The sequence below is a fragment of the Flagellimonas sp. CMM7 genome, assembly GCF_021390195.1.
GTDB lineage: Bacteria > Bacteroidota > Bacteroidia > Flavobacteriales > Flavobacteriaceae > Flagellimonas.
The window spans coordinates 4,298,567-4,356,237 of the sequence record NZ_CP090003.1; the positions used below are offsets into that span (position 1 = coordinate 4,298,567).

39 protein-coding genes and 2 pseudogenes (2 of these 41 running past the window's edge) are annotated in these 57,671 nt (G+C 36.6%); 16 read left to right on the top strand and 25 right to left on the bottom strand.

The annotated features are described in order from the left end of the window. The 3 genes from LV704_RS19505 to LV704_RS19515 all read right to left on the bottom strand — a co-directional run. Positions 1 to 141, bottom strand: the start of a protein-coding gene (locus LV704_RS19505) for a hypothetical protein (RefSeq protein ID WP_163422014.1). Its footprint begins 1,437 nt before the window's first position; the window shows 141 of its 1,578 coding nt (coding positions 1–141); the start codon lies at positions 139 to 141; the stop codon falls past the left edge of the window. Between the two features lie 4 nt (positions 142 to 145). After that, positions 146 to 763: a hypothetical protein gene (locus LV704_RS19510; RefSeq protein ID WP_163422013.1), complete on the bottom strand. Its 618-nt coding sequence runs from the start codon at positions 761 to 763 to the stop codon at positions 146 to 148. Between the two features lie 451 nt (positions 764 to 1,214). Further along, positions 1,215 to 4,145, bottom strand: a complete 2,931-nt coding sequence (locus LV704_RS19515; RefSeq protein ID WP_163422012.1) for an ATP-binding protein — start codon at positions 4,143 to 4,145, stop codon at positions 1,215 to 1,217. Between the two features lie 121 nt (positions 4,146 to 4,266). Between LV704_RS19515 and LV704_RS19520 the strand changes: the two genes are divergently transcribed. Together LV704_RS19520 and LV704_RS19525 are read left to right on the top strand one after the other, a co-directional pair. Beyond that, on the top strand, positions 4,267 to 6,186 hold the full coding sequence (locus tag LV704_RS19520; RefSeq protein WP_163422011.1) for a DUF294 nucleotidyltransferase-like domain-containing protein: 1,920 nt from the start codon (positions 4,267 to 4,269) through the stop codon (positions 6,184 to 6,186). Further along, positions 6,186 to 6,863: a PolC-type DNA polymerase III gene (locus LV704_RS19525; protein WP_163422010.1), complete on the top strand. Its 678-nt coding sequence runs from the start codon at positions 6,186 to 6,188 to the stop codon at positions 6,861 to 6,863. Before LV704_RS19520 ends, LV704_RS19525 begins: the two co-directional genes overlap by 1 nt. Positions 6,864 to 6,866: 3 nt before the next feature. Here LV704_RS19525 and acs read toward each other — a convergent pair whose 3' ends face one another. The 5 genes from acs to LV704_RS19550 form a co-directional block, all read right to left on the bottom strand. Next, on the bottom strand, positions 6,867 to 8,774 hold the full coding sequence (gene acs / locus LV704_RS19530) for an acetate--CoA ligase (protein ID WP_163422009.1): 1,908 nt from the start codon (positions 8,772 to 8,774) through the stop codon (positions 6,867 to 6,869). Positions 8,775 to 8,979: 205 nt separating this feature from the next. After that, positions 8,980 to 10,755: a sodium:solute symporter family protein gene (locus LV704_RS19535; protein ID WP_163422008.1), complete on the bottom strand. Its 1,776-nt coding sequence runs from the start codon at positions 10,753 to 10,755 to the stop codon at positions 8,980 to 8,982. A 3-nt stretch (positions 10,756 to 10,758) separates the two neighbouring features. Further along, on the bottom strand, positions 10,759 to 11,013 hold the full coding sequence (locus LV704_RS19540; protein ID WP_163422007.1) for a DUF4212 domain-containing protein: 255 nt from the start codon (positions 11,011 to 11,013) through the stop codon (positions 10,759 to 10,761). A 24-nt stretch (positions 11,014 to 11,037) separates the two neighbouring features. Beyond that, positions 11,038 to 11,991 (bottom strand): phosphoribosylaminoimidazolesuccinocarboxamide synthase, encoded by a 954-nt coding sequence (locus LV704_RS19545; RefSeq protein WP_163422006.1) that lies wholly within the window; start codon positions 11,989 to 11,991, stop codon positions 11,038 to 11,040. Between the two features lie 6 nt (positions 11,992 to 11,997). Beyond that, complete coding sequence (locus tag LV704_RS19550; protein ID WP_163422005.1) at positions 11,998 to 12,951, bottom strand: PhoH family protein; 954 nt, start codon at positions 12,949 to 12,951, stop codon at positions 11,998 to 12,000. 123 nt (positions 12,952 to 13,074) lie between these two features. Here LV704_RS19550 and LV704_RS19555 point away from each other — a divergent pair, with 123 nt between their 5' ends. The 5 genes from LV704_RS19555 to dnaN all read left to right on the top strand — a co-directional run bounded on the left by LV704_RS19555 (position 13,075) and on the right by dnaN (position 17,843). After that, positions 13,075 to 13,905, top strand: a complete 831-nt coding sequence (locus tag LV704_RS19555; protein WP_163422004.1) for an S-adenosyl-l-methionine hydroxide adenosyltransferase family protein — start codon at positions 13,075 to 13,077, stop codon at positions 13,903 to 13,905. Beyond that, positions 13,906 to 14,208: a putative quinol monooxygenase gene (locus LV704_RS19560; protein ID WP_163422003.1), complete on the top strand. Its 303-nt coding sequence runs from the start codon at positions 13,906 to 13,908 to the stop codon at positions 14,206 to 14,208. Next, positions 14,208 to 14,939 carry a gliding motility-associated ABC transporter permease subunit GldF gene (gene gldF / locus LV704_RS19565; protein ID WP_163422002.1) on the top strand — a complete coding sequence of 244 codons (732 nt, stop codon included), beginning with the start codon at positions 14,208 to 14,210 and terminating at the stop codon, positions 14,937 to 14,939. The genes LV704_RS19560 and gldF overlap by 1 nt, the downstream gene beginning before the upstream one ends. Next, positions 14,936 to 16,603, top strand: a complete 1,668-nt coding sequence (gene gldG / locus LV704_RS19570) for a gliding motility-associated ABC transporter substrate-binding protein GldG (protein ID WP_317164636.1) — start codon at positions 14,936 to 14,938, stop codon at positions 16,601 to 16,603. Before gldF ends, gldG begins: the two co-directional genes overlap by 4 nt. 121 nt (positions 16,604 to 16,724) lie before the next feature. After that, positions 16,725 to 17,843 carry a DNA polymerase III subunit beta gene (gene dnaN / locus LV704_RS19575; protein WP_163422001.1) on the top strand — a complete coding sequence of 373 codons (1,119 nt, stop codon included), beginning with the start codon at positions 16,725 to 16,727 and terminating at the stop codon, positions 17,841 to 17,843. A 55-nt stretch (positions 17,844 to 17,898) separates the two neighbouring features. On the opposite strand, the gene LV704_RS19580 is transcribed toward dnaN, so the two are convergent. Next, a complete protein-coding gene (locus LV704_RS19580) occupies positions 17,899 to 18,258 on the bottom strand; it encodes a DUF4870 domain-containing protein (protein WP_163422000.1) in 360 nt (119 codons plus the stop codon). 87 nt (positions 18,259 to 18,345) lie between these two features. Between LV704_RS19580 and mnmE the strand changes: the two genes are divergently transcribed. Continuing rightward, entirely contained in the window at positions 18,346 to 19,716 is a 1,371-nt protein-coding gene (gene mnmE / locus LV704_RS19585; protein WP_163421999.1) for a tRNA uridine-5-carboxymethylaminomethyl(34) synthesis GTPase MnmE, read from the top strand. Positions 19,717 to 19,940: 224 nt separating this feature from the next. Beyond that, complete coding sequence (locus tag LV704_RS19590; RefSeq protein ID WP_370636038.1) at positions 19,941 to 21,029, top strand: site-specific integrase; 1,089 nt, start codon at positions 19,941 to 19,943, stop codon at positions 21,027 to 21,029. A 147-nt stretch (positions 21,030 to 21,176) separates the two neighbouring features. Here LV704_RS19590 and LV704_RS19595 read toward each other — a convergent pair whose 3' ends face one another. Both LV704_RS19595 and LV704_RS20095 read right to left on the bottom strand, forming a co-directional pair. Continuing rightward, the gene (locus LV704_RS19595; RefSeq protein ID WP_163421997.1) at positions 21,177 to 22,223 is read right to left on the bottom strand and encodes an adenylate/guanylate cyclase domain-containing protein; all 1,047 of its coding nucleotides are present in this window, start codon (positions 22,221 to 22,223) and stop codon (positions 21,177 to 21,179) included. Between the two features lie 410 nt (positions 22,224 to 22,633). Then, positions 22,634 to 22,837 (bottom strand): annotated as a pseudogene (locus LV704_RS20095) (transposase); the annotation flags it as partial. Between the two features lie 189 nt (positions 22,838 to 23,026). On the opposite strand from LV704_RS20095, the gene LV704_RS19605 reads away from it, so the two are divergent. The 4 genes from LV704_RS19605 to LV704_RS19620 all read left to right on the top strand — a co-directional run bounded on the left by LV704_RS19605 (position 23,027) and on the right by LV704_RS19620 (position 31,048). Then, positions 23,027 to 25,780 carry a LamG domain-containing protein gene (locus LV704_RS19605; RefSeq protein ID WP_163421995.1) on the top strand — a complete coding sequence of 918 codons (2,754 nt, stop codon included), beginning with the start codon at positions 23,027 to 23,029 and terminating at the stop codon, positions 25,778 to 25,780. Positions 25,781 to 25,845: 65 nt separating this feature from the next. Then, positions 25,846 to 28,611 (top strand): LamG domain-containing protein, encoded by a 2,766-nt coding sequence (locus tag LV704_RS19610; RefSeq protein ID WP_163421994.1) that lies wholly within the window; start codon positions 25,846 to 25,848, stop codon positions 28,609 to 28,611. Positions 28,612 to 28,742: 131 nt separating this feature from the next. Beyond that, positions 28,743 to 29,597 carry a DUF2911 domain-containing protein gene (locus LV704_RS19615; RefSeq protein ID WP_163421993.1) on the top strand — a complete coding sequence of 285 codons (855 nt, stop codon included), beginning with the start codon at positions 28,743 to 28,745 and terminating at the stop codon, positions 29,595 to 29,597. Positions 29,598 to 29,788: 191 nt separating this feature from the next. After that, positions 29,789 to 31,048, top strand: a complete 1,260-nt coding sequence (locus tag LV704_RS19620; RefSeq protein ID WP_163421992.1) for a right-handed parallel beta-helix repeat-containing protein — start codon at positions 29,789 to 29,791, stop codon at positions 31,046 to 31,048. A 253-nt stretch (positions 31,049 to 31,301) separates the two neighbouring features. Here LV704_RS19620 and LV704_RS19625 read toward each other — a convergent pair whose 3' ends face one another. The 14 genes and pseudogenes from LV704_RS19625 to LV704_RS19690 form a co-directional block, all read right to left on the bottom strand. After that, the gene (locus LV704_RS19625) at positions 31,302 to 32,255 is read right to left on the bottom strand and encodes a sugar phosphate isomerase/epimerase (RefSeq protein WP_163421991.1); all 954 of its coding nucleotides are present in this window, start codon (positions 32,253 to 32,255) and stop codon (positions 31,302 to 31,304) included. A gap of 12 nt (positions 32,256 to 32,267) precedes the next feature. Beyond that, positions 32,268 to 32,738 carry a DoxX subfamily gene (locus LV704_RS19630; protein ID WP_163421990.1) on the bottom strand — a complete coding sequence of 157 codons (471 nt, stop codon included), beginning with the start codon at positions 32,736 to 32,738 and terminating at the stop codon, positions 32,268 to 32,270. 70 nt (positions 32,739 to 32,808) lie between these two features. Continuing rightward, positions 32,809 to 34,092 carry a Gfo/Idh/MocA family protein gene (locus LV704_RS19635; RefSeq protein WP_163421989.1) on the bottom strand — a complete coding sequence of 428 codons (1,284 nt, stop codon included), beginning with the start codon at positions 34,090 to 34,092 and terminating at the stop codon, positions 32,809 to 32,811. Between the two features lie 86 nt (positions 34,093 to 34,178). After that, a complete protein-coding gene (locus LV704_RS19640; protein ID WP_163421988.1) occupies positions 34,179 to 35,162 on the bottom strand; it encodes an aldo/keto reductase in 984 nt (327 codons plus the stop codon). Positions 35,163 to 35,246: 84 nt separating this feature from the next. Continuing rightward, positions 35,247 to 37,328 carry a LamG domain-containing protein gene (locus LV704_RS19645; RefSeq protein ID WP_163421987.1) on the bottom strand — a complete coding sequence of 694 codons (2,082 nt, stop codon included), beginning with the start codon at positions 37,326 to 37,328 and terminating at the stop codon, positions 35,247 to 35,249. Between the two features lie 45 nt (positions 37,329 to 37,373). Then, positions 37,374 to 38,444: an aldose epimerase family protein gene (locus tag LV704_RS19650; protein WP_163421986.1), complete on the bottom strand. Its 1,071-nt coding sequence runs from the start codon at positions 38,442 to 38,444 to the stop codon at positions 37,374 to 37,376. Between the two features lie 60 nt (positions 38,445 to 38,504). Further along, positions 38,505 to 39,926 carry a D-xylose transporter XylE gene (gene xylE, locus LV704_RS19655; RefSeq protein WP_163421985.1) on the bottom strand — a complete coding sequence of 474 codons (1,422 nt, stop codon included), beginning with the start codon at positions 39,924 to 39,926 and terminating at the stop codon, positions 38,505 to 38,507. A 24-nt stretch (positions 39,927 to 39,950) separates the two neighbouring features. Beyond that, positions 39,951 to 41,275 (bottom strand): annotated as a pseudogene (gene xylA / locus LV704_RS19660) (xylose isomerase). 2 nt (positions 41,276 to 41,277) lie between these two features. Next, positions 41,278 to 42,756 carry a xylulokinase gene (locus LV704_RS19665; protein WP_163421984.1) on the bottom strand — a complete coding sequence of 493 codons (1,479 nt, stop codon included), beginning with the start codon at positions 42,754 to 42,756 and terminating at the stop codon, positions 41,278 to 41,280. Positions 42,757 to 42,810: 54 nt separating this feature from the next. Continuing rightward, positions 42,811 to 44,166, bottom strand: coding sequence for an SGNH/GDSL hydrolase family protein (locus LV704_RS19670; protein WP_163421983.1), 1,356 nt, complete (start codon positions 44,164 to 44,166; stop codon positions 42,811 to 42,813). A gap of 217 nt (positions 44,167 to 44,383) precedes the next feature. After that, entirely contained in the window at positions 44,384 to 46,783 is a 2,400-nt protein-coding gene (locus tag LV704_RS19675) for a glycoside hydrolase N-terminal domain-containing protein (protein WP_163421982.1), read from the bottom strand. Between the two features lie 197 nt (positions 46,784 to 46,980). Further along, positions 46,981 to 48,519 carry a RagB/SusD family nutrient uptake outer membrane protein gene (locus LV704_RS19680; RefSeq protein WP_233782095.1) on the bottom strand — a complete coding sequence of 513 codons (1,539 nt, stop codon included), beginning with the start codon at positions 48,517 to 48,519 and terminating at the stop codon, positions 46,981 to 46,983. 11 nt (positions 48,520 to 48,530) lie between these two features. Further along, on the bottom strand, positions 48,531 to 51,572 hold the full coding sequence (locus tag LV704_RS19685; RefSeq protein WP_163421980.1) for a TonB-dependent receptor: 3,042 nt from the start codon (positions 51,570 to 51,572) through the stop codon (positions 48,531 to 48,533). 29 nt (positions 51,573 to 51,601) lie between these two features. Continuing rightward, on the bottom strand, positions 51,602 to 52,492 hold the full coding sequence (locus LV704_RS19690) for a hypothetical protein (protein WP_163421979.1): 891 nt from the start codon (positions 52,490 to 52,492) through the stop codon (positions 51,602 to 51,604). 791 nt (positions 52,493 to 53,283) lie between these two features. Between LV704_RS19690 and LV704_RS19695 the strand changes: the two genes are divergently transcribed. The 3 genes from LV704_RS19695 to LV704_RS19705 all read left to right on the top strand — a co-directional run. Continuing rightward, a complete protein-coding gene (locus LV704_RS19695; RefSeq protein ID WP_233782096.1) occupies positions 53,284 to 53,724 on the top strand; it encodes a hypothetical protein in 441 nt (146 codons plus the stop codon). Then, complete coding sequence (locus tag LV704_RS19700) at positions 53,631 to 55,457, top strand: LamG domain-containing protein (RefSeq protein WP_233782097.1); 1,827 nt, start codon at positions 53,631 to 53,633, stop codon at positions 55,455 to 55,457. Before LV704_RS19695 ends, LV704_RS19700 begins: the two co-directional genes overlap by 94 nt. A gap of 319 nt (positions 55,458 to 55,776) precedes the next feature. Beyond that, positions 55,777 to 57,671, top strand: partial view of a T9SS type A sorting domain-containing protein gene (locus LV704_RS19705; protein ID WP_163421977.1) — the beginning only. 3,289 nt of this gene lie beyond the right edge of the window; only the first 1,895 of its 5,184 coding nucleotides appear in the window; it begins with the start codon at positions 55,777 to 55,779; the stop codon falls past the right edge of the window.

Consider the following 57,671-nt stretch of genomic DNA (forward strand, 5'->3'; position numbering starts at 1 on the left):
CATGGCACCCATATAGGCACCGTCATTAAGCTTGGTGAGTTTTATTTCGTGGGTAACCACTTTTCCAAATGGGTCAATCAATTGTGCATTTCCAAATTGATAAAATGCTAAAAATGTTAGGATTAGTATAGTTCTCATCATAACTCTATTTTCTATGTTTCTTTAATAAATAGTTAGCCAAATCCGTCATTTTAAGGCGTAGTGCTTCATGTTGTTCTTTAGTACGGTCGTTATTTGCGCTTCTAATACCATAGTTCATTAAAAAAGCTTGGTCATAATGTTCATTGTAAATGAGGAGTCTACCGTGGGCGGGTTGGTATGCTAGATAACAGTCACCAGTTTCCGCTAGTTGAATATCCATGCCCATAATTTTTAAGCCTTCCTTTTTTCGTTTTAAATAACTCTCGATTTCTTTTTTATTCTGCGCCTTTGAAGTTGGAAAGGGACCCCATGAGATTCCTGAATCATCACCTAAAGTGTTTTTCCCAAAACCTTTGAGGTTAAAAGTACATTTTCCTTGTCGTGGATATTGCGAGAGGCTAAGGTCAGTTTCAGCTACCTCAAGTACCTGTGATAGTTCAGAAATATCAATATCACATTTAAAGTCGATTAACAGCGCACTGTAGTCCCCGGACTCTAAGGCCTTGGTATCGGCTTTTACTTGGTTAGTTTGAGCAGAACTTGATATAGTGGATGATTCTTTTTTATCGCTTTTACAGGCTATGAAAAGCGTAAATATTAATAAAGCAATTATATTTTTCATTTGTTTAGTTTTAAAATGAGTTATTGTAATCAGCGGTTTCTATGCTGAAATTGGTTTCAACTTCGTCCAAATCAATTAGTACTGTGCATTACTAGCAGTAAAAAAACTTAGCGCTACAATTAATAGCGCCATTCCTATTTTTTTCATATCCCTTACTTTTTGTTAAAACTTATCTTTTTAATCACCTTATTTCTATGGATGATCTTTAAAACATAACTACCATCCTTTAAATGGTTGATATTTAAATAAATCTGTTTTTCGGGGAAACTATCAAGTGTGCCTTTAAGGCTATTATGCTTTTGCTCCATGGCCAACTTGACTTTGAGAAATGCGATTCATAATCACATTCAAAAGCGAATGTAGTTTGTGGTTTTAGAAAGGACTATAAAATATGTAACAAGAGCTATGAGTCATGTAACAAAGCCCTAAATAGTGGTATTTGTAGCGTTGTTCAAGTAGATTTTCTTGCTGCTAAGAATTCTGAAGGAGTACAGTTATAGGCTTCTTTAAAGCATTTACTAAAATAGGCGTGGTCATTAAACCCCACCGTGTAGCCTACTTCTGATATATTGATATCAGAGTTTTTTAGAATTTGAACAGCTAATTTTAGTCGTTGTGATTTTATGAATTCTGAAGCCGAGAGCCCTGTTAAGGCTTTTAGTTTTCTGTGCAATTGCATACGACTCATGTTCATTATTTTACTAAAATCCTCAATCGTAAAAGTTGATGCTTTGAGCTTTTCATCAAGAATAATTTGTACCCGCTCAAGAAAGTTTTCATCAACGGATGTAATTGCGATATCCTTAGGTTTTAAAATAACTTCTTGACTATATCTTGATTGTAACTTTTTTCTTAGTGCAACCAATGAAGCCGTTTTCGATTTTAGAATTTTTTGGTTAAAAGGTTTGGTTATGTAATCATCCGCGCCTGTTTCAATACCTGTCAACTCATTTTCATCACCCGCTTTTGCTGTTAAAAGAATAACGGGAATATGACTGGTGCGCTCATCATTTTTAAGCGTATCGGTAAGCGCAATACCATCCTTTATGGGCATCATTAAATCAGAAATGATGATATCCGGTATGATATCCAAAGCTTTTAAAACACCTTCTTCTCCATTTACTGCTCGTACAACCTCGTATTCTTTTTTAAAGGTATCGGTTAACAAGGTTCTTACGTCCGCATTATCTTCAACAATAAGAAGAATTGGAAGTTCATTGTCTTGCCCTGTTATTTCTTCCTCCAGTTCTTTTGTTTCTTGATCAAGGGAAGTAACAATAGGTAAAGGGTCAATAGTTTCTCTAATCTCAGCATTTTTAAGTTTTTCTTTCTCTAGGCATAACGAAACTTCAAATAATGACCACTTATTTATTTCGCTGGTAACGCTTATCTTCCCTCCATGTAATTCTGTCAACTCTTTTACTAGAGACAATCCAATTCCAGCACCTTCATTTTGGCCATCAGTTTGATAAAATCGATTGAAAATTGTTTTAATTTGCTTATTCCCAAGGCCTTGTCCTGAATTTCTAACCTTAATCCACAAAAAATTATTTTCAATAGTAACCTGAAGAAGAATCTCACCCTTCTCTGGTGTGTATTTTATAGCATTTCCCAGCAGATTGACAACAATGTTTTCAAGAGCTTCCCGGTCAAACCAAACTTTTTCTCCCTTATTTTGAATATCTGTTTTAAAGTTGATATTTTTTTGTTTGGCGAGATATAAAAATGATTCACACCACGCAGCTATCATTTGGGTTGGACTATTCTTCTGCAATAGCAGTTTTCGATTTCCACTATCAATTTTTGAAAGCTCTAAAAGTTGGTCTACTAAAGATGAGAGTCTTTTCGTATTTCTCTGAGCTATTTCAAAATGTTTTCTTTTTTCACCTGATAAATCCGGTTCTTCCAGAGTTTCCTGTATGGGAGAGGAAATCAACGTTAGCGGAGTTCTAAATTCATGTGAAATGTTGGTGAAAAAGTTAGTTTTTAGGGCATCAATTTCACGAAGCTTTATATTTGTTTTTTGACGGTTTCGGTAAAAAAACAAAGTAAGAACCAAAATAGCCCCTACTAAAAAGAGAGAGAAAATATATTGCGTCCTATTCTTGTTTAATATCTGATTCTTTAGTTCAACAATTTGTAACCTTTCCTGATTTTCTTTGTTTTCTTGCTGGCTCTCAATAAAAGCGATATTATTTTTTTTTGCTTCTAAAGTTGTCTTAATTTCATTTAATTCTTTCAATAAATTGTATGCTTTATCTTTATCTCCAATGGCCATATAAGATTCTGCCAACTTGTCTAGAAGAATTAATTTTCTAGCCTTAAAAAGGTTTTTGTTTTCTATAATCTTTAATGCAGTCTCTCCGCTTTGAATGGCGCTTTCATACTGTTCATATTTATTGTAGTAATGCGTAAAATAGGTATACGGTAAGCATAAAAATATGCTGTCCCCAGTTTTTTCAAAAAAATCTTTCGATTTTTTTAGATAGCGAAGGGCTTCTTCTTGCTTATTAGTTAACACATAGGCATATCCAATAGTACCATACAGCACACCTTCTTGATATTTATTCGAATTCTTGTATTCTTCTTCAAGCTGTTTGTATTCTTCCAAAGCCTTGTCCGGGTTGTTCAGATTAAACAACTCTATATGCGCTAACTTTAATTTACAAAAGTTAAAAAACCTTTTGGCCTCTATTTTTTTTGCAACATTAAATGCTTTTAAATAGTATATTTTCGCCCGCTCCGGATAGCTTAAATGCTCATAAATCCATCCTATATTGGTCAAGGCATTACAATGAATAGATGTTTCGCGAGTAAGCTCAATCTTGCTTATGTGCAAAAGTTGGGTTAAAGCACTCTGGTAATCTTCTTTCTTTATATAGTATTCCGCCTGCCTGCGTAAATAAATTGCCTTGTAATAATTATTATCCGTTCTATCTATAAACTCTTTTGCCTTTGCCATATATAGTTTGATAGAATCTTCTTTCTGAGTTTTATAATGGTAATGCATTAAACTCGTATATGCCAAAAATTCGTTGTCCACATCTTTCTCTGCTTTGGAAAGAGACAGCAGCTTGTGATAGTTTGTAAATGACTCTTTAAGGTTTTCTATCCCTAAAAAAATTTCTCCTCTAAGAAATTGTACAAAAAGTAAATGAGAGGTATTGTTTTCTTTTTTTGCAACAAACTCATAGTTGTTGAGGAAGGTTGTCTTTTCTTCAATGTTTGTTAATAGCTCTAATTGATTATATAATTCAATTTTTGATTCCACGCCCCCTAATTTAAACTCAGAAACCTGTAATACGCTATCAATCTTCTTTTGCGTCTGCGCTTGGGATGACAGCACAATAAGAATATGAAAAAGCAGAACATGGCATTTCATTATATTAACTTTAGGTAACTAAAAATAGTAAAATAATGGAGCATCACTATTTATGCCTCTCTTCTTGGCTTTTTTCTTTTCACATAAACTTGGCAATTGGTTTTAGGCCTAAATTTGTGGTATGAAGAATACCATTTCTGAACGGGTTGCAGATTTTCTTAAAAATTTCCCCCCTTTTAATATTCTGGAGGAAGGTCAGTTACAAAGGCTTTCCTACGAAGTATCCATTGTCTACAAAGAAAACAACAGTATAATTTTTACAGAAAATGAAGCACCACATGAGTACTTTTATGTGGTCCATAAAGGAGCTATAGCCCTTGCAAAAAAAGACACAACCAATATTCTGGATATTTGTGATGAAGGTGATATTTTTGGTTTGCGACCTTTAATGGCAAAGGAGAACTACAAATTAGAGGCAAAGGCACATGAAGAAACCATATTATACGCTATCCCAATCAAGGAGTTTAAGCCCATTGCCCTTGAAAATAAACGAGTAGGTGATTTTTTGATTGAAAGCTTTGCTTCCAATACTCGCAACCCATATTCCCTAAAACATAGTGGAAAACTATACGGTGTTTCTAATAGTACTGATACCAACCCGGAAAGTAAGCTTCTAGATCTTCAGCCAGTTCGTTATTCCACAAATTTAGTCACCTGTACGGAAAGCACCAAAATAAAGGTTGTTGCCAATACCATGACCATTAATAATGTTGGCTGCATTCTGGTGGTAAAAGAGGGACTTCCTGTTGGTATCATAACGGATAGGGATATTAGGAATAAAATTTTTACTGGCCTTGTACCTATTACCGGAACCGCTAAAGAAGTTATGACATCCCCCGTTATCACGTATCCAAAGGAACTTACCATTACACAGGCACAAATGGCCATGATGAAAAGTAACATAAGCCATTTGTGCTTAACAGAAGACGGGACTCCTGAAACCCCTGCCGTTGGAATACTGTCCAAACATGATGTAATGGTAGCAATAGGCAATAACCCTGCGGTATTGATGCGAGCCATTAAAAGATGTAACAATACCAAAAGGTTACGTTCCATCAGGCATGGTGTAATGAACTTACTCAGGGGCTATTTAGATGAAAATATTCCCATCGAGTTAATTTCAAAAATTATTTCTGAGTTAAATGATGCGACCATAAAACAAGTCATTAAAATTGTCATCAAAAATATGGATGCCGAACCTCCTGTCAGGTTTGCATGGTTAACCATGGGCAGTCAAGGAAGGAGCGAACAGTTATTGAATACAGATCAGGACAACGCAATTATTTTTGAAGATGTTCCGAAAAACAGACACAAAGAAACTACCGATTACTTTTTGAAACTTGGGGCCATCATAACCAAAGAACTTAACACTATAGGTTATGAATATTGCCCTGCAGAAATGATGGCTTCCAATCCATTATGGTGCCATAGTCTAGGTGAATGGAAAGAGGTGACCACCCATTGGATCAGTAACCCAGGGCCAGACGAAGTGCTTCTGTCCTCTATCTTTTTTGATTACAATGTTACGTATGGAGTTAAAAAACTTACCGATGAGCTTTCCAAGCACATTTTTGAAAGTGTGAAAAAGCATCCCTTGTTCTTAACACATTTAGCTAGCGGAGCTTTACAGAACCCCTCGCCTACCGGGTTCTTTAGAGATTTTTTAGTAGAACAAGATGGGGCTCACAAAGATTTTTTTGACCTTAAATTACGTGCATTAATGCCACTCATAGATGCGGCAAGAGTATTGATTCTTTCCCATTCCGTAAAGTCTATCAACAACACAGCAGAACGCTACAAGAAACTGGCAGAATTAGAACCTCAAAACAAAGAATTTTATTTAGCGTGTTCCTATGCCAGCAAGGCATTGTTAAAATTTAGAACCATTCAAGGTTTGCTGCATAATGATTCAGGTAGGTTTATAGCTTTGGACAAGCTCAACAAAGAAGAAAAAATAAAACTTAAGAGGACTTTTAAGACTATTAAAGAAATTCAAGATCTATTGCAGATACGGTTCCAAATCAAGAATATTTTAGGGTAATGAGACTTTTTCAAAAGAAAAAACAAAAAGATTTACCCAGTTTCTGGAATCACTATTCCAATCAATTCAAGGGTAAACTTCCTGTCAATGTCAATGAAAATAAGTTTGTGATTTTTGATACTGAAACCACGGGTTTTAGTTTTGATAAAGATAGAATTCTTAGTATTGGGGCTTTAAAACTCATCAATAAAAGCATTTTAGTTAAAGAGAGTTTTGAGGTCTATATTTCCCAAACTCATTATGATGCCGATAGTGCTGAGATTCATGGTATTCTTAAAAAAGGGAGGAAAGAATGTATTGCTGAAGTCGAAGCCTTGGAACGGTTCTTATCCTACATTAAAAACCATGTTTTGGTTGGGCATCATGTCATGTTTGACGTTACCATGATCAATGAGGTTCTAAAAAGAAATGGGCTGCCCAAATTGAAGAATCAGACACTTGATACCGGATTACTTTACAAAAGAACCTTACTTACTGCAACTGTACTTCAGAAAAAAGAACAGTATTCTTTGGATGACTTAGCGGAAAAATTCAGTATTTCTAAAAAAGATAGGCATACCGCTTTGGGAGATGCCTATATCACTGTAATAGCTTTACTTGCCATTTTGGATAAACTCAAACCAAAAAATCTTAGTGATCTTATCAAAAGACAAAAACCCTCAAAATTTGGCCTTTGAGATTTATAAGCTCTCTTCTATGATTTTGTCAACAACTTCGGGGTTCAATAAGGTTGAAATATCCCCTAAATTGCCCGTTTCTTTTGAGGCTATTTTTCTAAGAATACGTCGCATAATCTTTCCACTACGGGTTTTAGGCAATCCCGGCACAAATTGAATTTTATTCAATTTAGCTATGGGGCCAATATGCTCCGTAATCATCTGGTTGATCTCCTTTTTCAAGTTATCACGATCTCTAGATTCCCCAGTTTCTTTTAGAATAACGTAACCATACAAGGCATTTCCTTTAATGTCATGTGGGAATCCAACGATAGCAGATTCTGCAACGGCGGGGTGTTCGTTTATAGCATCTTCAATGGGTGCAGTGCCTAAATTATGGCCAGAAACAATAATAACATCATCAACTCTTCCAGTTATTCTATAATACCCCACTTCATCCCTTAAAGCACCATCTCCCGTGAAATATTTGCCTTCATAAGCAGAAAAATAGGTGTCCTTGTAACGCTGATGGTCTCCCCAAATAGTTCTTGCAATAGAAGGCCATGGAAACTTGATGCACAACCGGCCATCGACCTGATTTCCTTTGATTTCTTTACCATTCTCATCCATCAAGGCTGGCTGAATTCCAGGCATTGGTAATGTGGCATACGTGGGCTTGGTAGGTGTTGAAAATGGAATTGGCGAAATGAGCACACCTCCTGTTTCTGTTTGCCACCATGTATCTACAATAGGGCATTTCTTCTCCCCAACGTGGTCATTATACCAGTGCCAAGCTTCTTCATTTATTGGTTCACCCACAGTACCTAAAACCTTCAAACTGGAGAGATTGTATTTGGTAACAAAGTCCAAGTTCTCTTTTGCCAAAGCTCTAATTGCGGTAGGAGCGGTATAGAATTGAGTAACCTTATGCTTTTGAATAATATCCCAAAACCGGCCAAAATCCGGGTACGAGGGAACACCTTCAAACATAACTGTGGTAGCTCCATTGGTTAATGGACCATAGACAATATAAGAATGCCCTGTAATCCAACCAATATCTGCAGTACACCAGTATATATCTTCTTCTCGATATTGGAACACATTTTTAAAAGTGTATGCCGTGTAGACCATATAACCTCCCGTACTATGCATCATTCCTTTAGGGCGACCAGTAGATCCAGAAGTATATAATATAAAAAGAGGGTCTTCTGCTTCCATAATTTCTGGGACACAATCAGAATACGCTTTATCCAATAATGGCTGTAACCATTGATCGCGTCCTTTTTCCATAGAAATATCTGCATTGGTGCGCTTAGCAACCAAAACGGTTTCCACGCCGGGGCACTGTGTTAGGGCATCATCTACAATCCCTTTTAAATCGATGGTTTTATTTCCCCTATAAGAACCATCAGAAGTAAGTACCATTTTTGCTTCGCAATCATTAATTCTTGTCGCCAAAGCAGTAGAAGAAAACCCGGCAAAAACCACGGAGTGAACCGCACCAATTCTAGCACATGCCAGAAGCGAAACGGCCAATTCGGGAATCATGGGTAGATAAATGACCACCCTATCCCCTTTTTGAATGCCTTTGTCTTTTAAAACATTGGCAAACTTGCATACACGTTCATGTAATTCGGTATATGTAATATGTTGTGCTTCTTCCTTTGGATCATTGGGCTCAAAAAGAATGGCCGTTTTATCTCCTCGAATTCGCAAATGTCTATCAATACAATTTTCGGTAATGTTTAACTGAGCACCATCAAACCACTTAATTTCAGGTTTAGAGAAATCCCAATCTAAAACGGTATTCCATTTCTTGCGCCAAACAAAATGTTCTTCTGCTACTTCTTCCCAAAAATCTTCAGGATTACGTACCGATTTTCGATATACTTGAAAATATTCTTCTAAATGTTTGATGTGGTAATTGCTCATAGGTAACTCGAAAATTTTGAGCTTTAAAAATAACAAAAAAGTAACAGCGCTATCATTATTACTTGATTTATCGACAGAAGCATTGCCCATGACCTCAACTTACAAAACAGCATCGACTAATGACTATCCAAAAGAAAGGTACAATAGAAAAACGATTGAAAATCAGAAAGGGTTTGGTGCGATAAAAAGTAAAGTTGTTATTGTTTTAATGCTCAATTGCGTCTCCCGCCCCACTAGGAATTCTTATATTTTCCACAATTTCTTGAACTTTCTCAGGTGGTGGAGAAGTAAATCGAGAAATTACGAGTGCTACTGCAAAGTTGACCAACATCCCCATGGTGCCAAAACCTTCTGGTGAAATACCAAACCACCAATTGTCCGTACCACTAGTTTCTGGATTTCCAATCCATCCCAGCTTAAAACGGGCAATATAATAGGTTGTAATGGCCAAACCAGCTACCATACCAGAGATGGCTCCTTCCCTATTCATCCGTTTACTAAAAATACCCATCACAATTGCCGGAAAAAAGGAAGAAGCCGCCAAACCAAATGCCAATGCTACTACCGACGCAACAAAACCAGGCGGATTAATACCAAAATAACCTGCAACTATCACTGCTAGAACCGCAGAGAGACGTGCAATCAACAACTCTCTTTTATCTGATATATCCCTTGCGAACTGCTTTTTAATTAAATCATGCGAAATGGAAGTTGAAATGACCAACAACAATCCTGCTGCTGTTGAAAGTGCCGCCGCCAGACCACCAGCTGCAACCAATGCAATAATCCAATTGGGCAATCCCGCAATTTCAGGATTTGCCAATACGGTAATATCCCTATCCACGTACAACTCATTTGCTGTCGTGCTAGGGTTGGTTATTTTTCGTTGTCCATAATTAGCTCTGCCTTCAATAAATTGAGGTTTTTTGCCTTCAATAGCTGAACCGGGCAAGTATTGTATTTTCCCATCACCATTTTTATCTGTCCAAGCGATAAGACCTGTATCTTCCCATTTGGTGAACCAAGAGGGAATTTCTTTGTACGGGGTGTCTTGAACGGTTTCCATTAGATTGGTGCGTGCAAAAACAGCTATAGCAGGAGCTGTAGTGTAGAGAATAGCTATAAACAATAGTGCATAGCCCGCGGATTTTCGTGCATCTTTTACTTTGGGAACAGTAAAAAACCTGATAATTACATGTGGAAGTCCCGCTGTACCCATCATCAATGCCGCTGTAATAAAAAACACATCTGTTTTGGATTTGGTACCATCCGTATATGCCGTAAAACCAAGTTCGGTCATCAATCCGTCTAATTTGTCTAGAAGGTATACTCCGTCTTCACCGGCTGAACCAAAACCCAATTGTGGAATTGGATTCCCCGTAGCCATAAGGGATATAAAAATAGCGGGGACCATAAAGGCAAAAATGAGCACGCAATACTGTGCCACCTGCGTATAGGTAATCCCCTTCATTCCACCCAAAAAGGCATAGAACAATACTACCGCCATTCCAATATAGACTCCTGTATTGACCTCCACATCTAAAAAACGAGAGAAAACAACTCCTACTCCACGCATTTGGCCTGCCACATAGGTGAATGAAACAAATAGAGCGGCCACAACTGCCACGGTTCGGGCAACGTTAGAATAATATCTGTCGCCTATAAAATCAGGAACGGTAAACTTTCCAAATTTTCGTAAATATGGGGCAAGTAACAATGCCAAAAGCACATATCCTCCCGTCCATCCCATTAAATACACAGAACCATCATAACCTGAAAAGGCAATAATGCCCGCCATTCCTAAAAAAGAGGCTGCCGACATCCAATCCGCAGCAGTAGCCAAACCATTGGCTAAGGGTGAAACTCCACCCCCAGCTATATAAAATTCTTTGGTCGACCCAGCTCTAGACCATATGGCAATTCCAATATATAGGGCAAAAGTAAGTCCGACAATGATAAACGTCCACGTTTGAATCTCCATAGTTTATTCGTTTACCTTGTATTTTTTGTCCAACTTGTTCATTAAGCGGACATAGACAAAAATGAGCAGTACAAAAACATAAATGGAACCTTGTTGAGCAAACCAAAAGCCCAACTTAAACCCACCCAAACGGATGGTGTTCAATTCATCTACCAATAAAATACCAAAGCCATAGGAAACCAAGAACCAGATGGTTAAAAGAATAGAGAGATACTTTAGGTTTTCCTTCCAGTATTTCTTGCGTTGTGAAAGTTCCATTTCAAAATTTGAAATGGTAAGATATTAAATTGAATTGAGATACGAAGAAACGTTTTGTCCTATGCGTTCTTGAATATTGGAAACATCCGCTTTTTCAAAAGCCTCGCCCATAATACTCTCATACAGTTCAATGTATCGTTCCGAAACGGATTCTACGTATTCATCACTCATTTCAGGGACAGATTGTCCTTCCAATCCTTGAAATCCATTGGAAATGAGCCACTGGCGCACAAATTCTTTCGATAGTTGCTTTTGAGCATCTCCCCTGGCCTGACGTTCCTCATAGCCATCAGCATAAAAATAACGGGATGAGTCCGGTGTATGAATTTCGTCTATCAAGACAATCTGGCCGTCTTTGGTTTTTCCAAACTCGTATTTGGTGTCTACTAAAATTAACCCTCGTTTGACCGCAATTTCTGTACCTCTTTGGAATAATGCTTGGGTGTATTTTTCCAAAACTTCATAATCAGCTTTGGAAACAATTCCTCTGTTCAGGATTTCAACTTTGGAAATATCCTCATCATGATCTCCTTTTTCGGCCTTTGTTGCAGGCGTTATAATAGGTTCTGGAAACTTATCGTTTTCCTTCATCCCTTCTGCCATCGGTTCTCCACATAGCATTCGTTTTCCAGCTTTATATTCTCGAGCGGCATGTCCTGACATATACCCACGAATGACCATTTCAACTTTAAAAGGTTCACAGGCTTCACCCACTGCTACATTTGGGTCTGGTGTTGCCATTAACCAATTTGGAACAATATCCTCCGTAGCTTGCATCATTTTAGTGGCAATCTGATTTAGAATCTGTCCCTTGTATGGAATTCCTTTGGGCATGACCACATCAAAAGCGGATAGTCGATCTGTGGCAATCATGACCAAAACATCATTTTCTAAAGTATAAACTTCCCTAACTTTTCCTTTGTAGATGGATTTTTGACCAGTAAAGTGAAAATTGGTATCCATTAAAGTGTTTAACATGCGCTGCTAATTATGGTGCTCAATATTCTTGTAAGCGTCAATGACTTTTTTGACCAATTTATGACGAATTACATCTTTATCATCCAAATAAATCATGCTGATTCCAGATACATTTTGCAAAATTAAAAGAGCTTCTTTTAAACCTGAAGTTACCCTCCGGGGAAGATCTATTTGCCCTGGGTCACCTGTTAATAAAAATTTGGCGTTTTTACCCATGCGTGTCAGAAACATTTTCATTTGGGCATGAGTCGTATTCTGAGCTTCATCCAAAATAACAAAGGCATTGTCCAAAGTTCTACCGCGCATAAAGGCCATAGGCGCAATTTGAATGGTACCATCCTCAATGTACTTATCCAATCTTTCTGGAGCAATCATATCGCGTAGTGCATCATAAAGCGGCTGCATATAAGGATCTAATTTTTCTTTTAAATCTCCAGGAAGAAAACCGAGGTTCTCCCCTGCTTCAACAGCCGGGCGCGTTAAAATAATTCGTCTTACCTGCTTTTCTTTTAATGCTTTTACAGCCAAGGCAACACCTGTATAGGTTTTTCCCGTACCCGCAGGGCCAATGGCAAAAACCATATCATTTGTTTTACAAGCATCAACAAGACGTCTTTGGTTTGCTGTTTGAGCCTTTATGAGTTTACCACTGACACCGTGCACCAAAACATCACCACTGCTTTTAGAAGACGCATAGTCTTCTTGCCCATTGCTGGTAAGCACACGCTCAATCATGTTCTCATCCAACTTATTGTATTTGGCAAAGTGGGTAGTGAGCATATCAAAGCGCTTGTCAAACTCTTCCAACAGCTCTTCATCCCCATAAACTTTAATTTTACTGCCACGTGCAACAATCTTAAGCTTAGGGAAATATTTTTTTAATAATTCTATATTTTCATTCCTTTGCCCAAAAAAATCCTGTGGGCTAATCTCTGTAAGTTCTATGATTAATTCGTTCAAAAAATGTGGGATGTTTTAAGGTTATTTTTGAAGAAATTTTATTCTTTCTTTTTTATTTAATTTTACCCCACAAAGTTAACCAAAAATCAATTTGAGCACGGAAAAACATATCAACAGTATTGCATGGCGATCATAACACTAACTACAGATTTTGGGCATAAGGACCACTTTGTAGGTGCCATTAAGGGGACAATCTTAAATAATTTGCCAGAAGTCAGTATTGTTGATATTTCGCACGCCATAAGTCCTTTTAACATTCAAGAGTGTGCCTACATCTTAAAAAACGCTTATCGTTCTTTTCCAATGGGCACTGTTCATGTGGTTGGAGTGGATTCTGAATTATCTCCCGAAAATCAACATATAGTGGTGCTTGTAGATGGGCATTATTTTATAAGTGCCAATAATGGTGTTATTTCTTTGATTACTTCAGAAATAGAACCGGAAAAAGTGATGCAAGTGAACATTCCCAACTTGAATTCCGCTTCTTTTCCAGTGCTTGATGTGTTTGTTCAGGTTGCCTGCCATATAGCAAGGGGTGGAAAGTTAGAGGTAATAGGAAAACCTTTTGATGCCCTGAGGGAATTGAAAGAATTTGAACCAAGAATTACCAATGATGGTAAAACGATAATTGGCAATGTTATTTATATTGATAACTATGGTAATGTAATAACCAATATACAAAGGAGTCTTTTTGAAGCTTATAGAAACGGAAGGGATTTTGAAATAATTGCAAGGACCAACAAAATAAAGGCCATTCACAATAGCTATAATGGAATCATTAACTACAACCTAGAAAAAGGACAACGCAAAGGCCCTGGAGATGCGCTGGCACTATTTAATTCTGCCGCTTATCTAGAGCTGGCCATATACAAAAGTGACCAAAATACGGTAGGGGGTGCTTCCACCCTACTTGGACTCAATTACAGGGACACTGTAACCATAAATTTTCTGTAAATGCTCATCCGTATCGTAAAACTCATTTTTAAACCCGAAAATATTCCTAGTTTTGAACGAATTTTTGAAGAATCAAAACACGGCATATTGGCTTTTGAAGGTTGCTCTTTTGTAGAATTGTATCAAGATCTTAAAAATCCATGTATCTTTTTCACATACAGTTTTTGGGATGAAGAATCAGATTTGGAAAATTACAGAACATCAGATTTCTTCAAAGGTGTTTGGTCACGCACCAAACCACTGTTTGCAGAAAAACCGGAAGCTTGGAGCGTGGCTAAAATTCAATCCTCAAACCAGTTTTAATGTTTGCAATTTTTAAAAGGGAGGTCCAATCTTTTTTCACGTCACCCATTGGGTATATGATTGTAGGCCTATTTTTATTGTTGAATGGTCTTTTTCTATGGGTCTTCAAAGGAGATTTCAACATTTTCGATTATGGTTTTGCTGATTTAGGAAATCTATTTTTATTGGCTCCATGGATTTTTATTTTTTTGGTTCCTGCGATTACCATGAAAAGTTTTTCTGAAGAACGAAAAGTTGGGACCTTGGAACTTTTGTTAATAAAGCCAATATCCATTTGGAAATTGGTTTTGGGAAAATTCTGGGGCGCATTTCTTTTATGTGTAATAGCAGTTTTACCTACCATTATTTATGTATTCGCAATTTCAAATTTGGGAATAACAGAAGGTAATTTTGATTTAGGCGTTGTTTTGGGCTCCTATTTTGGTCTTCTATTTTTGATTGGGGCATATACTTCAATAGGGCTTTTTTCTTCAACACTATCAGACAATCAAATTGTATCCTTTATCATAGGTATTCTGATGTGTTTCCTTCTTTTTAATGGTTTTGATGCAATGTCGTCATTGTTTTCTGATGGAGAAACACAACAATTCATTCAAGAAATAGGTGCTAGGTCACATTTTGATAGTATTGCCAGAGGAATAGTTGACACTAGAGATCTAATGTATTTTGTTTCACTAACACTGTTCTTTTTGTATCTCACTTTTCTACGATTAAAACAATTACCAAGATGATGGCGAAGTTTTTAATTTCTGTTCTTAAAGCACTTGTTGCCGTCATCATTCTAAATGTGATCGGTAGTTTTGTTTCCGCCCGTTTTGATTTGACGGAAGATAATCGCTTTACCTTATCCAAACCCGCAATTGAAGCAGCCAAAAAGTTTGACTCCCCAGTAGTAATAGACATTCTTTTAGATGGAACTATTCCACCAGAGTTTTCCAAGCTAAAAATAGAGACCATTCAACTATTGAAGTCTTTTGCCTCTAAAAACAAAAACATTAAATATAATTTGGTGAATCCCTTAGAGGATGAAACCCAAACACAAGAAACCATAGCAAATTTGCAACGTATTGGCTTAACACCGGCCAATGTAACAGTAGAGGAAAATGGAAAAGTTTCCCAAGAACTTGTTTTTCCATGGGCCATGGTTAATTATAAGAACCAAACCGTTAAAGTTGCACTCCTAAAGAACAAACTTGGCTCATCCACAGAAGAGCGTGTCAATAATTCTGTGCAACAACTGGAATATGCTTTTGCAGATGCTTTCACCAAATTGAATATTACTGAAAAGAAACGAGTAGCCGTTATTAAAGGTAATGGAGAATTAGACGATATTTTCTTGGCTGACTACTTGACAACAATTCAGGAATATTATGACATTGGCGCAATTACTTTAGATTCTGTTATTAAGAATCCTCAGAGAGTTTTAGAGCAATTAAAGGGTTTTGACCTTGCCATTATTGCAAAACCAACAGAAGCGTTCTCAGATGGAGAAAAATACGTCATGGATCAGTTCATTGTAAATGGAGGAAAATCCATTTGGTTAATGGATCAAGTGGCCATGGAGGTAGACAGTATTTTTAAGGGCGGCGGAAGTGCCATGGCCATACCACGAGATTTAAACCTCAATGACTTTTTCTTCAAGTATGGTGTTAGAATAAATCCTGTTTTAGTAAATGATCTTTACTTCACGCAAATAGTATTGGCTACGGGCGAAGGAAATGATTCTCAATACAATCCCGTACCATGGTATTATAACCCTATGGTGTTTTCTAGAAACAACCATCCCATCAATACCAATATTGAAGCAGTACGATATCAATTTGCAAACGCAATGGATGTTCTAGAGAATGATTATCAAAAAACAGTTTTGTTGAGAAGCTCTCCATTATCTAAAACTGAAGGTACTCCAAAACAAATAGGTCTGAATATTTTGGACGCACCACCAAATAAAGAAACTTACAACAACGGTAACCAGGCATTGGCGGTATTAATAGAAGGAAAATTCGCCTCTATGTTTAAAAATCGAGTGAAGCCAATACAACTGGAAAATACCCTAGAAGAAGGAGAGGCAAACAAAATGATAGTGATTTCTGATGGCGATGTTATCAAAAATCAATTAAGAAATGGCAGACCTTTGGAATTAGGTTATGATAAATGGACCAATAGTTCTTATGGGAACAAGGAATTTTTGATCAATTGCATTAATTACCTCTTGGATGATACCGGACTTATAAACATAAGAAACAAGAAAGTATCCATACCATTATTGGATGTTGAAAAAATTGTTGAGCAAAAAGCAAAGTGGCAGCTTGTAAACATTGGAGTTCCGGTTCTTTTAACTTTGGTCTTGGGCATTTTCTTTGGTGCTTACCGTAAGCGTAAATATGCAAGTTAAGTGTTGATAAATTTGTTTCTTTACTTAAACGTTTTAAGATATATTTGTTTCTATTGATTTTATGAGTTTTGCCGACAAGAATATCGATGGGCAAACACAATGCTAAAAAAGAGTTCTGTTAATGAAATTTATCGTATCCAGTACATATTTATTAAAACAACTTCAGGTTTTAGGTGGTGTAATCAACAACAGTAATACACTCCCGATTCTAGACAATTTTCTTTTTGATTTAAAACAAAGCAAGCTAACTGTTTCTGCTTCGGATTTGGAAACAACCATGAGTTCTGTATTAGAAGTTGATTCTGATGCGGAAGGAACCATAGCTGTTCCAGCTAGATTGTTGCTAGATACTTTGAAGACATTTCCAGAACAGCCCCTCACATTTGTTGTGGAGGACAACAATACAGTGGAAATTAGTTCTAATCATGGTAAGTATGCTTTGGCATATGCAGATGGTGCTGAATTCCCAAAAGCAGTGGAAGTGTCCAATCCAAGTTCCACAACATTACTTGGCGATATTTTGGCTACGGCTATTAACAAAACCATATTTGCCGCTGGAAACGATGATTTACGCCCTGTTATGAGTGGTGTTTTCTTTCAGTTTTCCACTGAAAATTTGACTTTCGTAGCTACAGATGCTCACAAATTGGTGAAATATCAACGACATGATATTACTGCATCTGAAGTCGCAGAATTCATCATGCCAAAAAAACCATTGAATCTTTTAAAAGGTATTTTATCAGGTTCGGAGTCCGAAGTTACCATAGAATATAATGACAGTAACGCAAAATTCATTTTTGATAATTCAGAACTGATTTGCAGATTAATTGATGGAAAATATCCTAATTATGAAGCGGTGATTCCAAAAGAGAACCCTAACAAACTATCTATTTCTAGAAATCAATTTTTGAGTTCTGTTCGTAGGGTTTCTATATTTTCCAACAAAACCACACACCAAATACGATTAAAGATTGCTGGTGCTGAATTGAATATCTCCGCAGAAGATGTTGATTATAGCAATAAGGCCGAAGAAAGGCTTTCTTGTTCTTATCAAGGGGACGATATGCAGATAGGATTTAATTCCAGGTTTTTGGTGGAAATGCTCAACAACTTAACATCCGATGAAGTTTCGGTAGAGATGAGCTTACCAAACAGAGCGGGAATTTTAACACCTGCCGATGGATTGGACGAAGGCGAACATGTTACCATGCTTGTTATGCCAGTTATGCTGAACAACTAAATATTCAACCTAAATATTTGGAAAGCTAGAGCAATTGTTCTAGCTTTTTTTGTTTTTATACAAAGGGGATGGTTAAAAATGTGGACGGGGATTCTCCGTTAGCAGCTTTTACCGCATTTATTATAGGTAGTACAAAACCTAAAATGGCAACTCCTATTAGACCTAAAATTCCCAATCCCAACAATAAAATTGCTGGTATACTTATTATGATATAAAGCAATAAACTCAACTGTAAATTAATTACAGATTTCCCATGTTCATTCATTCCTTCTACGGTTTTCCTAGATGTTAACCAGATTATGACAGGGACAATAAAGCCTCCAAAGCCAGTTACATAGTGCAACAATTGCGAAAGATGTGTTATGGCCAACAGTGTGTTGTCCTTCCTAATTACATTTTGATTGATGATTTCCATTTTTGATTGATTTTAATGATGTACTATATCAGTATCACTTCTTTATAAAATGTTACAACATTCTACTAATTCGTATTTTTGCTCCCTATGTCATATACCGATACAATTATAGCTATGGCAACTCCCCCTGGGACAGGTGCCATTGCAGTAATCAGAATTTCTGGGCCCAAAGCTATTCCTATTTCTGACACTCTTTTTCAATCTATTCGAAACAAAAAATTGATTGATCAAAAAAGTCATACCATTCATTTAGGACATATCATTGAAAATGATAAAATTTTGGATAAAGTCTTGGTTTCAATATTCAAAGGACCAAATTCCTATACTTCCGAAGATATCATTGAAGTTTCATGTCATGGTTCACCATATATTCAACAACAAATTATTCAACTTTTTTTACGGCACGGCTGTCGTATGGCTACAGCAGGAGAATTTACACTACGCGCTTTTTTAAATGGTAAAATGGATTTAAGTCAAGCTGAAGCGGTAGCTGATTTAATTGCCAGCGATAGTGAAGCAGCTCATGAAATTGCCATGAAGCAAATGAGAGGTGGTTTTAGTGGAGAAATTGAAAAGCTAAGGGAAGAGCTTTTAAATTTCGCATCCTTAATTGAGCTTGAACTCGATTTCTCTCAAGAAGATGTGGAGTTTGCAGATAGGACCCAGTTCAATGAGCTATTAAACAGCATCAGTGAAACTCTTAAAAAATTGATTGATTCTTTTGCTCTGGGCAATGTCATAAAAAATGGAATACCAATAGCAATTGTTGGTGAACCAAATGTGGGCAAGTCAACACTATTGAATGCATTGCTGAATGAAGAACGTGCAATTGTTAGTGATATACCGGGCACCACACGTGATACCGTTGAAGATCAAATTAGCATTAATGGTATCAATTTCAGATTTGTTGATACTGCCGGAATAAGAGAAACAAAAGATGTAGTTGAAAAAATTGGAATTGAACGAACTTTTGAAAAAATTGATAAAGCCAAACTTATTATTTTCCTTTTTGACAGTCCTGACTTTGACAAAACGGAATTGGAAAATATAAGAAATCGGTATCCGAACAAAAATCTACTGCCAATTTGTAATAAAGTAGATCTATTGAGCAACACAGAAATTAATCAGTTAAAATCTGAGATTCCAAACACTCTTTTTATTTCCGCAAAAGCAAAAAAAGGTATTTCTGAACTAGAAAATAAATTACTGTCATTGATTGATTCTGGTGCGTTGATTGGTGATAAAACCATTGTGACCAATAGCAGACATTACGATACTCTATTAAAGGCATTAGAGGAAATTCAGAAGGTAAAAGAAGGTATGGATGTAGGCTTGGCAAGTGACCTTATGGCCATTGACATTCGCCAAGCGCTTTTTTATTTGGGAGAAATTACCGGGAGTGTGACCAACGATGATTTATTGGGGAATATTTTTTCAAACTTTTGTATCGGAAAATAAATAAGTTGATTTCTTAATTTCATTTGAATTCTTTTTTTTTCATTTAATTGATTATCAATAAGTTGTTTAAAATTATTTCTCTTCTTTATTTCATTTGATAGCCTATTTTCATATATTTATTTCACCCAATTTTCACCTCAACGTGTTTTTTGATACTCGAGGTGAAATTTTTTCACCTCGAAATGAAAATAAGTCTAAAAAGCAAAAAGATTAAAAATGGAAAGTTGAGCCTTTTTATAGAATACTATAAGGGCCACTTTATTGACAAGAACGGAATCAATAAATACAATAGGGATTTTGAGTATTTGAAAATGTACCCTTTGGAAAATCCGTCGACGCCAGATGAAAAAAGAAGGAACAAAGAGATCTATGAATTGGCTGAGAAAATCCTTTCGATTCGGAAATCAGAATTCTATCAAGGTAAGTATAAACTAAAAGACAATAAAAAAGGGAATATCCTTCTTTTTGATTTCTATAAAACATTGCAAGAAGAGCGTTACGAATCCAAAGGAAATTATGGAAACTGGGATGCTGCCTTTAAACATCTAAAAAAATACGCTCCAGCACATATTCAATTAAAGGATATCGATACTGATTTTGTGAGAGGCTTTAGGAGATACTTAGATAACAAGGCCAAAACCAAAAGTAATACTCCCCTATCCCAAAATTCGAAATACACCTATTTCAATAAATTGAAAGCTGCGCTCAGAGAAGCTTACAATGAGCACTATATTGTTACCAATGTGATCAAATCAGTCAAGGGATTTGAACAATCCGAATCACAACGGGAATATTTGATCTATTCTGAATTGCAAGCTTTGACCCAAACCGATTGTAAATATCCAATTCTTAAAAATGCCTTTATTTTTAGTTGTCTTACGGGATTGCGATGGAGTGACATAAATAAGCTAACATGGTCAGAGGTAAGAGATGAGGACGAAGCTTCAAGAATTATCTTTAGACAGAAGAAAACGGACGGCCTTGAATACCTTTACATTTCTAAGCAAGCAAGAGATTTATTAGGAAAGAGAACACATAAAAATGAAAGGGTCTTTAAGGGCTTAAAATATGGTGCTGTTTATAATACGGAAATCCTTCGATGGTGTATGAAAGCCGGAATAACCAAGCATATCACTTTCCATAGTGCGAGACATACCAATGCCGTACTATTACTTGAAAACGGTGCAGATATTTATACCGTTTCAAAACGCCTAGGGCACAGAGAAATCCGGACTACAGAGATTTACACTAAAATTATAGATCGAAAAATGAAGGAAGCTGCGAATATGATTCCTGAATTGGATATGGGATAAATTCTTCTTGGAGCAATTCTATAAGTGTCCCATAAAAGGTCAATTAACGGAAATATTAAAAAAGACCAAGAGTGGGACTTCTACCTGTAGAGGATATTCGATTCAGAATTTTGTCCTTTAAATCGGCCGTTTTTTGAGACTATGAACCTAACACAAAAATTGTCTTTGGGTAGCTAATTGCACTCCATAAAGAGGAAGTTTTTGTGATTTGCCTTTAAGTTCTATTTCGCCTTTCTCCTTTATAAGATATTCATTTTCTTTTTGCATAAATGGCAATATATTTTTTGAAACCAATAGTTTTTGTTGCAACTCATTACACTTTCCTTCAATTCTTGCGGTGGTGTTCAAAACATCGCCATGATAGACGATTTCCTTTTTTAGTTTTCCAACGGTCGTCACAATAACCTTTCCTGTATGTATGCCCGCTTTAAACTCAGGAATGATGCCATATTTGGTAAGATACTCGTTGTGCTTTTTTTTAATGATTTCCACCATCTTAAAAAAGCATAGGATGGCATTCAAATTATTCTTTCCGATAGGCCATACCAAGATTATCTCGTCTCCAGCATATTGATAGATTTCTCCTTTGAACAAAATAATGGCATCGGAAATATCATAAAAGAAATCCCTTATAAATGCACTGTACATTTTGTTGCCCAACTTTTCAGCTATGGATGTCGAACTTTTAAGGTCTAGAAACATGAACAATCTAGAAACTTCACGTGGTTGACGATACATCCCAAAAAATAATCTTAAAAAATTGGCCCTCCCGATGAGGTGTATAATCTGCAGTAAAAAGAGTGTTATAGCAATAAACGACAAACTAAATAGAAAATCTCGTCTATACTCAGGGCCAATCAGATATTGAATTACTGCTTCTGAACAACTGGTATTATATTTAAAGAAATTTTCGATAGCCAATACCAAGGCCAAAATGGTGCTTATAAGCAAAGAGTATAACAATGACCTAATTATGGTTACAGCTAGAGAAGAAATTTTATGAAATGCTTTTTTGAAAACAAACTCTTCCAAAACTCCAATAAGCAGACCTAAAATAACACCTATACTACCTGCCTCAAAAAACTCTATAAACGTATGTGAATAGAAGAAGTAGTTATATGAAAGCCCAAAAACCATGGAAATTCCCATGATTATGTAAATGTTTTGTAGGCTTAGTTTTCTCTCTGGTTTCATCGGTCGGTTGGTCGGGTTTACAGGCATTCATCAAATTAAAAACCAATGAGCTCAATCGTATCCTGTTTGTGCTCATTGGTCTTCGTTTCTTTTTTAAATCAACTCTGATACTTTTCCTTCTTTTTGAATACCATGTTAACACGGTACTTGGCCTGACCACCGATGACTTCTACATCCTTTCCTGAACCAAGACTTATATTGTTCTCTTTGCCATTATAGGCATTGACATACTCAAAGCCAAGTTTGGACATGGCGTTCAATAAATCGGTTTGATTTCTGATTCGAAGTTTCTTCCTGTTTTGAAGTAAGGATTCCAGTTCCCTTAAAACCTTTTCATAATCAGATTTTTTATAATCGATGTTTATATTGATTCCCCCAATAAGTTTGGTGTTCTCTGAAGTAACAACCACGTATTCAGAACTCATATGCATATGGTCCTTCGAAACTACACCTTTCAGGATATGAACGTCCTCGGACTCGCATATCTGTGTAAACAACATTCGGCAACGAATCTGGATATCACCCCTTAGAACAGCACACTTTTATTTGTGCTCCAAACTAAATGGGTCCGTAAGCCTTGAAATTGTGTGGCCGTTACTCCTAACCTCTCCCATCACGCAAAGGTAGATGTTTTTAGAAGCTAAATGAACTAAAGTACATAGCTTAAACTATTTTTGAGACCAGTTAAATTTTCCTTAACTCTCTCAAAAGCCATTCAATACTTTCTAATGTTTATTAAGTAAGTTGTATATTTGTAAAAAATGGAACCAAAACATTGGAAAATTAATTTACAAATTCATATCATGAACCGTATTAAACCTTGGATAATCCCAATCTTTTTGTTGTCTCTGTTATCTTGTAATAACAAATCGAACAAAGCTTCAAGCAATGATTTTTATGCCTATCATACCAGCTTAAAAAATTCTGATAAGGCTCATGAGCGCTATGAGGATCTAGTTGTAAAGCTAGGTATAGGTCAATTAGAATTTAGAATTGATAATGCTTATGCTCCAATATGGAGAGTGGGCGATAAAACCTATGTTATAGAAGATTTATACCCCAAGCGTGAAAAGGATGTTAAATCTAGATATACATACGTTAGATTACTAGAAGAATCTGATGACCAGATTGTAGTTCATTACAGGCATATCCCAGTGCTTTCTGGTATTTTTGAGAGTATTGATGAAGACCCACTTTACAAAGGTGGGATTACCAATGTAGTGCACGAAGTCTTTACAATTAAGAAAGATTACTCTGTTATTAGAGAGGTAAAGGATGCCACGGGCACAAGATATGAAGATTGGATACACCCAGATTTTGGATCTACGCAAAAAATTCAATTGACCGCCAATGGTGTTGAGCACAGTAATTTAAGTGAAGGAAAGGCTGCACCTATTTATCCCCGTAAAGCTTTTGAAGGGAATCCTGTAATTGACCAAAACTTAGAAAATACAGTATTATCATGGAATTTTGATGATGGTATGAAACCACATGAAGATACTATTACAGAATCTGTTTCTGGAGCATCTTCTTATATTGATGGGGTTTCTACCCACTATACTAAAGGAATTTCTGGAACAGCTTTAGCTTTTGATGGATATTATACGTCCGTGTCTTTAACCGCCGGCAAAACTCCTGAAATAAGTCAATCTTTTACCATAACTTCTTGGGTGGCTCCTGATGCCTATCCCTATAATAACGCTCCTATAATTCATCAATCCAAAGACTGGGGCAATGAAGGTTTTTATTTTGGGCTAAACCCTTATGGTCATATTATATTCAAAGCTAATGGAGTAGAAACCAAATCCAAGTCCATAATTGATTTTGGAAAATGGTCATTTGTGTCGGTATCGGTTAATAACAATAAAATTGCATTGTCAATTAATGGAAAGGTTGAAGCTACCAAAACGCTTAATAATCCTGTTAACTTTATAAATGGTCCAATTCAAATTGGTATGAATAACATATTAGACAGAGGTTCGGACTTCGTGAGAACTAATGCTGAAAATATAGATTATTATATTGGTTTTCAAGGTTTAATTGATGAAATACAAGTTCATAACAATGCTTTAAACGAAGCCTCGTTGGCTGATTTATACAACCAAACAAAACCAACTGACTTTACCTCAAATCTTCCATTAAGCACTTTACCTGGTGAAAGTGAAACTGGTAAATTTGGAGCATACTATGCCAACTTAACCGTTAGTAACGCCTTATGGGATAATTTATGGAGAAATGTGGAAAACCCAGATATAGCTGTTGAGTTTGACCAAGTTAAAGGATCTGTTAAATTCTGGCGTGGTACCAACTATGCTTCTAACTGGATTAGCGATAACAACATTTGGATGGCTGACCAAAGTACCGAAACTTGGGGACCACATGGGTGTTCTGAGCATATGGCTGATAAACAGAATCGCCAAAGTTTTGCAAGAATCCTTGAAAATAGCCCCGCTAGAGCAGTTATTCATTGGAAATACCCTTGTGTAGATGTTGGTTATATTAATAATAATGATGAAACCAACTGGTCTGATGAATATTATTATATATACCCTGATGGTACTGCCGTTAGAAAAGTAAACTTTAATGGTAGAGGCTTGCCAGAGAATGAAGATGGAGAAGATGCCTTCGCTATTGAAGAAGAAGAGGATGAGGAAGCTGAACTTTCTGAATTCTCAATTGCAACGATGGAATGGGGAGAAATGATGGGTGCTTTTATGGATAAATATTACCATCCTGAAAATGATACTTGGACCGAAGAAAATGTAGGTGCTAGTGGACCAGGTTTTCAAGACATACAAATTTTGGTTACACCAGGGGTAAAAGCACTTGATCAAGTAGGGCTAAATGCCATGGATGTGGCCAATTTGAACGGCGATGTCCAACAATTAACGTGGGAGTTGCCGAACAAGTCGCCTTTTGTACAAATTCATGATGCTTCTATTGAATTAGTTAAAACAAAATCAGAATACAAAACATTCCAAGTTTTCCAGGGCGGGTACATCACGCCTTGGGGAGAAGCTGAAAATTCTGCATATACCGATGACCCGTTTGCTGGCCCATGGAACCACTGGCCTGCAAACTTATTACCATCTGATGGACGTTATGCTATCGGTAACGATCGTATAGGTCACTTTGCTATTGGAGCTAATGATTTCTTGCCTGCCGTTGGCGCCATGTCTCTGCATGGTATGACTAATGAGAACATAGAATCACTAATCCCATTGGCACGTTCATGGAAATTACCTCCTGCAATAGAAAATGTTTCAGGAGCTGCTTCTGTAACCTATTCAAAAGAACAAAAAGCATTTATGGTTGAGGCTTCTGAAGACAATATTAGCTTTGAAATAAAAGCTTCTAAAGATCAACCAATGGTAAATCCTGCTTTTGTGATATCTAATTGGGATGGTAACATAAACTTAAGTATTAATGGAACATTTGTAAATGGGGACAATATAAAAACAGGTATAGAACGTGATACAAAAGGCAACAAATGTTTAGTGGTTTGGATGAAACACCAAGCCAACGAGAATACTACCGTAAGCATATCTAAAGTGTAGTATACTTTTGCTAAAGGTTAGCATTAAGAGATGATCTTGGTATAAACCACAAAAACTATATGGACATGAGAAGATTAAGTCTGGTAGTAAATATTTGTTTTATTACCACTTTGTTAATTAGTTGTGAATCAGATAGAAATAAAGAAATAGTCCTCGGAGAGTTTGGTGCATTTTATACCAAGATTAATTCTAATGAACCTTTTGAAGCTTTTTCTAGGGTTGGCAATTACGCCGATATTGTGGTTGACCTTGGGGATGGGCAATCGTCTTTTGTCTTTTGGAGAGGTAGCAGTTATCTCCCCTATTTAGAAACACCTCAGGGTCGATTTTATGTAGATGAAGTTATTGAGCGTTCTGGAGATGGCACTGAACAAATGCCAGATAAGGCTAATACTTATTCTAGAATAAAATTGGTAAAAAATACCGACGACGAAATCATTGTACATTGGAGGTATTTACCAAAATTCGCGGGTACAAATCCACATACAGGCGTATCTCCCCTAAATTTTGTTGATGAGTATTTTAATATCTATCCTAATAGTAAAGTTACAAGAACCATTAAATCTGGTACAGAAAAAGTTGCAGACTGGAGAAGCAACAAATCTCTAAAAAAACAGTCCTTTGAGCTTACTAGTTCTGGTATTGCTAATTCTGTGCTCGAGGATGTTGAGACCAAACCTAGTACAAACAACACTCATGTTGCAACTATTATAGACAAATCACCTGTGAGGCCTAAATTATGGTTAAGATTTGATGAAGGTGAAAATTATTCAACAAAAGAAGAAAGTGCCTCACAAAAAGAGATGCCTATTATTGGAGATGCCTTGTGGCGAACTGGGGTTTCTGGCACATCACTACAGTTTGATGGCTATAGAAACGAATTAAAAGTTTCTGCACAAGACGCCCCTGCAATAAACAATCAAATTACTCTAGAAGGCTGGGTAGCACTAGCTGCATATCCATGGAACGATGTGCCATTAATTCAACAAGTAGATGATAATCCGGAAACGGCACTAATGGTTTTTGAAGGAGATACCATTGTAAAAACTAAAGAAGTTTTTGACCAGTTCGAAGCTGAAGAGCGTGACTTTGAGGTTATTCTAAAGGAAGAAAACGATAAAGGCTATTTCTTAGGCATAGATGCCTATGGCAAGCCTAAATTTAAATTACGTATAAATAACAAGACAGAAGAACTAATTGCCGATAATGCATTTGTTGAAAGATACCAATGGCATCAACTTACAGGTACATATGATGGCGATAACGGGCTTATGAGTATTTATGTAAATGGTAAACTGACTGAACAAAAAAAGGTGAGCCCTGGAAAGATTATCACATCTTCAAACGATATACGAATTGGTAGAGGTAAGGATAGAAGGCCAACAAGAACCGTTAGAATGTCTACTTACTTTTCAGACACCTATTGCTTGGATGGTCTCATTGATGAAATTAAAATTTACGATATAGCACTCTCAGCTTCACAGGTAGCTGCTACATATCAAAATTATAGTAAAGGGGGTGATGCTTTGGATACTGTAAACATGGATAAAAGGGTATTACCTGATGGAAAAAACTCAAGTGAATTTGGAGCCTATTATTCTAATCTGGCATTTCATGATGTTTATGATAATTTTTGGCGCTTTAGCGACCATACTGATGTTGTTGTGGAGTTTGATGAAATGCCTACCAAATTTGTTTTTTGGAAAGGCACCGGCTATATTCCTATGTTGGTTAACGAATCTGGACAATGGTACAGCAATGAGTTTAATGAAACGTGGAATCGTTCTGGTGGCATTGGTTGCCAAGAACCTATGTCTGATAAAACCATATATAGTAACCATGTAAGGATCATAGAAAACACCCCTGCCAGAACCGTAGTGCATTGGAGATATCCATTATGGGATGTATTCCATTATGTAGCTAACTACAATGAAGATACTGGTTGGGGAGATTGGAGTGATTGGTACTATTATATATACCCAGACGGTGTTGCAGTTAAAAGTATGACTGTTTGGACCAACGGTATTAGAGACCATGAATTTCAAGAGTCTATGGCAATTTTTGGTCCAGATCAACACCCCGAAGATATTATACATACCAAAGAAGCACTTTCAATGTATAATTTAAAAGGAGATACAGCTACTTATAATTGGATTGGCGGACCTCCAGAGAATGTAGAGAAACCAGATAATAAATCCATTCAATATATCAACTATACTGGAGAATATAAGCCGGTAACCATTGGTGAATTTATTGATTCGAATGTTTATGGAGGCGAATTAACCGAATACTCGGTATTCCCATCATGGAATCACTGGCCTGTAGCGCAAATGGCTTCAGATGGTCGTAATTCTACGTTTTCAGACAGAACAGCACATAGTTCATTAACACATCTATTCATGCCAATATACAAAGAAGATAAAAAAGGTTCTGTACCTAGTTATCAACAATTATTAATGGAAGGCATGATGAATTTAAATTCGGAAGACCTTGTACTGTTAGCTAATTCCTGGCTAAACGCTCCTCAAATATCTGACGTTGAAGGAGGCACAGGAAAATATGACCCAGCTCAAAGAGCCTATGTTATAGAAGCTAACCCAGAGGGAACCATCAAATTTAGTGTTAATGCATCCGCAGAAAACCCTACTAAAAACTTAGCTATTGTTGTAAAGCACTGGGGCAACAGAGGTCAAGCTAAAGCACAATACAACAACAAATCCGTTACACCAAGACAAGGTACTTTTAGAGATACCGATGGCACCAAAACTTTAGTTATTTGGATATCTGAAAACTCAAAAGAAAAAATATCCATAACCTTGAACCCAGAATAAAGAGATACTTAATATAGAATGTTTTTACATACATATTACCCCTTTATTAAACTAAAGCAACTTAATAGATGCTTTTTAGCTAAAATTAAATAAATCACCAAGACTTTATATAATCTTTTAAAACTAAAAAAATGAATAAATTTATATTAACTATTATTGCTATTAGTATTTCTTTTTATACAATAGCACAATCAGAACATTTTGGTATAGACATGCCAATTCCAAGTCCAAAGTCTAAAGTCACGCAAACCGTTGGCTTTACAAACGTCACTATTGAATATTTTAGACCAAGCATTCGTGGAAGAAAAATATTTGGGGGCTTGGTTCCCTATAATGAAATATGGCGTACTGGCGCTAATGAAGCTTCCAAATTTACCTTTAGCAAAGATATTACTTTAGGGGGAGTTAAACTTGTTGAGGGCAGCTATATTATAATAACTACACCAAATGCTTCCAAATGGCAAATACATATTCATCAGTTTGATGAAGAAACTTACGATTATTCCGAATTACAACCTTTGGCTACATTTAATATCGTACCTAAAAAATTAAGTGAACCTATAGAATCATTTTTAATTGATCTTAATAACTTAAGAAGAGCATCTTGCACAATTGACATTTCTTGGGAAAATACACTAATTTCCATCCCACTTGAAGTTGATACTGAAGAAGTTCTTATGAGTAAAATCATGAACTATCAAAACGATAAAAATGATAGAATGTTCGAAGATTACTTTTCAGCATCAGCATATCTTCTAGAAAGAGGTATTGAATTAGAAAAAGCACTTAATTTTGCAAATAAAGCATTAGAGATAAACACGGATGCCTTTTGGGTTCTTGGAGTAAAAGCTAATATTTTAGCTAAATTAGGAAATCACGACGCTGCAATTTCTATTGCTGAAGAAAGTATTAAAGGTGCCCACCCGGAAGATGACGCCGCTTTTGCAAAATCTATGCAAAAATTAATATCCTCTCTAAAAAATTAAACATGTATAAAAACACACATCTGTTAGAAGCAATATGCTTTCGCAGTAAAGTTGGGGTATTTACTAATACCAAATCTGATTTAGATTATATTGCTTAGACTGGTTTAAATATGAGTTGAATAACGCACTACATCTTTATCTACAATCAAAACCTAATTAATCCTTTAGTAAAATATTTAAAATCAATTGTCATGAAAAATTTAAAATTCAAAAGTGTATTTATTGCAATTATAGTAACTATAATCACCATAAACCATTCTTTTTCTCAACAAAGTAATTCTGAGAAAAATATCGTATATGTAAATTCTAATTTAAGCTCTAACGGCGATGGAACGTCTTGGAAATCTGCATTCAATTCCCTTGAAACTGCTTTGGCAAAAGCAAAAGCTAATACCGAAATATGGGTAACTCAAGGCACTTATGTCCCAGAAAGGAAAGTTACCGGAAACCAAAAAAGAGATTTTAGTTTTCAATTAAAAAACAACATCAGCTTACTAGGAGGGTTTAAAGGTACTGAGCTTAAAAGTGATGAGAGGAACTGGAAAGAAAATAAAACAATACTAAGTGGAGATTTGAATAAAGATGATGAAACAGATCAAAATCTATCGGATAATTGTTTTCACGTTGTAACCGGCAATGGCACCAACCGTACAGCAATAATTGATGGTTTCATCATAACTGGAGGGAATGCCAATATGGACGAATGGCCTAACGATGGCGGAGGAGGTATGAATATTGAAGAAGGCAGTCCAACTATAAAGAACTGTATCGTTACTAATAATAAAGCATTCGCCGATGGTGCTGGCATACGTGTTTGGGGGGACTCTAACCCTACTATTAGTTTCTGTTTATTTTCTAAAAACCAATCCGTGCAAGAAGGCGGGGGACTTATGAATGGCCCTGGAAGCCATACAAAGGTATTTAACTGTATCTTTAAAAATAATAAGGTAGGAGAAGATGGCGCAGGTATGTACAATAATGAAACGACCAATCAAGTCATTGCAAATTGTCTTTTTTACAACAATGAAGCTACTTTAACTGGAGGTGGTATGTATAATGTTAATGGTAGTGCTCCACTAATAGTTAACTGCACATTTGTTAACAATGTTGCTAAAGAAGTTGGAGGCGGTATGAGCAACAGAGACAGTAATCCAAAACTTAGAAATTGCATCCTATGGGGAAACACAGCTCCAAAAAACATGGAAATAAATGACTTGAGATCTACTCCTGATATTGCATATAGTATTGTATCAGGAGGTTATAATGGCACAAATATCATTGATTCTAACCCCAATTTTAAGGGCAATGGTTTTGAACTCACAGATAAATCACCCGCCATTAACTCAGGAACCAATAGTGTATTCCCAGAAGACCTTAAGATTGATCTAAATGGAAAAGACAGAATCATAGATGATGCGATAGATTTAGGTGCCTATGAATTTAAAAAATAATACGTTTTAAGGTGCTAGCTAAAGCAGGCTAACGTTTAAACGACGGTGTGTATACCCTCTATACCCGTACAAAACAAAAAACAATAACTAAAATTTCTGTTTGGATTAGTTATCACTATAAACAGTTGTTTTCTCTATATGAAAGTCAAAAAACACAAGACTTTCATATAGATTTTTTTGGTACTTAATTAGCTAACGATACCAAAGGCAAAACTAGTTTACCAATAAAAGCAACTATTTTATTGATTAGTTTTTAATTAGAATCTACTAATTTAAGACTAACATTGCGCTTAATGAATTTTAAATCTCGTGTTATAGCTTTTAAAACTAATTTAGGCTCTATTGCTAATTTTTTATCACCATGTTCTGCGCCTCCTAAAGGATATTCTAAATGCAACGTAATATTTCCAGGAATCTCTAAAGTCTCAAGAAGTTTTGAATAGGTTTTAAAATCAACATCTCCTTTTCCTAATGGAACATCTTCGATATCTGGCCCCTGTTTGGTCGTTTCCCAAACAAAATCTTTTAGGTCTAGCGATTTCACATATTTACAAATAGCCTTTAGGTCTGTAGACCAAGAATTGAATCCCTCAACAGAAGCATGGCGTACATCATATCTTACACCTAACCATTTAGGGTTAATACTATTGTAAACTTCTCTGATATCCCAAACCGATGCACCAAAACCATTCCCGCTGTGGTTCTGATAATCGGCACGAATATTATAAATACCGCACAATTGATCTAAGGCAGATAATTTTTCTCCAATTTGTATCAAATTCTCCTCTAAGCCAAGGTGTTCTTCAAAATGATACCAGCCTAATCTTAACTGTTCAACCCCTAGATGAGAAGCTGTTTTGATTATCCTTTCAGAGTATTTATCGCTGGCATCTGTAATAGCAGTAGTTATTGTATCTATGATTAACCCTTCTGCTCTAATAGCCTTTATTGCCTTTGGCAGCTGTTCTTCAACATCTTGGGGCCCTACATGGCCTCCTGGTCTTACGGTGAGATCTACTCCGTCAAACCCTAGGTTTTTTGCAACCTTGGCCATTTCAGAAAAGTCTAACCATTGCAGATGTTTAGAAAAGATATATACGTTACGCGTTCTTACTTGGCCTGGTACGAAATGTAAGTTAGGCATACCAACAAAAACTAAACCAGAGGCATATGCTGTTTGTTTTATAAAATCTCTTCGCCTCATCATTAGTTTAATAAATTACCTATTGTGCTTTATTAAAAATGAGTCTAACCCCGTTTTATAACTTGTGGGAAATAAAATAAGTATGCATAGTGCTAGTAACTCTATGACAATTGAATTTATAATATGTGCCGTACCAAGAGAAAAGCTACATAAATAATATAGAAATAATAAAAGTACTCCAAAATATTTTAATGGTTTTGACAATAACCCTAGAATTAACGAAACGCCAATAATAACTTGCCCCCACTGGTTTACACTATCTGATATTTCCAATAGCATCTCATTCTCAGCAATATAATGGAATAGAAAGGAGCATAAATTATTTGATGCTTCTAAAAAAGTCTTAGCAGACCAGTCTGGTTGGTATACTTTATTTAACCCTTCTTGCAAAAAATGCCATCCAATAGCAATTCTTAACCCGGTAAGCACAATAAGTTGAAGTTTAGAATAGGTTTTGGTTCTATATTCTAAAAAAACGGACTTCATACCTGAAAGTGTTTTACAATTAAATCAACACTATTTTTTCATTAACCTCATCCCAATCTACACGTTTGCCTTATATACCGTCTACTTGCGCTACCTCAAATGGAAAAGTATAAATGGGGTCACCTTCTTTCTGTTGTAATTTAATATAAGCTTCATTATATAAATCTGGAAAAATGCGTACCTCTCCTCCTACTTCCATTTGAGCTTTGGTTCCTAATAAGTGTATGCCACGATCAAATCTACTCTTTAAAGTACAATCGTAAGTAAGTGTTAGACCTTTATCTGGGTAGTTATATATAACGTTATAGGAATCGGGAATATCTCTTGGGTCTTTAAAATAGTAATTACCTCCTAAGGATACAACAGATTTTGGAATGCCTACACCTAAAATCTGATTTACACCATCAAATGCATGGGTAAATTGATTTCCTCCTGGCCCTGTACCAAAATCGAAATGCTTCTGCCAATTAAAAAACTTATCCAAATCAAAAGGTACATCACCTGTGTTTCTAATATACTCTTTCCAGTTCACATTTGACATATTGGCCTTTTCATGGATACCTCTTATCCATGCACCAAAATCACTATTACGATCAGTATACGTTTCTATAGCCGAAATGGTTCCAACAACACCTTTATCTAATAATTGCTTGGCCTTTTTGTAACTCGCCTGTTGTCTATTTTGATGCCCCAACTGAAAAACCACATTACTTTGCTTTATGGCTTTACGCAAAGCCACAGCTTCCTCAATAGTGCGTGTCATGGGTTTTTCACAATATACATGAACCCCTCGTTTTGAGGCTTCTATTGCTATTTCTGCATGCCATAAGTCTGCGGTTGCAATCATGATAGCGTCTATCTTACCGCTATCTAACATTTCCTTATAAGTAGGATAAATAACTGGAGGCGTTACACTTACTATCTTTCTGCTGATTAACTTCTTACTTGCTATTTTTGCACCACGCTCTGCTCTTATAGAAAATAAATCGCATACCCCAACAATGTCTATGTTGAGATCTTCTTGCACTTTCATTTCCTCGAGTGTGTAAGGGTCTTCAGCTATGAGTTCATCATCTATATAGCCCAACGAACGCATAAGGTCAGGACCTCGCCACCCTAAACCAACCACGCCAATACGAAGTGTATTAGAGTCTGTTATTGGTCTCTCTTGTTTTTCTTTTTCAACCTCTTCAAAATCAAGCTCTAGTTCATTAAGCGAGTTTAAATAGTTGTCAGACTTATTTGTGTCCTGAACTTTAGAAAATTGCTGATAAAACAATCCTAAAAAAGGAACTCCAATAAGTCCCTTTATCAAATTTCTACGCTTGGAATTTCCGATATTATCGTTTGACATATCCTCTTGATTTATCCTATTCTGATTGAGATTGTTCTTTCATAAATTCCTAAAATAATTTTAAATGCACTAAAGCTTTAAAAAGACTAATAAACACCATGTATATGTTCGTGTACTTCATTCACGTAAAACGTTTCTAGTGTTTTCATAAGGTCATTGGGCAGTGGGTCTAACGTGCTAGCCGTAGCATTTCCAATAACTTGTGATGTAGAACTCGCTCCGGGTATTACAGTAGAGACGGCTTTATGATCCAAAATCCAGCGTAATGCCATTTGTGCCATAGTTAGCTCTGGAGGGCACAATGTTTTAAGGTGTTCTGAAAGTTCTAACCCTTTATCAAAAAATAGCCCCGAAAATGTCTCTCCTGCATTAAAAAACTTTCCACCTTGATTAAAGTTTCTATGGTCGTTCTCTGCAAACTTGGTATTTTTATTGAATTTCCCCGTTAATAAGCCACTTGCCAAAGGTAATCTTACAATAATTCCAACACCTTTAGATTGAGCTTGTGGTAATAATTGTTTGGTAAGTTTTTGCCTAAAGATATTATAAATGACTTGTAGTGATTGAAGCCCGTCTTGTTCCATGCATATTAATGCCTCTTCAATACTCTCAACACTAGCGCCAAAGTGAGCAATCTTATCTTCACGCTGTAATCTCCGCAACCAATCAAAAATGGCACCATCTTCAAGTACATCTTGAGGCACACAATGTAACTGAAGTAAATCTAAGGTTTTTACCCCTAAACGTTCTGCTGATGCCTCTATAGATTCTCTTAATATGGCCTCATTAAAATTATTACCAACTTTTACAGATTTTCCAAACTTAGTAGCCACTTTAATATCTGCATCTGTTGTTTTTAGGAAAGCACCTATTAAAGACTCACTTTGCCCTTCACCATATTCATCGGCGGTATCAAAAAAACGAATACCACTATCTACAGCGGCCTGAAGAATTTCAAAGGCTCTATCATTATTCATATCATCTCCCCAGTTCTTTCCCCCTAATTGCCAACAACCTAGGCCAACTTCAGTAACATTAAACCCGTTCTTTCCTAATATTCTACTTTTCATTTCTGTATTTTTTATATCGTATTTGTCTGTAAACAGACATTTGCCAAAAGATTGATTTATCCTATTTTCTCTGTCTATGAATTGTTAATTTAAAGTGAGCGTTACTGGTTTTACAACATCCGTTTCAAGCCAAATAATAAGATCCTTAGATTCTAAACTCTTTCGAATAGAATACTTATACTTTTTTGACGGCGATTGTTGCAACCCATCTATTTCTAAAACAGGGACTTTACCTCCCCAGTTTTTAATTATGAACGTTGGGTTTACAAGAGGAGATTTTTCTGAAGCCTGAATGTCCAGAGTTAATGATTCATTGGCATCACTATTTTTAATTAAGTGATAGGCTCTGTCATTTCTATTAAAACCCTGATGGGTATAATTACCGGCTGTTACTTTTAATTCAGGCGTTTTAAGCCAAAACTTGGCAAAGCCAGTTAAATTTTGAATTGGCTCACCACTGAGTCCAAGTATAAAGCGACCTTCTAATGGTCCATTTTCAGTTTCACGGTTTATTCCTGCTTCTGGAGAAGTAATCGCAGAACTGGTTACCCTGTCGTTTGCTAATACAAATCGCCCATCACTAGGTATTTGCGACACTGGCCAATGATTCCTCCAATGAAATTTTGAAAGGCGGTAATCTATTTCCTTTCTTCCGCCCCCATAAGGCCCGATATTTCCATTTTTTTCATAAATAAAAAACGGTTTAGTTTGAGATTTTACATTAATAACAGACAGCACTTCATTATCAACAGCGTTTTTAAATTGTCCTCCTGCTCCTGCTAGTTGGTCAGATGGCCACGTTTCAAAGGAGTGTTTGCTTGTTTCGCCTTTAAGATTCATAAGTGTTACGGCAACCATGTCAATATTGTCTTCTGGTCTTTCTCCAGGATTAGACAACAAAGCCGGTTCCGTAATACTATAACCATCGTCATAACCATGAATCTTATAATGCCTAACGGCGATACCATCTGGGTAGATATAATAATATTCATCAGCCCAGTCGCCCCAATTGGTTACTTCATCTGTATTTGCAATAGAATAATTTATATCCGTTAAGGCATAGCGCCAATGCACCACTACCCGTGCCTCATTGTTTTCTACGACACGTATATGACTATATCGGTTTTGCTTATCAGACATGTGCTCCATACAACCAAAATCTCCAAAAGTTTCAGCACTTTGATCGGCTATCCACCTTCCATTCTCTGTGACCAAATTCATATTATAATTGGTACCCTTCCAAAATACCATAGAATATCTTTTATCATCAAAGGTGATTACAACATCTGGATAACTATCATCTCTCCATAGTCTATCCCAATCTTCATCATAGTTAAGCTTGGTATAGTGCGCCCCAAATTCTGGATTCTCAATATGTATTTCTGGTAGCTTACGCCAGATTAATTGAGGTTCATTTTGAGGTTTCAATTGCTCATAAATACGTTCAAGTTCACCTTGAGATTTAGCTTTTCCAGTAATCTTTAATTCATCAATAAGACCATCGAAAGAATACTTTGCTGGCACATCCACAAACCCTGCCCGATTTAATGACGAGGGCGCCATAGATTTATGGTTTCGAGCTATTTGCATAGGAAATTCGCGATCGTATAACAGGTCCCCTTTTACAGGTAGTTCACCAGACAGTTTACCATTTATATAAACCTTCATACCTGTTTCCGGATGATATGTTGCCGCTATGTAAGACCACTTCATATATGGAATGGTTTCTGTACTTATGCATTCTCGCCATTGCCTAGCAACCGCAGCATGTAAGCCTACCCTTCCTTCGCCGTCAATACCAAAAAACATACCCCGATGTTTTTTATATTCCTGATTATAAATAGCACACCAATTCCAAGGATAAGCTTGAGGGGCTACCCAAGCTTCTATAGTAAAAGGCCCTATAATTACTGGTGAAGTTTCTTCATCTCTCTGTATTGAAGTTGTAAAGCCATCGCATTTAATCGCCTTGCCATTGACACCCTCAACCAATTTATAATACCCGGTTATTTCATCTGAAATATTTCCGCCCTTATCTTTAATGGTATTGTTAGTTACTTCATTAAAATCCCAATAAGCCAACAAGCTCTTATTGGTCTGACCATGTAATTGCACAGTTAACAGACCTATCACTAATAATAGGTATACTTTGTTTATAAACTTCATAATTAAATATTTAACGGTTTATATTAAAATAACTTCCTGTAATTATTACTTTACAGAAAATTTGAAAATGGTTTTAGTTTGGTATGCGTCCTCAGGAGTTAAAATTATTTTCGGAAAGTTGGATTGGTTAGGACTATCTGGGAAATGTTGTGTTTCTAAACACAATCCTGCATGTTTTCCATAATCACCATTTAGATAGTTTCCAGAATAAAATTGAATACCAGGTTGATCTGTAAGTACCTCCATTAATCTACCGCTTTCTTCATGATAAACCTCTGAGACTAAAGCACATTCACCTTTTTGAGCTTCAGATGTTTTGTCTTCATTAATTACCCAACAATGGTCATAGCCTTGTCCTATCTTTAGTTGTGGGTTATCCAAATTGATATCTTTTCCGATTTTTTTAAAAGATTTAAAATCGAATGGTGTATTTTCTACCTTCTCAATAGTACCTAAAGGAATGAGTACATCGTTCACTGGAAGATAATTATTGGAATAAATCTTTAACTCATGATTCAGTGTGGTTTTTTTTAAGCTTCCTGATAAATTAAAATAAGCGTGTTGAGTAAGGTTAATGATCGTTTTTTTATCTGTATTGGCCTCGTAATAAACCTCTAAAGCGTTGTTATCATTCAACTCATAAGTCACAAGAGTATTTAGGTTTCCTGGATACCCTTCTTCGCCATCTTTACTATAATAAGAAAGTGTAATGGAAACTGAGTCATCTTTGATGATAGTTGAAATGACTTGCCATATTTGTTTATCAAAACCCTTTACACCGCCATGCAAGCTATTAGGAAACTCATTTTTTGGTAGTTCATACTTTACCTGATCAATGTAAAATGTTCCGTTCGCAATTCTATTACAGCAACGTCCGGCAACTACTCCGAAATATGGACTATTATCTTCTACATATTCCTTTAATGAATCATATCCCAGTACAATGTTTTCTATAACACCATTGTTATCAGGAACTTTAATCTTGGTTATAATAGCTCCATAATTAATAACCTCAACTTCAATATTGTTTTTATTTTTCAATATAAATCGGTATACTTTTTCACCGTTGGGCATGTAGCCATAAATATCTTTTTTAGCTGTATTTTTTTCAGTCAAATCTTTTTGTTTTATTTATTAATTTCATCTACCTAGAATATAATTTCAACAAAGAATCCGCTATTTGTTTTTCCAAAGAGCTTCCATTGCTTCCAAAGTTTTTCCTTTCGTTTCTGGAACAAATTTCCAAACAAACCACATAGCCAATATTGACATGATACCATATACCCAATACGCAAAACCATGGTTAAATTGTTCTGTTAATTGTGTATTATCATTCATCATCGGGAATGTTAAAGACACTAAATAATTAGAAATCCATTGTGCAGCTACTGCTACTGCCATAGCCTTGCCCCTAATTTTGTTTGGAAAAATTTCTGAAAGTAACACCCATGTAACTGGCCCCCAACTCAAGGCGAAACTTGCTACGTATAGCATCATGCATCCTAAAGCTAAATATCCCGTAGCTCCAGAGAAAAACACAAACCCAAGTGCTAACATGGCAACTGCCATCCCTAAAGCTCCTATTAGCATCAGAGGTTTTCTACCACGCTTATCGACAGTTTTTATAGCTATAATAGTAAATAGGAAGTTTACGATTCCTACAATAATGGTTAACAACAATGCACCATCTGTATTTGGGTCTATAGATTTAAAGATTTCTGGTGCGTAATACAATACGACGTTTATTCCAACGAATTGCTGAAAAACAGACAATGCGATACCTATGAGTATGATACCCCAACCATAGGACAATAACTTTCCTGAAGTTTCAATTACAGAACCTTTAATTTCTGATAAAATCTTTTTTCCTTCTACCTCTCCATTTACTTTTATAAGTACATCTAATGCTTCTTCTGGTTTATTTTTTAGCATTAAAGAACGTGGTGTGTCTGGTACAAAAAATAAAAAGGCCAAAAATAATCCTGCTGGAATAATTTCTGACGCAAACATCCATCTCCAACCTATTTCATTTAACCAAGCATCTGAACCTCCGCCTCTTGAAATAAAATAGTTAACAAAATACACCACCATAAAACCTCCAACAATAGCTAATTGATTAAAGGACACTAACTTGCCTCTGCTCTTGGCAGGTGCAATTTCTGCTATATAAAGTGGTGATAGCATCGATGCTAAACCAACGCCAATACCGCCTATAATTCTATAAATAATAAAAATCGTTGAAAAGGTATGATCTAACTCACCAATAGGTGCAATAAACATTTCTGGCATTGCTGAACCGAGAGCAGAAACTAAAAATAAAATAGCAGCTAAAATTAGCCCCTTTTTCCTACCTAATGTTTTGCTTACAAGTCCGCCAGAAACACCTCCAATAATACAACCTATTAAAGCACTTGCCACTAAGAAACCTTTAAAAGCATTTGCTGAACCTTCTGATAATCCTTTTGGGTTTACAAAAAAGCTTTCCAATGACCCTACTGTACCTGAAATTACGCCTGTATCATACCCAAATAATAACCCTCCAAGTGTTGCGACTAATGTGAGTTTGATCAAGTACTTTGAATTGGTTGACTTTCCCATAATGCTTATTTTCGCTTGGTTAGTTTATATATACTGATTAATTATATTTTCAAATAATTCTTGTTTACCACTTTTTAGTTGTAGTTCACCATTTTCTTTGGCTATTTTGTATAGTGCTTTCAAATTCAATTTCCCTGTTTCAAAATCTTTACCTTTGCCTGTATCGAATGAACTATAGCGTTCTCTTCTAAGTTTTTTATAAGGTGATGATGTGATAATTCGATCTGCTATTAATAAGGCTCTTGCAAAGGTGTCAGCACCTCCAATATGTGCATGAAAACATCCTCCTTATCGGTAGAATTTCTTCTTATTTTAGCATCGAAATTAATACCGCCTCCTTGTAAACCACCTGCATTTAAGAATACTAACATAGCCTCGGTAGTTTCTTGAATGTTATTTGGAAATTGATCGGTGTCCCAACCATTTTGGTAATCGCCTCGATTGGCATCTATACTTCCTAGCATTCCAGCTTTGGCTGCAACGGCCAATTCATGTTGCATCGTATGCTGAGCCAGAGTAGCATGATTTACCTCAATATTTAATTTAAAGTCATAATCTAATCCATATTTTTTTAAAAAACCTATGGTAGTAGCTGAATCAAAATCGTATTGATGCTTCATTGGTTCCATAGGCTTAGGTTCAATAAAGAAAGTTCCTTTAAACCCTTGTCCTCTGGCATAATCTCGGCAAATTGTAAGAAACTGTGCCATATGGTCTAGCTCCCTACCCATATCTGTATTTAATAAAGACATGTAACCTTCTCGGCCTCCCCAAAATACATAGTTCTCTCCACCTAATTTGATTGTAGCATCTAAGGCTAACTTTATTTGTCCACCTGCTCTAGCTAACACATTAAAATCAGGGTTAGTCGCTGCACCATTCATATATCGTGGGTTTGAAAAACAGTTTGCCGTTCCCCATAATAATTTAACACCGCTATCTGCCTGTTTTCCTTTTATATAATCAGTAATGATATCTAATCGTTTTTCTGATTCTGTAAAGGTTGCTCCCTCTTGAATTAAATCGAAATCATGAAAACAGAAATAATCGAAGCCCATTTTTGAAATAAACTCGAATGCAGCATCAGCCTTATGCTTTGCTGCCTGAATAGGGTCTGATGATTGATCCCATTCAAAATTTTGAGTCCCTGGCCCAAACGGATCGGCTCCAACGCCACAAAACGTATGCCAATAGGCTATGGCAAATTTAAAATGTTCTCGCATGGTCTTTCCAGCTACTACTTTATCTGAATCATACCATTTATAGGCTAATGGGTTGTCTGAGTTTTGCCCTTCGTATCTAATTTCTCCAATGCCCCTGTAGTATTCTTTTTCTCCTAATAAAATCATTCTTAATAGTTTAAAAGTCGTTCTAAATTTATTTTCCAGTGTTCATATGCATGGGCATATGATTCTATATTCTTTAATGGCATATAGGTTGTTACGTGATCATTTTTTATAATGTTCTCACCAAACTCTATAAAATTACCATTAATTAATCCAGCAGCTCTTGCTGCTCCAATTGCTCCTGTGGTATTATATATTTCAATCTCATGTCCAATAAGGGTTGCTACTGTATTTGAAAATATTTCTGAGCGAAAAAGATTATCGTTACCAGCTCTAATGACGTTAATTGCATCATGGTCGTTTTTTAATATCTCCCCATAAACAAACGAAAAAGCGATTCCTTCAAGTGCTGCACGATACAAATGACCATGACTGTGCTTATTTAAATTTAAATTACAGAAATGCGTTCCGATTGTTCGGTTATTAAACATCCTTTCAGCTCCATTTCCAAACGGAATCACGGAAACACCGTTTGATCCAACATCGATTTTAGATGCCTTGCGATTCATATTTTCGTAGGAATTATCAATGCCATGATTTCGCAACCATCTATACATTATCCCCGCGCCATTAATACAGAGCAACTTCCCTATAGAAGGTTTTTCTTCGGTGTAGTTAACATGGGCAAACTGATTGATACGCTCAGTCTCCTTAGAGTTAAGGCTTTCAATAACAGCATAAATGACTCCTGAAGTACCTCCAGTTGCGGCCACCTCTCCGTGATTGAAAATATTTAATGACAAGGCATTATTAGGCTGATCTCCAGACCGATAAGTCACAGGGATTCCTTTTGGCAACCCTGTTTCTTTTGCTGCGCTATCTGAAACAGTTCCTTGATTGGAGAAGTTATTGACTATTTCAGGGGTTAGGCCATTATCAATCCCATAATACTCCAATAACCAATCAGCCGAGTTATTGTTTTTATAGTCCCAAAGAATACCTTCCGAAAGTCCGTTCTTCGTTGTAACTATTTCTTCGGTTAGCTTATGGGCGATGTAATCCCCTGGAAGCATGTACTTATAAATTCTCTCATAAAGTTCTGGTTCATTGTCTCGTACCCACTTTAGTTTAGAAGCCGTAAAATTACCAGGTGAATTCATTAAATGCTCCATGCATTTGGCAGTTCCTATCTCATTAAATGCTTTGTTTCCAATTTCCACGGCCCGACTGTCACACCATAGAATAGCATTTCTAATCGGTTTTCCTTCTTTATCCACAATTACCAAACCATGCATTTGATAAGAAATACCAATAGCCTGAATCTTAGAGGCATCTATATTTGCCCCATGAATTGCACGTTTTGTAACTATACAAATGTGCTTCCACCAAACTTCCGGATCTTGTTCCGCCCAATTACTATGAGGCGATACTATTTCCATTTCTTCATTAGGCTCTTGTAAGGTGATTATTTTTTTCCCGCTTAAAGCCTCTACGGTAGCAACCTTTATTGATGAACTCCCAATGTCATATCCTAAATAATACAAGTGCCTAAATATTAAATAGTTATATGCTTCTCCACCATAATTTCTGATTACCGTTTATCTTACTTCGTAACGGTGCATTTTGGGCTGATTATTATTATAAATTAAATGGACCATTTCTTTGGATTTGCTCTCAAGCTCTTCAACTACCTTGTAGAATTCTTTCTCTAAGTATTTTTCCAGACCCATTGTTTTAAATTTTAAATAACGTTGGTAATCTTCATTATCCTCTAAATCTTCATCCTCATCTTCATCCCATCCTACTTCTAAGGTCTTACGCAGTAACCATTCATCCCTTATCATTACTATAAGCTCCTCATTACGTGCTTTGTTAATTTCTGCCACCCTCAAAGCCTGTTGATATTGAGGCGTCTTCTCATTACTTTGTAGTTCTACACCTTGAGCAAATTCTAAATGCGAATAAGTGCCAACTACAGTTCCATCTATCAGCAACTCGTAATCACCATATTCCAAACCAACAATTTGTACTAGCTCTTTCCCCATTTTAGTACCTGCTTGTGTTAGCTTGAAGGCCATTTGGGCATCATTAGGCACTACCCATGGCAATGAATTTGCCTTAAAATTGAATGATATGTTCTTCTCTGTAGAATTACTTATTAATCCATTATCTGCTGAATATATCCAAGTATCGTCTCTTTTATCAATGACAATTTTTGAAACCAAGGAATTAGCTTCTATCCCCTTTAAAAAGGAAAGTGCCATTATAAGTTGCCCATCACTTTCAGGATGTACGGCATCAGGAACAAAGGTGAAATCTGGACTATCCTTGCGAGCTACGCGTGTATAATGTGTTAAATCTCCATGAAAATCGGCGTAACCATAGCCCTTTAAAGTTGCAACCTCCGCACACCATGCTCCAAAATATGCCAGTACGGCATCATAATGTAAATCTTTTACATCCTCTTCATCCACCCAATTTTCTCCAATCAAACCTTGCTGTGTGTCATATATTGTTGGTGTCAGGAGAATGGTCTTAACATTGGCCTTATCCAGCTTATTGGTCAATGTAGTCATATCCCTCTTGTAAGCATTGAAAATAGGATGCTCCCATTTAACATATTGACCATCGTTCATTCCAATTAAAATACTTACATATTTTGGCTTATGTTTTAATACATCTTCATCTAACCTAGTAAGCACGTGTTGGGCAAAATCGCCAGATACTCCCGCATTAATCAGATTAAGTTTTTTATTTGGGTATCTAGTGTAAAAATAGTCTTCTACATATTGGGTGTAAGCACATTGATGCGTAATGCTATTACCAATAAAAACGAATGTATCGCCATCTTCCAAGGATACTTTGCTCAAAGATTTTTTAAATTGCTGTGCCCATAAATAATTAGAAAATATAAGTAAAAACAGACCTATTACACGTGTATATTTATTATTCATTTTTTTTGTTTTATAAAATATTTAAACCAGCAAGAGAAGATAATTATCCAAGTGACCATTTTTTTCTAAAGGTTTTAACAGTCTATGCGACCCAATTTCAAAAGTTACACCTTATAATTATTTTAATATTCATCTAACCTAGAGCTATTAAGGCACTTTAATTTTTTCTTCAGTTTTTAATTATTACTTGGGAATGCAAACCCCTATTTTAAGTCTCCTAGATAAAATTTACTTCTTGAGTCCTTCCTTTTTTAACTTGAATTGGAATTACTTGATCTCTAAATTTAATCTTAGTAGCTCGTCCGCTTTTTGAAGTTATCAAAACCTTAGACGGTTTGCCATCTTTCCATTCCATATCTACTACAAAGCCTCCCCTTGCAGGTAAACCTTTTACTTTTCCATTAGGCCAGTTTTTAGGTAATGCCGGTAACAATTCTATTCCATCTAATGTGGATTGAAGTAGCATATAAGAAACTACTGCTGGTAGACCGCCACTTATATCCATATTGAATATCTCCTGAGGGTCATGATAAGACACAAATGCTGTAGTCCAGTAAGAGTTTACTAGCCAATTAACACATTCTTCTGCCAATACTGCATTTTTGAGATGTGCGGAAGCCATTCCCAATTGAACTAAGCCAAAAGCCATAATACCACCATCATTTTCCCTTCTGGAAAACATTCTAGCTTCTATAGCTTTTCTCGCAGCCTCCAATAATCTTTCATTATTCTTAAAATCAGGGTCAACACCGTCATAAAGCGGGTATAAATGCGATACATGTCTGTGATCATTATTATTTTCATAACTATCCCAAATCCACTCTTTTAGTTCACCTTTTTTATCAATGGCATATTCTGGTAATGATTTCAATATATTTTCATATTCAGAAATGCGCTCTTCTGCAATATAGCCTTGCTTTGCAAGAGCAATCAAATTTCTTAACAACTGTTTCATAGCGGCAACATCCATAGTTGCGTTAATTGCCACAGGGTGCTTACCAAGAGGCCCTACTTCTGGAGAGTAAGATGGAATAAACATATATTCCCCTTTTCTTGTCTTATATAAAATTTGACTTAAAAAGTCGTATGCTTCTAACATAAATGGCAGTGCTCTTTCCTTAAGGTATTGTTCATCCATTGTATATAACCATCTATCATAATGAAAATGGGCAGCCCAGGCCGTACCGGCGTACCAATATAAATGGGGGAAAAATTCCGCAAAGTGATAGGCACTTCCAAACTCACTTACTCGTGAGGGCACATAAATACCCTCCAACCCATACATAGCACTGGCATTATATTTAAAATCATCCATCATACTATCAAGCATGTTTAAATATGCGTCAGTTAATTCCTGATAGTTCGTATTGAGTCCCAAAGCAATCGCGGAGGGCACATTACCATTTAGTGTAAAATCACCAGACCATGCCGGTCTCCATGTGCCTCCCCAAATACCTTGTAGCGAGGGTGGGGTAGCCCCAGTACTGCTTATAACATTATAGCGTCCAGCTTTAACAGATTGAACTATTAAATCTTTATTGGTGTTTTCAAAACTAGATGAAGCCAACAATTCATTTGATGTTAAACTTGTGCTCTCATTCTCTCCTAACTCAAAACTAAACCTGTTAAACATTTCACCATGAATCTTTGCGTGTGGTGCCAACAGTTTATCGTACGACGGCTCTAAAACATCGAGCTCATTCTTCAAAGTTTCTATTTGATTACCTTCTGATTTATCGTAACTCAATTTTATGGTAGAGAGCACTAAAATTTCATCGGCGTCTATGACTTCTAATGCATTATCCCTTAATCGTATTGAACCTTTTTTATTTATAATCTTCGTAAGAACAGTATAGGACTTTAAAGATCCCTGCCATTCTTTTTTAAAGGTCGTTTGGTAAGACAAATAATTCTTCTCAGCCGAAATATTTAAATTAGTATAATCTGTTGGATCAAAAACTTCTTCATCTTCTTCTGCTTCCAACTGTGGAAGCTGATTAAGCAAGAACCTATAATTGAGTTTACCTCCGGTAGGGCTCGTAATTTGAAATACGGCAACATTATCCTTTCTAGAAACGAATGCTTTTCGTGAAATAATATCCTTTTCGGTACCATAATTTACGGTGACTTCTCCAGTTTCATAATTTACCGTACGAGCGTATTGGTCATTTTTAATGGGTTGTATCGCTTGAAACTCCAACTGACATGCAGGAATATGAGGGTTCGTCCATACAAACTCGTCTTCAATTCCTATTTGTTTGCCTTCTTCAACAGCAATCATCGAAGCTTCCTTTTCCTTACCATTAAATATCAAAGTTCTGATTTCATCTAACCGGCTACTTAAATTGGGCGCTTTTAAAGGCTCGTATTCGGGCATAAACAATTTCTCATGACTGAGTACAATTCTATCCTTGTGCACGTGGCCCGGAATTAACATACCTACAGTACCATTACCACTAATAGCAGATTCCTCCCACTTGGAGGCTGGTTCCCTACTCAGGAAACCGTTCTGTGGAGATAGCTCAAATAGCTCCACTAAATCAACTTTGCCAACGTTTGATTTGCAGCAGCAAATACTGACAGCCAGTATTAAGCAAATTATATGTTGCTTATTCATTTTTGAATAATTTTTAACAGCTACATTAATGAATTCGTAATTATTACTTTTACTGATTTAAAAACACCATACCAGAGAATAGACAAATGTTTCCTAGGTATGGTGTTAACAAACTAAACTAAAAACTAATGAAATATTCACGCTATTTTTGTTAAGACTAAAATAGATTTACTCCTTAACAATTTTGACTAACTCGATTAATTTGCTTGATTGGGCAATAGGTTAGCATTCAAGTCCAATTCTCTTTGAGGAATTGGAGCTACTTCATCTTGACCATCAGTAAAAGATGCGAAATTCTCATCCTCAACCTGCTGTGCGTTATTGTATTTACCATATCGCTTTAGGTCAAAAAATCTCCAGTTTTCTCCCGATAATTCCAAAATACGTTCTTGCTCTATACGGTCTCTAAAAGCACTTTGACTTCCAGTAAAGGCCGGATATGCAGTTGCTACCATAGGTCTTCCTGACCTAGCTCTTACCTGATCAACATATTGCACTGCTTGTGCCGTATTTCCTGCTGCATTTAAAGCTTCCGCATACATTAAAAGAATATCGGCATACCTAATAACAACATAATCCGTACCCCCATCGGCAAGAATAGCCATAAATGTTTGACTACCTGAAACTGGGTCAACATTATTCTCTACATTCTCTTGCTCAGAGTATTTGTAAAACCCTGTGACCAAATCCTGATTTGGAGCTCCATCAGCCCAGACCTGACCTGAAAGTCCATAGTATGTAAGCGAGGAACCAGGATATATAATGGTGTAATCCATTCTTGAGTCCTTACTTCCCGCAGCTGTTTCCTCTCTTTGAAAGGCGTTAAGTATCATATTAGAACACTGTATATCTCCAAAAGCTCCGCCACCTTCCGAAGGACTAAAAACTTGATGACGTCTATGTGAATCCGTTTCATTAGTTGGTCCATTTTCAATAAAGTTTACAACAAACAATGCTTCCGGATTAACCGCCCCCGTTTCTCTAAAATTATCATTAAATACAGGTAATAGGCTGTATTGATTTGAATCTATGATAGCTTTTAGCAAAGGTTCTGCTTCGGCATATCGTTGTTGTTGAAAATAGGTCTTAGCTAAAAGCGCTTGTGCAGCTCCTTTGGTTACTTTTCCATATTGGTTTTCTGGCCAACTTAGGGGGAGCTTTTGTATAGCTGATAGCAGCATACTTTCCATCAAAGCGTAAATCTGCCCGTTTTCTGCAGAACTCGGTCTATCAGATGGTTGTTGCACTCTATCAACGTATGCTACATTTTCTCCAAACAACCCAACCAAGTTAAAATATCCTAATGCAATTAAAAATTCTGCCTGTCCAGCAATCTCTGGTTTACCAAATCTGGGTTCATTCTCCAATACCTGGTAAGCCCTACTTATTAAAGCATAGTTATTCACCCAGTGCGGGCCTCCAAATTCATCGCTGTCTGATAGTGTAAACCTTACCAATGCGTTAAACTCAAAGGGATGCTCATTAGTTCCCTCATCAGAAAGTCCTGAATATAATATATGGAAATTCTGTCCATATGTTTCCCAGAATTGCAAAACATCATATGCTGCAATTATTCCTTGTTCCAAATCTTGTTCAGTTTGCCAGAAAGCAGATTCAGACAATTCATTTGGATTGATTTGGTCTAACTCGGAGCAGCCAACCAAACCCAATAACAAGGAAAGCAAACAAATACTTTTTAATTTTCTTTTAAATATATTTTTCATCTTATTTTTCATCTTTAATCTTTTTATAAAGAAACATTTAACCCTAAAGAAATAGATCTTACAACTGGATAGCCCAGATCTGCCTCTCCTGCTGTAAAGAAATCGCCTTCAAATTCTGGTTCCAGACTTGTAAAATCTGTCCAAGTAAATAGGTTCTGTCCTGAAACAAATACCCTTAAATTATCCACATCATCCCATGGAATGGTGTATCCTATTTGCAAATTTCTTAGCTTCACGAAACTACCATTTTCCACATATAAAGTACTGGCGGTATAATTACCATGTTCAGCTGAAGTTTGAGGTCTAGGATAAGTTCCTACACCGTTTATATAAGGATCATAATTTGCTGGATAATTAGATGATATATCAGAATGTAAGCCCAAAAGAGGCAAATTGAGTACATCTCTGCCCGCTAAACCAGATAAAAATGCGGTGAAATCCAAGTTCTTATAGGTAGCAGAAAAGTTAAAGCCAAACTGCACCCTGGGCAAGGTATTACCCACTGCTACCCTATCTTGAGCATCAATTCTATTATCTCCATTAACATCTCTATATTTTGCGTCTCCAACTATAGGAGGAAAGTCTCCTACTTGAAAACCTGAGGGTAAATTATCAATTTCTTGTTGTGTGTACAACCCTTGATAATCTAAAACAAAGAGTCTTGCTCTTGGCTGCCCTACACTGGTTATAGAATTACTTACAATGCCTGTAAATCCTTGTGGAACTTTTTTTACTTGTGTTTCATTACCTGAAGCATTTGCACTTATTTGAAATTTAAAGTCTCCTTCTGTCTTTCTATACGTTAGGTTAGCTTCCCATCCCTTACGCTCATTAGTCACGGCATTTAATGTAACTGTTGTGGCTATTGTTGGGCCTGCTGTTCCAGGAACCTCAACATCAGCTAAAACATCTTCTATATCATCAACATAATAGTTTCCTTCAAATGCCAATTTTCCATTGAATAATTCAAGGTCAATACCAAAATTATATCCTCTTACCTTGGCCCAAGAAATATCAGGATTGGCTAAAAGGTTTGATCTTGTAGCACCAGTTACTGGATCACCTGTTGGCCCAAGATTATAATTTGGTCCACCAGCCCCTCTAACAATAGTACTGGTAGCAAAATAAGGGCTGCTGCCATCACCTGCTTCATTATATCCTACCTCACCATATGCAGCTCTTAATTTCAATCTGGAAATGGCCTCTATATTAAAAAAAGATTCATTGGATACATTCCATCCTAAATCTAAAGAAGGAAATACATCATCTCTATTGTCGCCAAGAAAAGAAGAGAAAGCATCTCTACGAACAGACGCTTTTAACAAATAGCGATCATCATAGTCATAAGTAAATCTTGAAAGTAATGATTGGGTAACCACTGTACCTCTTGAACTACTAATTGCAGGAGCACCTCCACCATTTGGGGTGGCTGCTACAAGTTCAAAAAGTCCAGATTCAAAAGCGTTGAGCGATTCATCATAAGCAACTCCAGAAGAAAAATCTGTTGTCTCTAAATCGTTATAAGCCCCCATTAAAGAAAATGTATGCCTTCCGAGTGTTTTTTCAAATGACAAACGATGTTCAAGATAATAATTTCTTGCCTCATTATGATTAACCGATAAACTTGAACCTATTAAAGTTGATCGGCGCAGTTGGCTTCTTTTGTTAAAGCTTTTTTCATAGCTGGATGATTGCTCCAATCCAAAACTAAAATGGTAATTCAATCCATCAATAATCTCAAAATCTGCATAGATGTTACCTAGTATATTATTGGTTTCTGTGGTTGTTTTGTATAGAGCAGCAAAACCTATTGGATTAACCACAAAGCTTAAATTATTTACATCCCCATGACCATATCCACTAATTTTGGTCGGATCCAAAACTGGTACAACTGGTAAAGCATCTAGGGCTGAAGCGACGACATTCCCAGAAAACGTAGCGTTATCTTCACTTGCCCCTCCGCTAAGCCTTACTCTATTTAAAGCCAAGTTTTGTCCCACTTTGAGGCGATCTTTGATAATCTCATAAGAAGTATTAATTCTAATCCCGCTTCTATCAAACTTAGGTCCAGGAACAGTTCCTTCCTGGTAGGTATGATTTACCCCCATTAAAGCCGTAAAACGGTCTCCTCCACCAGATACGGTCACATTAGCATCTTGAAGTAAGGCGGTTTTGTATACTTCGTCCTGCCAATCGGTATCAATTCCAGGCAAATTAAAAGCATGTGCCAACTGCAATCCACTTGCGTAGGGAGAATCGTAAGCTGACCTTACAATTCTAGCCCATTGTTCTGCATTAGCCATATCTAATCTAGTGCCTATTTGTTGAAATCCTGTAGTCACGTTAGCACTTACACTAAGTCTTCCTGGCTTACCTTGCTTTGTGGTGATAACAATAACTCCATTTGCTGCACGCGACCCATAAATGGCAGCAGAAGAAGCATCCTTTAATATCTGTATATTTTCAACATCACTGGGATTGATTGTTGGTGCCTCGTTGAGGATTACACCATCCACAACATATAAAGGGTCATTATTTCCAGCAAAAATAGAACCACGAATCCTAATATCTCCAATATCCCCTGGCAAACCATTGCCGGTAACGGCAACCCCAGCCGTTCTGCCTTGGAGTCTATCCGTAATATTGGTATACTGCATCTTTTCGGTCTCTCCTACGTCAATAATAGAAACAGCCCCCGTTAGAGAACTCTTCTTTTGAGAACCATAACCAACCACCACCACTTGCTCCAGCACATTTTGATCAGGTTGCATATTCACCTCGAGATTGGTTCTTCCTGCTAAATCAATTTCTTGAGCAATATACCCAACAAAACTAACCACCAGCGAAGCATTGGAGTCAGATACCTCAATACTAAAACGCCCATCAAAATCGGCAGCAACCCCATTGGTAGTAGATTTCTCAATTACTGTAGCACCAGAAAGTGGTAGACCCGTCTCATCATAGATTGTTCCCGTAATTGTAGCCTGAGCAATCACACTAGATTGAATTCCCAAAAAAAGACCTAGAACCCAAAGGGCTTTACATATATTATTTTTATATTTCATTTCTTATATTTCTTTAATTGTAAATTTGATTAACCCTTGATACCTAATTTCAAATCATCTATCGAGAAAGAAACCCCTGCTTCTTCAGAATTAAATCCAATACCTGCAAAATTTTCTAAATCGGCTTCAATTCCTAAATCCTCCAGCAACACTTGTAAATCTTCTACTTGAACAGAGTTGAAGTTCGGGTCGTTTAAAATAATTTCCTGTCCAAGATCAGCAAGGGTAATACTAAATTCCTCTCCTGCCACAAAGAAAATGTTCACCAAGGCAGGATCACTTACATTAGCATATTTAAATTCAAACTGCGCCACGATTTCAGCTACATTTAAAGGCACCGTAAATATTTCAAATCCTGCCCATTCCCCAAGAACAGGACCTACCACGGCAGCTCCTGAAATAATTGACACATTAGAAGGGTCACCAGAAAAGATAAACTCTACGTTATCAAAAACACCAGTCGTCTGAGTCGCAAATTCACCGTCAGGAACATCAAAATTAATGTCTAACACAAAATCTATGTCAACGCCTGGCTCAACCTCAACATTAACAGCTGTTGCCACCTCGTTCCCTGCAGAATCCACAACAACCACATCCACTACTGTTGTCCCAATTCCAACTGATTGCAAAACTAAAGTAGAGCCACTTATACCAGCTTCGACAACATTGACATCCCTTGATGTTGCCGTAAATGTTAAAATATCATTTTCCTGATCATTAACATTAACAGCCAAATCAAATTCTTTTGGCAAGCTAATTTCCTTTAAAAGTTTATCACCAATCTCCGACACTCTTGGCGGTTGATTAACAATTAGCACATCCGGAAACTCAACCTCAAGAGGATTTTCACAGGATGAAAAACCGAAAAGGAAAGATATGACAAGAGCCATCCAAATCATTTTCTTATTGTTTTTTTCCATAATCTTAATTTAGTTAGTTATTTATTGAACATCTCGCAAATATAGGTATATTAATTTACTTTTTAAACATTAGTAAGTAAGATTTGTTTAAAAAAATCTGAGGAACCAAGCCTTGAAGCTTATAAAACACTGTTACAATAACAAAAAACTCATCTAATCATCAAAAATTATTTTGGCAATAGCCGTGGCATGGATATACTAGGAGAAGTATTAGTTAGTAGTTATTCCCATGTCATTATTTATAAACAAAATATACCTGAATAACACTCCTATTAGTATTGGAATTGGACAATATGTTCAATATGCTTAATGGTTTTCAATCTTCCAATTAGCACCTAAAGCTGGTTGACATTTTTATTCTGGATATTGAAGTAATTATTCAAAACAAATACTTACTTTTACACTGTTAATAAGTATATACAACCACACAAAATAATATTGACAAAAAGCAATCAAAAACAACTTTTATTAGAAAAGCGAACCCTAAAAACATATTTAATCCCAATCTCTTTTAATGAGCGCTATATATTCTTTGGCAAACCAAAAATAAAAGATTAAGGGTTGTGAAATTTAGACCAGGATTTGTCTGGGCATAATGGAGGTTACTATTTGTATCCAAACGAAATTGAATCTCTTCTATGTTTTAGAAATGTAAAAGCATTTGACGGGAAACTTATACAAGTCATAAGGATTAAAAGCAAGAATGTCAAAACAAAACTTTTTAAGCATGCATTTTTTTGAAAGTAGATTCGCAAATAATTTAAATAAGAACAATAAAAATGACAACTAAAATGAAAAAAGAACTGATTTGGAGCTTATTACTCCTTTTAACGGGTACGTACATGAAGGCCCAAGAACCAATACAGCATTTTAATTTTGACGATATTAAAGTAGAACGTCAAAAAGCTAATTTAGAACGAGGGGAAACCTATGTCCCAAAAGAAGTTTTTGCCTATGTTAAAGAAGCTAGTGGCAAAGAACACAGTTTAAACGGAAAATATTACAAGAGTGTGCCAGGCGTAAAGGGAAATGCCATTTTACTGGATGGCTACACGTCCCATATAGTCATTGAAGAAGAATTTGATGAAGGAATAGATGATTTTGCAAGAGACCAATTAAAGGCGTTTACCATAAAATCTTGGGTGGCCTTGGGGCCTACCCAAAGAATTTCTGTCCAATTTACAGCCACAGAAGACCCATTTCAGATGGCGCTCATCAAGGTTACAGTTTAGAGCTAGATGATTGGGGAAGACCTGTTTTAATGCTGGGCACCTACGAAGGAAAAACAGAAGCGCTCTTGAGTGATGAAAAAATTGAACTTAATAAATGGACCCATGTAGTAGCCACCTATTCACCAGAAAAAGGAATGGTTCTTTACCTAAATGGAAAGCAAGTTGCCCACAAAACTTTTAAAGGAACCTTCTCTATCGTTCGCCACCATGAAGAGGTACCTAAATTAATAGGGAAAAGTAGAGAAACACAAAGGCCAACGGGTACCATCCGACCAGAGGGAACGGAAAAATCCCTGACCTATCTAGATGCCATTTTAGATGAATTAGAATTGTATGATGTAGCTCTGGATGCAAAATCAATCGCCTCTGTGTACCAAAAAGAATCAAAGTCACTTAGCACACCTGCTTTACCAAAAAGAAAATTCCCTTCGGGCCCAAAATCTCCAGGTATCTTCAGAGCAGTAAATACTACTTTAAAATATTACCCATCTTGGGATGCGCCATGGGCTGTAGATAAACATGCCGACGTGGTAGTACAATTTGATGAATCTGACTGTAAATTTGTATTTTGGAGAGGTACCAGTTATATCCCAAGCTGGGTTAGTGAAAATGGCATTTTCTTTAACAATGGTTTTAATGAGGGATGGAATGCTCATGGTAGCTGTGAACCTATGTCTGACAAAAAGACAAAATACTCCAGTGTGAAAATTGTTGAAAGTTCACCGGCAAGGGTTGTGGTACAATGGCGCTATGGCTTGGTAGATGTGGTTGGTAACTTTGCTTTTGAAGACCCGCAAACTGGATGGGGAGACTGGACTAACGAAACCTATACTATTTACCCAGATATGAGTGCCGTACGTGAAGATGTATTACTAAGCAATGCTCCTAATGCAGCTCATGAGTGGCAGGAAAGTATGGTTGTAATGGAACCTGAGCAAAGACCAGAAAGTGTTTTAGAGTATGGTGCTTTAACAGTATCTAACATTGATGGAGAAAGCACTACCTATTCTTGGGAACATAATGCTCCCAAACTATGGCCAGAATATCCCAAAAACATAACTAACCAAATCGTAAATACTAAAGCAAAATACAAGCCTTTCTCATCATTAAGACCCCAAGATATCGCAGGAGGCATTGATGGTGGCCAACCCCAGAGCATGGATTTATATGCAGGGGAACAAAGAAGGCATATTAGTGTATTCCCTTGGTGGAACCACTGGCCGGTGGCACCAAGACCTACAGATGGAAGATACGCTATGGTAGCAGACCGTGGCTCCCATGCCTCTTTATCACATTATTTCTGGAATGCTTACAAAACAACAGACCGTTCTATGAGCAAGATTATGCTTTGTGGCATGACTAATGATAACATAGAGTCTGTTGTAAACTTAAACAAAAGTTGGTCAAATCCGGCTAAAATTAGTTTAGGCAACAATACTTCAAAAGCATATTACAAACCAGAAGAAAAAGCCTACATCATAGCACTAAACAAACAGGTCGAATATTTAGACATAACATTAGCGGGTACTGAGTCCTCCCCTGTTGTAAACCCCGCTTTCGTAGTTGAAAATTGGGACCAACGTGACGTGACGTCTCTTACGGTTAATGGAAAACCGCTAAATGACAAGGATGCCCGCTTTGGGTATAAGGATTCCTTAAATGGTGTAGATCTCATTGTCTGGGTTAGAACAAGCTCAAAGGATTCAGTAGACATAAAAATCTCGAGCAAGTAACCAACCAAATTTTAACATCCTAACTATTAATCTTCGATTGGAACAATTCTGGTCGAAGATTTTTATTTATAATATAAAATTAATAACATGTTATTGATTACTAAAAAAACATAAATTTAATTTGATATTTTAGCTTATTAATTATAATTAACTAATCAATAAATACAATAAATACAATGATTTAAATTTTTAATAGGTAAAATAATTTTAACTTTTTAACTTTTGTTTAGTAAGATAATATTTTATACATTACTCTAATTCAATTTTTGAGGGATTAAATTGAAGATTTAATAGTTTATTAATTTAATTCTAATCAAAAATGAAAAAAAACTATTTCATTCTTTCTCATTGGTCTAAACTGAGCCTTTTATGCTCCATGATCTTATTGGTCATGCTAGTTCCACAAAACATGGAAGCCCAGTTCGGTCAAGGCCAAACACCTGCTCAAGTTGCAGGTACACCAACGGTTACTGCCATAGCAAATGGTAATTGGACAGATGCGTCCACATGGAATACACCCAATCTTCCGGGTACAAATGCCCGAGTCCGCATTCCAAGTCAATACACGGTGACTGTAAATTCAGTGGTTACTACTGAACATAAGTCAATTAACGTTGAAGGCACACTTAGATTTGCAACCAATGTAAATACTGAGCTCAGAGCCGAATATGTGCATAGTGCCATGGGTAGCGTTATTGAGATCGGTACTGCTGCCAGCCCAATCGCCCCAAACGTAACTGCTTCTTTTGTGGTAGCAGATCTTGGTGGAGGTGGTAGCGCCGATTGGTGGAGATATGCTCCAGGACTGGTACTGATGGGTAAAGTGGACATGCACGGCGAACAAAAAACTACTTGGATGGAACTTAATCAAGGCATCACTGCAGGAGCTACATCAATGACATTAGCCCAAACACCTTTGAATTGGAAGGTAGGGGACAAATTGGTTATTGCGGCTACAACATCACAAAATTTCACAAGTGATGACGTAGTGACAATTCAGACTATCAACGGCAACAATGTTACTTTTACGCCGGCTACCCAATATGCCCACCAACCGCCATCACAAGCTCCTAACCTAAAAGTTCATGTGGCCAACTACACACGTAACGTTAAGTTCACATCTGCAAACCCTAGTGTAACTGCTAAACGCAGAGGACATGTGATGTTTATGCACAATGCAGATGTAAGGATGAGATATGTAGAAATGAACCAGATGGGACGTACGGACAAGACTCAGCCGGTAAATGATTTTCAGGGCTTTGTAATTGGAGATATAAATCAGGTAAATAGAGCCTTCTTACCTGGAGACCCAGGTTCTCCCGAGCTACTTCCCTCTGAAAACGTATGGGGACCGAATACCAATCCAAGAGGGCGATACTCGGTACACTTCCATCGTAGCTTGGAAAATGAGACGGCTACTGATGTAAACTCTATTCCTAAAGCAGTGGTAGAAGGCGTAACCGTTTTTGATGATCCGGGATGGGGCTATGTTAATCACTCTAGTAACGTTGACTTTATCAACAATGCTTCTTACGCAGTGGTGGGAGGAGCATTTAATACCGAAGCAGGTGATGAACTTGGGTCATTTGTTGGAAACATTGCTTTAAGAACATGGAACACCTCAGATCCATTTGGTAATCCGCTGGCAGGAGAAGCTGACTTGAACCTAAGAGAAGGCGGTATGGATTTTGCATTCCAGGGAGATGCCTATTGGTTCCACAGTCACGGTGTAACCATTAGAAACAATATAGCAGCAGGAGTATCGGGTCACTCGTATGTTTTCTGGCCAGAAGGCTTGATCGAACTTGGTAAAGGACAAAGACGCGGAAATGTTAACTGGCATTTATCATCTGCTCAAAGAGCATTGGTTGGAGCGCCTAGTTCACACCCTGAACCTGATTTTAATAATATCCCATGGCAGTTTGATTGCTGGTTGATTCCGGCTAAGCCTTTTGAGAATAATACAGCCTATTCGGCCAGTAAAGGCGTTTCGTTATTTTACGGACATTCCAGATTCCTAAATAATTTCGAAGGCCCAGGAGAAGCCATAGCTGCTGGCGTACCAGCAGGGACTCCCGGTCTTTTTAACCATGTTCCTGAAACGTTCAGACAAACACTTGAAATAAAAATAGACGGAACTAAAATCTGGAACATCAGAAACTCGGGCATCTCTTCTCAATATGCTTCTCATGTAACAATTTCAAACAATGAGGT

Bases quoted from the DNA above. Each gene is read 5' to 3' on its own strand.
- LV704_RS19510 (WP_163422013.1), bottom strand. From the start codon at position 763: ATGAAAAATATAATTGCTTTATTAATATTTACGCTTTTCATAGCCTGT.
- LV704_RS19515 (WP_163422012.1), bottom strand. From the start codon at position 4,145: ATGAAATGCCATGTTCTGCTTTTTCATATTCTTATTGTGCTGTCATCC.
- LV704_RS19520 (WP_163422011.1), top strand. From the start codon at position 4,267: ATGAAGAATACCATTTCTGAACGGGTTGCAGATTTTCTTAAAAATTTC.
- LV704_RS19525 (WP_163422010.1), top strand. From the start codon at position 6,186: ATGAGACTTTTTCAAAAGAAAAAACAAAAAGATTTACCCAGTTTCTGG.
- acs (WP_163422009.1), bottom strand. From the start codon at position 8,774: ATGAGCAATTACCACATCAAACATTTAGAAGAATATTTTCAAGTATAT.
- LV704_RS19535 (WP_163422008.1), bottom strand. From the start codon at position 10,755: ATGGAGATTCAAACGTGGACGTTTATCATTGTCGGACTTACTTTTGCC.
- LV704_RS19540 (WP_163422007.1), bottom strand. From the start codon at position 11,013: ATGGAACTTTCACAACGCAAGAAATACTGGAAGGAAAACCTAAAGTAT.
- LV704_RS19545 (WP_163422006.1), bottom strand. From the start codon at position 11,991: ATGTTAAACACTTTAATGGATACCAATTTTCACTTTACTGGTCAAAAA.
- LV704_RS19555 (WP_163422004.1), top strand. From the start codon at position 13,075: ATGGCGATCATAACACTAACTACAGATTTTGGGCATAAGGACCACTTT.
- LV704_RS19560 (WP_163422003.1), top strand. From the start codon at position 13,906: ATGCTCATCCGTATCGTAAAACTCATTTTTAAACCCGAAAATATTCCT.
- gldF (WP_163422002.1), top strand. From the start codon at position 14,208: ATGTTTGCAATTTTTAAAAGGGAGGTCCAATCTTTTTTCACGTCACCC.
- gldG (WP_317164636.1), top strand. From the start codon at position 14,936: ATGATGGCGAAGTTTTTAATTTCTGTTCTTAAAGCACTTGTTGCCGTC.
- dnaN (WP_163422001.1), top strand. From the start codon at position 16,725: ATGAAATTTATCGTATCCAGTACATATTTATTAAAACAACTTCAGGTT.
- LV704_RS19580 (WP_163422000.1), bottom strand. From the start codon at position 18,258: ATGGAAATCATCAATCAAAATGTAATTAGGAAGGACAACACACTGTTG.
- mnmE (WP_163421999.1), top strand. From the start codon at position 18,346: ATGTCATATACCGATACAATTATAGCTATGGCAACTCCCCCTGGGACA.
- LV704_RS19595 (WP_163421997.1), bottom strand. From the start codon at position 22,223: ATGAAACCAGAGAGAAAACTAAGCCTACAAAACATTTACATAATCATG.
- LV704_RS19605 (WP_163421995.1), top strand. From the start codon at position 23,027: ATGAACCGTATTAAACCTTGGATAATCCCAATCTTTTTGTTGTCTCTG.
- LV704_RS19610 (WP_163421994.1), top strand. From the start codon at position 25,846: ATGAGAAGATTAAGTCTGGTAGTAAATATTTGTTTTATTACCACTTTG.
- LV704_RS19615 (WP_163421993.1), top strand. From the start codon at position 28,743: ATGAATAAATTTATATTAACTATTATTGCTATTAGTATTTCTTTTTAT.
- LV704_RS19620 (WP_163421992.1), top strand. From the start codon at position 29,789: ATGAAAAATTTAAAATTCAAAAGTGTATTTATTGCAATTATAGTAACT.
- LV704_RS19625 (WP_163421991.1), bottom strand. From the start codon at position 32,255: ATGATGAGGCGAAGAGATTTTATAAAACAAACAGCATATGCCTCTGGT.
- LV704_RS19630 (WP_163421990.1), bottom strand. From the start codon at position 32,738: ATGAAGTCCGTTTTTTTAGAATATAGAACCAAAACCTATTCTAAACTT.
- LV704_RS19635 (WP_163421989.1), bottom strand. From the start codon at position 34,092: ATGTCAAACGATAATATCGGAAATTCCAAGCGTAGAAATTTGATAAAG.
- LV704_RS19640 (WP_163421988.1), bottom strand. From the start codon at position 35,162: ATGAAAAGTAGAATATTAGGAAAGAACGGGTTTAATGTTACTGAAGTT.
- LV704_RS19645 (WP_163421987.1), bottom strand. From the start codon at position 37,328: ATGAAGTTTATAAACAAAGTATACCTATTATTAGTGATAGGTCTGTTA.
- xylE (WP_163421985.1), bottom strand. From the start codon at position 39,926: ATGGGAAAGTCAACCAATTCAAAGTACTTGATCAAACTCACATTAGTC.
- LV704_RS19670 (WP_163421983.1), bottom strand. From the start codon at position 44,166: ATGAATAATAAATATACACGTGTAATAGGTCTGTTTTTACTTATATTT.
- LV704_RS19675 (WP_163421982.1), bottom strand. From the start codon at position 46,783: ATGAATAAGCAACATATAATTTGCTTAATACTGGCTGTCAGTATTTGC.
- LV704_RS19680 (WP_233782095.1), bottom strand. From the start codon at position 48,519: ATGAAAAATAAGATGAAAAATATATTTAAAAGAAAATTAAAAAGTATT.
- LV704_RS19685 (WP_163421980.1), bottom strand. From the start codon at position 51,572: ATGAAATATAAAAATAATATATGTAAAGCCCTTTGGGTTCTAGGTCTT.
- LV704_RS19690 (WP_163421979.1), bottom strand. From the start codon at position 52,492: ATGGAAAAAAACAATAAGAAAATGATTTGGATGGCTCTTGTCATATCT.
- LV704_RS19695 (WP_233782096.1), top strand. From the start codon at position 53,284: ATGAAAAAAGAACTGATTTGGAGCTTATTACTCCTTTTAACGGGTACG.